We start from the raw sequence: 45,394 nt of genomic DNA on the forward strand, positions 1-45,394 counted from the left end.
GGAGCGCATGGACACTGACTTTTCGAACGTGCGCATTCACACGGGTGCGAAAGCAGCGGAGGCGGCCGACGCGATCGACGCGAAGGCCTTTACCTGTGGGAACGATGTCGTCTTCAACTCCGGCGAGTACGACCCGGGGAGTCCCGAAGGGCAGTTCTTGCTGGCCCACGAACTCGCGCACGTCAAACAGCAGAACGGTGGAGCGACGATCTCGATGATGCCCCAGGAGGGCGCTGATCTCGAGATCGATCCGGACCCGCAGTTAGAGCGTGAGGCCGACGAGGCCGCTGCGCAGGCGTTGACTGGTGAGGATCCAGTGGTCGTGAATCGGATGGGGACGGATGTCCACATTCAGCGGTCGATCAAAGGGAAAGTCGAGAACTTCCTCTCTGGCGACCAACCCGCGTTCGAAGACGGCGTCCACGCAATTGATGACGACGAGCGGGGCGAGCTCTCAGAGTCGATCAATCGGGTCATCGATGACGTCAAACAGCTAAAGGAGGATGTCTACGGGTCCGATGGAGTGGATGCCATCGGTGCATCGAAAAAAGGGCTTTTGGCTGGCGGCCTCGCGTTCGGTGCCGGGGTTGTCGGCGTCGCAACCGGCACCGTCGGTGCCGCAGCGGGACTCATCGGCGCACCGCTGCTCGCCTACGCAGCCACGACCAGCGAAGACCTCTACGAACAGGTCGGCAAACGAGCGATCGATAAAGGCGGCGAATGGGCTGACGAGAAATACCAGGACGAACTCCAATGGCTCAAAGAGAAGTACAAATCCCTCGAGCAGAAACTCGGGCTGGGTGGCAGTGCTGAAACTGGTAAAGGCAACTCTACGGGAGACGCCCAGAGTAGGAGGTAATTAGTATGGATGCAATCATCACCGGAGAGTCTGAAAGAGTCGGACTGAGTGTCATTGACAACAATGATGTGGAACATCTAATCGAAATGGATGAGGATGGAGAAATCAAGTACCACGAACAAGACGGGTATCCGGACGATCCGGCCAAACGAACCCACGAGGGCAACGAACACGTCAATCAGGCTCGCCGGTTCGCCCGCTATTACGTCTACAAAGAGCGTGGATACGAGACGCTCTCGTGGGAGGAACACCCGGACCGTCTCAACACGGTCCGCGTTGCCCTCGAGGAACTGCCCCTTGAGGAGTTCGAACGGCTCTTCGGTGACTTCTACCAGCAGCTGACTAGCTACTTCGACGAGGATACCGAGTCGGTCGTCGACATTCCGGCGAACGCCGAAGAGCCGTCAGAAATCCTCTATCGAAAGGATCTCTTCCTCACAGTCGATCCCGAGCAGTCGACAGGACTGGAGCGAGCAGTGGAACTGGCCGACGCCTACGATATCGACCTCGAGCGGCCACCTGAGCAAGACACCGCCAGTTGGGAGGCGTTCACCGATGCCGTCGCTAGTCACCCGGAGATCGACTTTGGTGGCTCACTCGAGATCGGTGGGGTGTCCGATCTCGGGATGTTCTATCTCGACGAGAGTTGGACCGAGCACGAGGTCGACCCACCGAGCCCGGTCGATCGTGATCCGGACGCCCGAATCGAACTGCTGCCCGTCGAGTTCAGTTCCCTCGAACGGTGTCAGGAGTTTCTGGGCCATCACCTGAAGTGCCAGATTCGGGATTGCTTTATCGGCATGGGTGTCGAGCCACCTGCCGAGTTCCGTGTGCTGGGCCCCGGTCGCCTCTACTACACAAAACGCTACGGGAAACTCGATATGTACGAGGAGTACCACACGCTCGAGGCTGACGTGCCGACCGCGTAAAGAAAAATTTCGATCTTATGGCCTCTCGACGTACCGAGCCACTGGTCGTGAGGTGAATGGGGACGGACACCTGCGTTCAGCGGACGGCCAGCAATGACGGCGGGCTTGTCAGTCCATCTCGAATTCGTACAATGATCTCCGATGATCTCGAAAAGCGTGTACCCGAGAAGGTAGACAAGCGTCTGGAACAGCGTTCCGAAGAACCCGAGGAGATGCTCAGCGGTTGAGGTGAACTGGGCGAAACGACGTTGGACGACCTCGGGGTTGATCTCAACGTGATCGAAGACGGCGAGGTGAGTTGGTGGGAACGACTCCGTAACGGAGCAGCCAACAACCGAACGGCGATCACCGCCGGAGTCGGCGCAACGTTTGCAGCACTCACGACGGTCGCGTCCGCTGGCGCTGCTGTCGTCACGGATATCGTACTGGGGCAGCTTGCGGTCCTTTCGGATCGGTTTCTCGATAGGGTCACTTGAGGCGACTGGCGAGTCAGTCTGGAGCGAGAGTCACGACCATTCGACGGCGTAAGAAGTCACCAATCGGTCAATATCCTAACGTTCTTTACGATTGCTTGAGTAACCAATAGACGCGCACGAAAGTGCGCAAAGGAGCCGGAGTCCAAGCCTCCAAGCAGAGGACTCCGGCTCACACACAGCCCCCGCGTAGCGGGAGCACTCCATCATTGATGGCGACGAAATAAAGACCTGCCGACCTATCGCCAACAGAGTCTCACAGGCGGTTGGATCATCTAGGGGTGCTCTTCGCTGCGTGTCGGGCTACGNAATAAAGACCTGCCGACCTATCGCCAACAGAGTCTCACAGGCGGTTGGATCATCTAGGGGTGCTCTTCGCTGCGTGTCGGGCTACGCTAGCAACTCGACACATGCACTGTGAACTGACAATCCACTGTAACTGCGGCACCGATATCCGCACGGACCCGGCTCAGGGAACGACTGCGTGTCCCGACTGCGAGTCGACGTTCGTTGCGCGAATCATTGATCTCGAGACTACCAATGCATCCCGCTATTTCCACGGCACTCACTCGTATCGCGGCCCATAACGACCTCGACGTGGCCGATCTGCCACCGCTGTNCCCGCTATTTCCACGGCACTCACTCGTATCGCGGCCCATAACGACCTCGACGTGGCCGATCTGCCACCGCTGTACGAGGTCGTTGATCCGGAGGCACTGGCTGCGGTGCTCGAGTCTGGCGGGAACGCCCTCGTTGGCTTCGAGTACGAAGGCTATCGCGTCGTGATCGGGCCCGGACCCGACGACGTGGCGGTGGAGGTGATCGACGAGAACCGGTGAGGGTACGTCGACAGGGAGTGGCTGTTGATCACCGCGTTTTTCTCAGTGTTATCAGTTCGGCCAGCGCCTCAAAGTTGTTCGCCGAGTACCGTTTACACGCTTGATCGAGACTATTATCGCCTTTGAGATAGTTGATAATACGTTCGTCGGGGCACCGTCTAGTTAGCGCAACTTGAGGAATGAGCAGGTCGTAGAGTTGGTTTGGAATGTTGCTCACAGCTCAGCGAGTGCTACGCGGCGGAATTTGATGAACCGTGGGAGCGAGAGCGGACGGCGACACCCGTTAGTGCTCCAGCAAACTTCTGGGTGTACTGAACTGATGAGCCGCAGGGAGCTATCTTCTCTCCCCGAACACGTCGTTCCAAATACCCATTCTTCTGTGAACTACTATGGTCTCGCTCGCGGCCTTTCATCCGCTGAGACGTATACTTCGTCGATTTCGACCGGACCAGATAGCGTGAGCGAAGGCGCGTTGAGCGCTCTGGCAAAGCGCTCGACGCGCTGTCTTACCGTTCTGTACGAGAGATCGAGTTCAGCTTCGATTTGCCGAATGCTCGTGTTGGAGCGTAAGAACACGTGAATCGTGAAGGACCTTCTCGCCTATAACGCAAGAGTGTGATGCTTCAACCCTACAAAGGTTCGTCTGAAACTGCTCGGAGACAAAGACATCTGTCAGCACCCATGGCTTCAACCCTACAAAGGTTCGTCTGAAACTATCCCGACGACGATCGCCGCGACGACGTCCCCGAAGAGCTTCAACCCTACAAAGGTTCGTCTGAAACTAAGAACGCCGAGTATCGATACGGCAACCCACAGGCTTCAACCCTACAAAGGTTCGTCTGAAACAGATTACCTCGAACCGATCCCACTCGTCCGACAGTCGCTTCAACCCTACAAAGGTTCGTCTGAAACTCGAACGGTGTGACGCCCTTGATCGCACCTTCAGCGCTTCAACCCTACAAAGGTTCGTCTGAAACAAGTACCGTTCTGACTAACGAACTTCTTTAGCGGCTTCAACCCTACAAAGGTTCGTCTGAAACGTGGTAGTACGACGGGTCACGTGTTCCGCTACTGATGCTTCAACCCTACAAAGGTTCGTNCCCTACAAAGGTTCGTCTGAAACGTGGTAGTACGACGGGTCACGTGTTCCGCTACTGATGCTTCAACCCTACAAAGGTTCGTCTGAAACCGGCGATCCAGACGGCCAGAACCTCCTCCTCGTCTGCTTCAACCCTACAAAGGTTCGTCTGAAACTGGCGTCTACCATTATGTTACCGCCTCAAGTTCCGTAGGCTTCAACCCTACAAAGGTTCGTCTGAAACCGGACCGGACGACTTTCGCAGCTACCACTGTCCGCTTCAACCCTACAAAGGTTCGTCTGAAACACGCGGAGTGCGAGATCTCCGCGACCGCGCAAAGGAGGCTTCAACCCTACAAAGGTTCGTCTGAAACCTGGTCGTTGTGCTCTCTCCGGTGGACGGAGAGGCAGCTTCAACCCTACAAAGGTTCGTCTGAAACCCGCACTTCGAACAACTGTCACCCGATGCGTCGACGCTTCAACCCTACAAAGGTTCGTCTGAAACAGTCATCGAGAGCTAGATCTCGTGGCGAATCGTCAGCTTCAACCCTACAAAGGTTCGTCTGAAACACGGTCGGCCCTACAGCGTATCGGTTTCCAGTTTGGCTTCAACCCTACAAAGGTTCGTCTGAAACTCGACCCTCGGCCGCCGCCGGTTCGAGGTCGAGGCGCTTCAACCCTACAAAGGTTCGTCTGAAACTACTGGCAATGACGCCGGACGGGATGGACGCAGACGCTTCAACCCTACAAAGGTTCGTCTGAAACGTCCCGTGGCTGGCACGTCGAGGTCGACCATCCAGCTTCAACCCTACAAAGGTTCGTCTGAAACCAGGGCCACCGATATGGTGTGGCATGACCTCGCGGCTTCAACCCTACAAAGGTTCGTCTNAACCCTACAAAGGTTCGTCTGAAACCAGGGCCACCGATATGGTGTGGCATGACCTCGCGGCTTCAACCCTACAAAGGTTCGTCTGAAACCACGGTCCCACGCCGCTTTGACGTCCTCGAGTGTGCTTCAACCCTACAAAGGTTCGTCTGAAACGCGATCGGCCTCCGGATGATCAGTGCCCGTCTCGAGTGCTTCAACCCTACAAAGGTTCGTCTGAAACTATCCAGTTCGGCCGGGTTGTACTCGCTCCCGACTTGGCTTCAACCCTACAAAGGTTCGTCTGAAACACACTCGACCCTTCGGCGTTGCCTGAGCCACTGAACGCTTCAACCCTACAAAGGTTCGTCTGAAACACGTACAGCGCTCGAGAACGTCGTTATCTGTATCGGGCTTCAACCCTACAAAGGTTCGTCTGAAACCTTTTGCTCGGTCGTCGTCAGGTGGTCGATCGCGTCGGCTTCAACCCTACAAAGGTTCGTCTGAAACCGCTGCGTCTCGAGCGCGCCGACGAACTGGCCGCCGGCTTCAACCCTACAAAGGTTCGTCTGAAACCGTCGACGCCGATGTTCCCTTCGACGACGTGGTGGAGCTTCAACCCTACAAAGGTTCGTCTGAAACTGATCAAATCGGCCACGGCAGGCACGAACACGTACAGCTTCAACCCTACAAAGGTTCGTCTGAAACACGACCCAGATTGCTTCCGTAAAGTCGTACTCCCCGCTTCAACCCTACAAAGGTTCGTCTGAAACATGGAGCGAGAGACAGATGCCGGGTGAGGTTCGTCAGCTTCAACCCTACAAAGGTTCGTCTGAAACGGGAGTTCAAAGCGACGGCGCACAGGCACGCTGACGGGCTTCAACCCTACAAAGGTTCGTCTGAAACGAACAGATCAGCGCCACAACGATCGTCTCCACTGACAACGCTTCAACCCTACAAAGGTTCGTCTGAAACGCTTCGTGGGATTGGTCTGTGGTTAGACGTCACGCGCTTCAACCCTACAAAGGTTCGTCTGAAACAGCTGGCGGTACGTGAGTTCGCTCGCCGGAATCGTGCTTCAACCCTACAAAGGTTCGTCTGAAACCCGTCTCGGTCTTTGCCCCACCACATATCGCGACGGCTTCAACCCTACAAAGGTTCGTCTGAAACCAGAGTACGAGGGGATTTCGTTCTGCTACACGCAGCTTCAACCCTACAAAGGTTCGTCTGAAACTCCCGGGCGGCGGCGTCTCCATCGACACGATTGCAGAGCTTCAACCCTACAAAGGTTCGTCTGAAACNCCTACAAAGGTTCGTCTGAAACTCCCGGGCGGCGGCGTCTCCATCGACACGATTGCAGAGCTTCAACCCTACAAAGGTTCGTCTGAAACTCATTGAGGCGCGGCCCACAGCCCACAGCAATTACCGCTTCAACCCTACAAAGGTTCGTCTGAAACCGGCGATCGTCGTCGCAATCCTGCTGCCGATTCTGCTTCAACCCTACAAAGGTTCGTCTGAAACGCGTTTGCGGTTTATCTGCTCTACACTTGCTGCCTCGCTTCAACCCTACAAAGGTTCGTCTGAAACGTCGTTCGTTACGTCGGCCAAGTCCGTCCCGCCACTGCTTCAACCCTACAAAGGTTCGTCTGAAACCAGGGCCACCGATATGGTGTGGCATGACCTCGCGGCTTCAACCCTACAAAGGTTCGTCTNAACCCTACAAAGGTTCGTCTGAAACCAGGGCCACCGATATGGTGTGGCATGACCTCGCGGCTTCAACCCTACAAAGGTTCGTCTGAAACGAGCAAAACACCAGTAGCTAACAATGGCAGAAAATAGCTTCAACCCTACAAAGGTTCGTCTGAAACCGCCGGCGAAGATCGCGAAAGCGAGCGCAACCGAGAGCTTCAACCCTACAAAGGTTCGTCTGAAACTGCTAATGGCCGTCGAGATGCTGTTAGAACATAGGGCTTCAACCCTACAAAGGTTCGTCTGAAACCGTTGATGGGTTCGCTCTGGATGCAAGCGTCCAAGACGCTTCAACCCTACAAAGGTTCGTCTGAAACCCCCTGATACGGGTATGGATGGGGGTCCAATAAACGGCTTCAACCCTACAAAGGTTCGNCCTACAAAGGTTCGTCTGAAACCCCCTGATACGGGTATGGATGGGGGTCCAATAAACGGCTTCAACCCTACAAAGGTTCGTCTGAAACCGAGAGATAACGTTTGAGTGTCAGAGTTGCGGAGAGGCTTCAACCCTACAAAGGTTCGTCTGAAACAGTTACCGCTCACGTGGTCGGGGTTGTCGCCAAGCTGCTTCAACCCTACAAAGGTTCGTCTGAAACGCGACATTATCAACAACGCGACCAGCAACGACGAGGCTTCAACCCTACAAAGGTTCGTCTGAAACGAGAAGCTTGCACCGATCGAGTGTGCCAGCTGCGAGCTTCAACCCTACAAAGGTTCGTCTGAAACGAGATAGACACTCACGAACTCAATGATCCAAGCAGTGCTTCAACCCTACAAAGGTTCGTCTGAAACCGCCCTGTTTTTCGCTCGCGTGTCCGCATACCTAACGCTTCAACCCTACAAAGGTTCGTCTGAAACGATTTTGATGATCCTCGTTGTGTTCGTAGGCATTGGCTTCAACCCTACAAAGGTTCGTCTGAAACACGAGATAATCACGGTGAGCAAACGGTCTGTTAGCTTCAACCCTACAAAGGTTCGTCTGAAACTNAACCCTACAAAGGTTCGTCTGAAACACGAGATAATCACGGTGAGCAAACGGTCTGTTAGCTTCAACCCTACAAAGGTTCGTCTGAAACTCGAAAGTCTATAGCGATTGGCCGTTTAGGAGAGGTGCTTCAACCCTACAAAGGTTCGTCTGAAACCTGGCAGTCGGACATCAAGCTCACGTGGTCCGATGCTTCAACCCTACAAAGGTTCGTCTGAAACCCGCGGCGAGGTCGTTCTCAAGGCGACAGAGCTAGCCGCTTCAACCCTACAAAGGTTCGTCTGAAACTGTACGCCGGTGTTGTAGGCGTAGTCGTCGGTGACGCTTCAACCCTACAAAGGTTCGTCTGAAACTGGGGTGATTGGGATGCACCGGCACTCGACGCTGGTGCTTCAACCCTACAAAGGTTCGTCTGAAACTCCCCAGTACTCGTACGCATCGACATTCTCGGCATCGCTTCAACCCTACAAAGGTTCGTCTGAAACTTGTCTGAGTTCGGGTTAGTTGCACGCGCTGACGGCGGCTTCAACCCTACAAAGGTTCGNGCTTCAACCCTACAAAGGTTCGTCTGAAACTTGTCTGAGTTCGGGTTAGTTGCACGCGCTGACGGCGGCTTCAACCCTACAAAGGTTCGTCTGAAACCAGCAGTCAGGGAACGGTGTTGGTCTTCCCACAGACGGCTTCAACCCTACAAAGGTTCGTCTGAAACGCGCGTCGCCAGGTGCTTGACGAGCTCCGGCTCTTAGCTTCAACCCTACAAAGGTTCGTCTGAAACGATCGAGGCGGAGGTTCTGGACGAATCGCTCGCGAAGGCTTCAACCCTACAAAGGTTCGTCTGAAACGCTGTTCCAGCCGCACGTTACGACTGTCGCGCCGTTCGCTTCAACCCTACAAAGGTTCGTCTGAAACCCCCTGATACGGGTATGGATGGGGGTCCAATAAACGGCTTCAACCCTACAAAGGTTCGNCCTACAAAGGTTCGTCTGAAACCCCCTGATACGGGTATGGATGGGGGTCCAATAAACGGCTTCAACCCTACAAAGGTTCGTCTGAAACCCGGATACGGTCGATCTCAACGGAGGTGGAGCATGCTTCAACCCTACAAAGGTTCGTCTGAAACCGGCAGCACCGAGTTCCGCCTCATCGGCCGGCCTGAGCTTCAACCCTACAAAGGTTCGTCTGAAACGAACCTAAGATTTTGAGACCGGAGCCGACGCGTGTGCTTCAACCCTACAAAGGTTCGTCTGAAACTGGCGACGCCTGAAGGACTTGAAGAGTCGGCCGAACGCTTCAACCCTACAAAGGTTCGTCTGAAACACTCAACGACGCGTGGGGAGAGACCGACTCTTCGCTTCAACCCTACAAAGGTTCGTCTGAAACTGAGTTGAGATCACGCTCGCTGACCTCAATTTCCTCGCTTCAACCCTACAAAGGTTCGTCTGAAACCAACTCAGGGGAGTGGAGAAACCTCGCCCCTACAGAGCTTCAACCCTACAAAGGTTCGTCTGAAACGCTCACTGGTACCGACAGCGGTGGGGGATCGAGACGCTTCAACCCTACAAAGGTTCGTCTGAAACAATAGATGTTCAATATTACGGCCACGACCCCAATAGCTTCAACCCTACAAAGGTTCGTCTGAAACATCATCGACCTGGATACAGCTCCAGAGAGTCCAGACGCTTCAACCCTACAAAGGTTCGTCTGAAACCGTCGATTTCAACTTGCGCATCGCCGTTCTCGGCTGCTTCAACCCTACAAAGGTTCGTCTGAAACATAGATCGGCGTGACGCTCCCGTAGTCGATCAACTGGCTTCAACCCTACAAAGGTTCGTCTGAAACCGGTGCCCAAGCTGTAAGGGAACGCTCGACACGACTGCTTCAACCCTACAAAGGTTCGTCTGAAACGATCATCCTCACAGTGTTTGCTTGTGCTGGATTCGCAGCTTCAACCCTACAAAGGTTCGTCTGAAACCTACGCCAACGAAGACACTGACACCGATGTCAGTGCTTCAACCCTACAAAGGTTCGTCTGAAACATTTGCCGAACGCTTTCATGGTGTGAACATTGAGCTTCAACCCTACAAAGGTTCGTCTGAAACCATGCCGGAAATCCGGCTATGAGTCACTCATTCGACCGTTCACACAAAGTAATTTCCATCGACCCCTAATACACGTGTTCCCCCCAGGGGTCGATGGAAAACCACACCACGAATGGAGTCGTGGGCGAGTTCCCACATCGTACAGACAGACTGAGACGATAAGAGGAACGAGACCAGGAGGATCAAAGAGCAACCCACAACAAAGAATCAAGTCAGACAGTCTAATTGAGGCGACGCCGGCGGACAAGTCCCAATAGTCAACCGTCAAACGACCGTTCGAACGCGCAAAGTGAAAACAAAAGCACACCTGAACGGGAGAGAGACCAATCACTCTTCCGGCAACGAAGAAAGTACATCGACGGCGTCGAGTTCCGCAATCGCATCAAGCACACCCGCGAGATGATCCGGCCCGCTGCCCTCGAGTCCGACCGTCACGGGAACGCGGTTCGGATTGTCCACTGCACCCGTTCCGAGTCCCGACCCGCGGCGGGCACGCTCGAGTACGTCCAGTTCTGCACCCTCGGCTTCGACCGTTTCGACCACGTCGCTGACCGCGGTCGGCCAGCCGTCGACGGCCAGTCTCGCTTCGGTGTAGCGACCCAGTTCGTGCAGGCCGGTGCGAGTCAGTTCGGCGTGCTCGGTGAGGTTGACGTTCCCGCCGGAGATCACGACGGCGACGTGCTCATCTGTTACATCTACTGCGTCCGAGAGCGCGGCCGCAAGCGGGGCAGCACCGGCTCCCTCGACGACAGTCTTTGCGCGCTCGGCCAACAGCGTCACCGCAGTCGCGATTTCGCGGTCGCTGACGCTCACCACGTCGTCGACCACTTCGCGAACGTTCGCCGCTGTCGTCTCGAAAAGCCTGGTATCTGCGATTCCCTCCGCGACGGTATCGACGTCCGCCAGTTCGTGAATCGGCTCGCCCTGGGCGTGGTTACCCGCGCTGGCGGAGATGACGCCTGCCGCTCTCCGGCTGGCATCGAGCTGAGCCATCGTGTTGCACGCGCCGCGGATCTTGAACGAGCCCGTTCGCTGGACGTTCTCGAGTATGAGTCCGACAGAGGCTGCCCCGCTTCGTTCGGCGAACGTCGAGAGGTATCGAGCGGTGTTCGGTGGACGACGTCGTCGATGCGCTCGCGGGCCTCCTCGACATCGGTGCACGTGACGAGATCGATACTGTCGGTATCGGTGCTGTCGCTCTCGGTATCGTCAGTCATGCACCTCCCTCCGCGTCAACGGAATCCGTGTTCGCGTGCGGAACCGGGTGCTGGCGTTCGAGTTCGAGAATCGTCTCGGTGAGCACGTTGACACCGTGTTCGAGGCTCGCCTCGTCCACGTCGAACGTCGGCGTGTGGTGGCTGTCGGGGTGGTCGGTTCCGATCACGAGGTAGGTCGCGAGGCCGCCGTCGTTCTGGACGCGCTCCATCAGGAACGTCGCGTCCTCGCTCGCGCCGAAATCGGCAGCAGGGAGCACGTGCTCAGTGCCGGGAACGTCTGCTGCGACCTCGCTGACGAGGGCTTGCAGTTCTGGATCGCTGTCCGCCCGCGGCGACTCGCTGACGACGTCGACGTCGGCCTCGCAGCCGTGCATCGTCGCGGCCGATTTGATGGTTCGCGCCAGCCGGCCCTTCATGTACTCCATCAGTTCGGTCGTCTCGCCGCGCGCCTCGGCTTCCATGTGTGCCCGTTCGGCGATAACGTTGCTCGCCGTGCCCGACTCTGCACGGCCGATATTAACTCGCGTCATCCCGTCGCTGTGCCGGGGAATTCCGTAGGCGTTCTCGATCGCCGTCCCCATCGCGTGCATGGCGTTCACTCCCTCGTTCGGTGCCTTCCCTGCGTGGGCGGAAGTGCCCCGGATCGTCGCGTCGACGTGGCACATTGCCAGCGGCTTCTCGATGCCGGCGACGACCTCGCCGGAGGGATGATCGAGACCAACGTGAACGGCGAGTAGATAGTCCAGATCCGCCGCGAGCTCGCTTTTCGCCATCGGACAGCCGCCGCTGGTCTCCTCTGCGGGCTGGAAGAAGACGACCAACCGTCCAGCGAACTCGCTTTCCTTGATCGCTTCGAGGACGGCCAACCCCCACGTCATGTGTACGTCGTGGCCGCAGGCGTCATCGTTTCCTCGACCTCCGAACGAAAGCCCTCGGCGGCCGGCACGTGCGCTGTGTCGGTCGATTCGTCGATGAACAGCGCGTCAATGTCCACTCGCAGACCGATTGCTGGTCCGTCGCCGCACTCGAGTACGGCGACGGCACCGGTGTTGCCGCCGGTCATTCGCTCGAGGAGCGCTGGGTCTGCACCGCGTTCGCGTGCGCGGTCGACCCACGACTCCAGGTCGGCGTCCGGAACGGCCATTCGGTTGGCGGGATCGTAGGCGTCGGGACCCACAGCCAGTTCGTCGACGCCGATCGCGCGGAGTTCCTCGACGACGCGCGCGGTGGTGTAGAACTCGCGCCAGGCCGGCTCTGGGTGACGGTGGAGGTTCCGTCGAAGCGTCACGAGGCGGTCTCGTATCGGCACATTCATGCCAGAGAGTGACTCACTCTACCGACTTAACTATACACAGTCTATGTTAACGGCAAATACACAAAAGGAATAAGAGAGACGATACCAACCATAGGGTAAGACGCGAGATGGGAGGCCGACGCCTCCCATGTCACATCAGACAGAAATTCCACATGAGCACGAACCCAGATATTGTCGTTCTCCGAGAGGGAACGGAAGGCCTGTCGATGGAATCGTACGCTGAAACCCTGCGTGAGCGCCTGTCCGACCACAACGTTTCGCTCGCACGAACGCCACAGGAAGAGCGCGAACTCGTCCCGCAGGCACAGGTTGTGACCGGCATTACAATCGAGGAAGGCCTTCTCGAGCGGGCGGAACGCCTCGAACTCTTCGCCTGTACGTTTGCCGGAACGGACCACGTTCCGATGGACGCACTGGCCGAACACGGCGTCGCCGTGACGAACGCGGGCGGCATTCACGCTCCCGGCATCGCAGAGCAGTCGATCGGCAATATGCTCGTTTTCGCGCGGAACCTCCACGAAGGATGGCGGCGAAAGCAACACAACGAATGGCGACACTTCCAGTCCCACGAGTTCACCGACAGTACCGTCACGGTCGTCGGTCTGGGCTCGATCGGTCAAGAAATCGTCAAGCGACTCGAGGGCTTCGGAGTCGAGACGATCGGCATCCGCTACACGCCGTCGAAGGGCGGCCCAACTGACGAGGTCCGTGGCTTCGGCGAGGCAGAGATTCATGACGCGTTCGCCCGTAGCGACTACGTCGTCCTTGCCTGTCCGCTGAACGACCTGACCCGCAATCTCGTCAGTACGGACGAACTCGCGACGCTGCCGCCGAACGCGGTCGTCGTCAACGCTGCCCGTGGCGGGATCATCGACACCGACGCACTCGTCGCCGCACTACAATCGAACGCGATTCGCGGCGCTGCCCTCGACGTTACCGAGCCGGAGCCGCTGCCGAACGATCATGAGCTCTGGGACCTCGAGAACTGTCTCATCACGCCCCACACGGGCGGCCATACACCGAAACACTGGGACAGGTTGGCCGATATCGTCGCACACAACGTGCACGCACTCGAGGAGAACGGTGGGCTCCAGAACGTCGTCCTTCATCCGGAGTCGAGCTAACTGGCAATGGCGACCGACGATACGCAGTCGACGACCGATCACAGCCCGCAGACGTCGACGCCGAAGGAGCGACGGCTTGGGAGAGCTGGGAAGGATGAGGATGTGGGCGAGAGCCAGAGACAGGGTCAGCCCCAGACAACAGCACCCGATCCCGCAGCGGACGACCGTGCTGCCTACGAGTACGTCGGCGGAGATGTCGACCGGCCCGGACTCGTGGCCGCGTTACAGGCTCGTATCGAGGGCGAAGTCCGGTTCGACGAGTACACGCGACAGCTGTACGCGACCGATGCCAGTGCCTACGAGATCGTCCCGGTCGGTGTCGTCCTCCCACGGACGACGGCCGATGTGGCGAGCGTCGTCTCCTACTGCGCCGAGCACGGAATTCCCGTCCTTCCACGTGGCGGCGGCACCAGCCTCGCGGGCCAGGCGGTCAACGAGGCCGTCGTTCTCGATTTCACGGCCCACATGGGCGAGGTACGCTCCGTCTCCCCGGACAAGCAGCGGGCGACCGTTCAGGCAGGCACCGTCCTCGCCGACCTCAACGACGAGCTCGAACCCCACGAGCTGAAGTTCGCGCCGGACCCCGCGGCAGGCAATCGGAGCACGATTGGCGGCGCAATCGGCAACAACTCCACCGGTGCACACTCGCTGCAGTACGGCAAGACGGACGCCTCCGTTGAGGCCTGCGAGATCGTCCTCGCCGACGGCAGCATCGAACGCTTCGGTGAGGTAACGGTCGCCGAACTCCGCAAGCAAGCAGAGCCGAATGGAACCCTGCTTGGGCAACTCTACGAGGCGCTGCGGCGAACCATCGACGAGGAAGCCGACGCGATTCAGGATGTCTTCCCGCAACTGAAGCGCAACGTTTCGGGGTACAACCTCGACCGGTTGGTCGCAGAAGCCTACGGGAAGCCGGACGCGTTCGACGAGTCTACCGGCGACGGACTCGAGATCGACGCCGAGGCCGAACCCAATCCAGACGCAGTCGTCAACCTCGCGCGCGTGTTCGCCGGCAGCGAGGGCACACTCGGTATCGTGACGGAAGCCGCCGTCTCGCTCAAGCCCGTCCCCGAGACGACTGCCGTGGCGCTGTTGACCTACCACGATCTGCTCGACGCGATGGCCGACGTCGACACGATCGTCAAACACCACGATCCGGCCGCGATCGAAGCCATCGACGATGTCCTGATCGACCTCGCCGAGCAAACTGAGGAGTTCGCACCGGTCGCTGAGCGACTTCCCGCCGGAACGGAGACGGCGCTACTCGTCGAGTTCTATGCCGAAAGCGACGACGACGGCCGCGAGCAGGTCGCCGACCTGATCGCTGATCGCCTGCCGGACGAGACGGTACCAGATCCTGATGGCAATGGCGGCGAGACAGCATCCCCAGACCCTGTCCGCGCGTTCGACGTCCTCGAGGCCCACGACCCCGAGGGGATCGCCGAACTCTGGAAACTCCGCAAGAGCGCCGCCCCAATCCTCCTCTCGCGAACCTCCGATGCAAAACACATCTCGTTCATCGAGGACACCGCCGTCCCGACCGAGAATCTCGCGGACTACGTGGCCGACTTTCAAGCGGTACTCGAGTCCCACGACACATTTGCGAGTTTCTACGCGCACGCGGGCCCGGGCTGTATGCACATGCGCCCGCTGGTCGATACGAAATCCGAGGCCGGACTCTCGGAGTTCGAGGCAATCTCGGACGCCGTCACTGACCTCGTCGTCGAGTACGGCGGCAGCGTCTCCGGCGAGCACGGCGACGGACGGGCACGAACGCAGTGGAACCACAAACTCTACGGCGACGATGTCTGGGAGCTCTTCCGAGAGATCAAGACCGCGTTCGACCCGGGCTGGCTCCTGAACCCCGGGAACGTCTGTGGCGACCACAGCATGACCGAACACCTGCGCTTCGATCCCGAGTCCGACTTCGAGGCCGGCTTCGACCCCGCGCTGGAGTGGGACAACGAGAACGGCTTCCAGGGCATGGTCGAACTCTGTCACGGCTGTGGCGGCTGTCGCGGCGACCAGGAGACGACCGGCGGGGTGATGTGCCCGACCTACCGCGCTGCTGAGGAAGAGAGCCTCACAACCCGCGGACGGGCGAACATGCTCCGGGCCGCGATGAGCGGCGACCTCGAGGCGGACGCGACCGACGAGGAGTTCCTGGCAGAAGTGATGGACCTCTGTATCGGCTGCAAGGGCTGTGCCCGGGACTGTCCGAGCGAGGTCGATATGGCGAAGCTCAAAGCCGAAGTCGAACACGCGGCCCACCAGCGCCACGGCGCGAGCCTACGCGACCGGCTGTTCGCGAACGTCGACCGACTCAACGCCGCCGGCTCGCTGTTCGCGCCGCTCTCGAACTGGGCGACCACCCTTCCCGGCTCCGGCTACCTCGCGGAGAAAACAGTTGGAATCGCCCGCGAACGCGATCTGCCAACGTTCGCGAGCCAGAGCTTCGAGGACTGGTTCGCAAAACGTGGCCCGCGAATTTCCCGCGACGAAGCGGACCGCACGGTCCTGCTCGTTCCCGACGCGTACACCAACTACAACCACCCGCGGGCCGGGAAGGCAGCCGTGCAGGTCCTCGAGACCGCCGGCGTCCACGTTCAGGTTCCTGACGACGTCACCGCAACCGGGCGACCAGCCCACTCAAAGGGCTTCCTCGATGTCTCCCGCGAGCGAGCGCGGACCACCGTCGACGCGCTCGCACCCGCCGTCGAAGACGACTGGGAGGTCGTCCTCGTCGAACCCTCCGACGCCGTCATGCTCCAGTCGGACTATCTGGATCTCCTCTCGGGTCCAGACGTGGAACTGGTCGCATCGAATACGTACGGGGTACTCGAGTACCTCGACCGATTCGACCTTGCAGACGGATTGCCGACGGGCGAGGCCGGCGAACCCGGTGAGGCACTGACCTACCACGGCCACTGCCACCAGAAGGCGACGAAGAAGGACGGTCACGCAGCGGCGGTACTCGAGACGGTTGGTTACGAGGTCGACGCGCTCGATTCGGGCTGTTGTGGGATGGCGGGCTCGTTCGGCTACGAGGCCGAACACTACTCGTTGAGCCGACGGATCGGCGAGATTCTGGTCGACCAGGTGAAAGCCAGCGACGGCGAGCGGGTCGTCACGCCTGGGGCGTCGTGTCAGTCCCAGCTTGCGAGTTACGACGGCTGTGACGAGCCACAGCACCCGATCGAAGCGGTTGCGTCGGCGCTGTCGGGCGAGTCAAGCTAAACGTGGTGTCGGATTCGCTCAGCGCGTGATCAGGGTGGAGGTACGCCTGGAAGCCCGTGTTGGGCCGTCACTGACGACCGAACTGCTGTGTCGGGTTCGTCACGACTGTAACGCTGTGACGATCTCCTCGAGATCGAACAACTGAAGATCAGTTCGATTTTCCGCCGCGTCTTCGACAGCAGGGGTGAAACCGCTTCGAGAGAACAAGGCGTATTCCTGCGTTGGTGTGCCACCGTTGGCCGGAGTCCATCGAAGCTCGTCGGCGTGCGTCTGAAGCGTCGAGAACGCGTCGTAGTCGAGCGGTGAGCGCTGGAACTTGCACTCACCGACGAGCAGGGTATCGTCGGTCGTGAGCCCCACAACGTCGACCTCGTGCTCTCTGTACCACCACTGACCGACGTCCGTGATCGTGTGCTGCGGATATAGCGTTCGAAGGGCTGCACAGCACAACCCCTCGAACGACTCGCTGACGAAATCCGCGAGTTCCGGCTCAATGAGCGTCTCGTACGCGTTGTCGCCGAAGTCCTCGTACCGGTCACCGTTGCCGTAGACGAAGTGAAACCAGAACCGAAAGAACGGGTCACGGATGCGGTACCGACTCCGCTTCGTTCGTTCTTTTTGCTCGGTAACGGGGACGTGCTGGTCGATCAATCGGAGCCGAGAGAGTCGGTTCAGGTACGTCGACAGCTGATTGTAGTCGATCCCGGTCGTTCCGGCGATCTCGTTTCGGCTCGTACGTCCACCGGCGATGGCCTCCAGAATCGAAAAGTATCGCGTGGGTTCCGTGAGTTCCATCCGGAGCACGTAATCTGGCTCGTCGTGCAGCGTGCCGTGTCGCGAGAGGATCGTCCGCTGGATGTTGGCTCCGAGGGAGGCCGCCGGGTCCACCTCTTCGAGATAGTACGGCACACCACCGAAAACCCCCCAGGTGAACACCTGCTTCTCGGGCGTCTGTGTCGCCGAAAAAAACTTCATGGCAGCGTCGAACGGTAACTGTCTGATATCCAGTTTCAACGAGGAACGGCCGTACAGCGGACTGTTCCCCAGTAAGGCAGCCTCTTCCATCATGCTGATCGACGAGCCGACGAGAACGAACGTCGCACTGGAGTCGTCGAGTTCGTGATCGAACATCGCCTGCAAAACGGAGGGGAGGCTCTCGTCTTGTTCGACCAGATACGGAAACTCGTCGAGTGCGACGATTGCATCCTGGTCAGCGAGATAGCCGAGGACAGCATCCCACTCCTGGCGGATTCGCGTGAGACCGGGATAGACATCCGACGCGACGTCGACGAACTGCTGGAGCTGTAGTGCACTCGTTTTCTGTTTCGCCTGAAAGATGACTGCCTCGTCGTATTCGGCGAGAGACTGTTTGACGAGCGCTGTTTTCCCCAGTCGCCGCCGTCCAAAGACCACCGCTAACTCCGCCTCGTCCGACTCGTAGAGGGCAGAAAGGCGCGAGAGTTCCGCCGTTCGATTCACGAATTCGGGCATGGATCAACCGACAGCGCCAGCAATCATAATACTTCCCATAATCATACTCTGAGATATCGTACTTTGAGCTATCTTTTTCTGTTCGGCCACTATCACGACGACCCAGACGAAGCTGCTCGCTCTGCCACAGCCTAAAATCCGAAAACTCGAAAAACCCGAAAACGACGGGAATGTAAACCTCGCGTCGGAGTTACGGCCAGAGGCCGCGCTTCGACTTCGCCTCTGCAATCCGTGAGAGTGCAACGACGTAGGCCGCGTCGCGCCAGCTCAGGTTCTTCGCCTCGACCTCCGAGCGAACGTCGTCCCAGGCGTCGAGCATCTTCTTCTCGAGCTCCTCGTTCACTTCGTCGAGGCTCCACTTGCGGCGGTTGATGTCCTGAAGCCACTCGAAGTAAGAGACGGTGACACCGCCCGCGTTCGCGAGGAAGTCGGGGATGACCGGAATGTCTCGCTCCTCGAGGATCGAATCCGCAGCGAACGTCGTCGGACCGTTCGCGCCCTCGACGATGATGTCGGCCTTGATGTCGCCGGCGTTGTCGGCGGTGATGACGTTCCCGACTGCAGCGGGAATCAGCACGTCCACGTCGAGTTCGAGGATTTCCTCGTTGGAGAGCGTCTCTGGGGCGTCCTGTTCGAGGACTGCTTCGGGCTCTTCCTCGTGGGTCGGAATCGAGTCGATATCGAGTCCGTCGGGATCGTAGATCGCCCCGTTGACGTCGCTGACGGCGACGACGGTCGCGCCCCATTCGTCGAGGAGTCGGGCAGCGTTCGCGCCGACGCTACCGAAGCCCTGCACGGCGACAGTTGTGTTCTCGAGGTCGCGGTCGTAGTAGTCGACGGCCTCGCGGGTGGCGATCGCTGTCGAACGACCGGGTGCCTCTTCGCGGCCGTAAGAGCCGCCGATGACCGGCGGCTTCCCGGTGACAACGCCCGGAATCGTCTCTCCCTGTTGCATCGAGTAGGCATCCATGAACCAGGCCATCGTCTGGGCGTCCGTCCCCATGTCCGGAGCCGGAACGTCCGTCGTTGGCCCGATCACGTAGCGCAGTTCCTCCGCGAAGCGGCGGGTGAGCCGTTCGGTCTCCTCCTCGCTGAGTTCCTTCGGGTTGACGGAGATACCGCCCTTTCCACCGCCGAACGGGAGGTCCATTACGGCGCACTTCCAGGTCATCCACATCGAGAGGCCGACACACTCGTCGGCGTTCACTTCCGGATGGTAGCGCAGGCCACCCTTGTACGGTCCGCGAACGTCGTCGTGCTGGGCGCGATAGCCCGTGAACACATCGACGCTGCCGTCATCGCGCTCGAGTGGCACCGAGACCTGCTCGACGCGAGTCGGGTGTTTCAATCGTTCGACGACGCCGTCGTCGACGTCGACGTGTGCTGCGGCGCGCTCGAGTTGCCGCCGTGCCGTGACGAGTGCCGAGTCGAGTTCCTCCCCCGAACCCGACCCTGAGTCTGCGTCCTGATTAGATGGTGTCGTGGTCATTGGTCGTTATGCAGTGAACAGTTTTCGCGGGAACTCCGCAAGTGTTTCGACTCCGTCGCTGGTCACCCGAAACGTCTCACTGGTCTCCATTCCAATGTCTGCCGTCCAGATCCCCGGAATCATGTGGAACGTCATGTTCTCCTCGAGTACCGTCTCGTCACCGGGACGGATACTTGCAGTGTGTTCACCCCAGTCCGGCGGGTAGCCAAGCCCCACCGAGTAGCCGATGCGGTCCTCTTTCTCGATGTCGTACGCTGCGATCGTCTCTCGCCAGGCTTCCTCGACTGTCTCGCAGGTGACGCCCGGTTCGGCGACATCGAGGGCTGCCTGAATGCCTTCGTTGACGATTTTCGCAGTCCGCTCGAGTTCGGCCGGCGGGTCGCCGACGAACGCCGTCCGCGCGAGCGGCGAGTGATACCGGTGGCGACAGCCCGAGAGTTCAATAATGACTGGGTCGCCCTCCTCGAACGGGCGGTCCGTCCAGGTCAGATGTGGCGTTCCCGTGTGGTCACCAGACGGCATCAGTGGGACGATAGAGGGATAGTCGCCGCCAAATTCGTCAGTTCCAGAAATCAGCGCGTCGTAAATCGCCGCTGCGGCCTCGTACTCCGGCACCCCCGCCTCGATCGCGTCGAGGCCAGCCTGCATCGCGGTTTCAGAAATCTGGGCCGCCTCGCGCATGTACTCGAGTTCCTGGTCGGATTTGTTGACTCGGACCCAGCCGACGAGGAGGGTCGTGTCCTCGAAGTCGGCGTCGGGGAGGGTCTGCTGGAGGCGCATGTAGGATTTCGCGGTGAAGTAGGCGGCGTCCATCTCGAGACCGATGCGGCCCTCGGAAACGTCGAGTTCCTCGAGAACGCCTGCGACGTAGTCCATCGGGTGGAGGTCGTACGGTGAGTGGACGTGGTCGTCGCTGTAGGCGCGGATGCTCTCCTCGGCGAGTGCGGTCGTCGCACGGGCACCGTCGGCGTCCATCTGGCGGCCGACCCAGACGGGTTCGTCGCGGTCGGTCGTAACGACGACGGCCTGGTGGACGTAGAACGACCAGCCGTCGTAGCCGGTGAGATAGTTCATGTTGGCCGGATCCGTGACGACGATGGCGTCGAGGTTTTCCTCGCGCAATCGCGTTTTCGTCCGGTTGAGCCGGCGCTCGTATTCGGCATCGTCGAAGGTATCTCGGGGCATGGTACCAAACCCTACGAGGAGTGACGGTCCGCCGGACGTAAAACTTTCGTATATGGTTAATACGGATACTGTTTATGAAGTCATCCCAGAACCGATCTGGTGGGTTCGTTCTGGTAAAGCGGAAGGCGTGTAGCAACCTGTGAACGCTCAAGTGGGCAATATCCCCATCGTGGGTACTTGATGAGTGGAAATTACAGAGCACCGCGTTACCAGTAGTTGGCAGCATGATTTCTTTATTCAGTGTGGATTGTGAAATCGCGGCCAGTATAGGGAACTCAATGTTCGCACAACCCAGTGGCACTACATTTTTACTCACCTGTGTTGAAGTGATTATATGTTAATGAGAAACGGAACGGAAGATGGACTCCTCAATAGGGGGACAGTATTGTCTCTCGTCTCTGTTGNGTATTCATTCTTGTAGGCTTGCTTTACAGTATTACCACTCAATCGTGGAACGTATTCTCTGCACTCGTATTTATTGGGGCCCTTCTCGCAATTCCGTTTATGCTCCTGACGTGAATCGGTCAGTTCGCACGCGTAGTTACCGAATCCTCTGTTTCAATTTCAGGTCCGAGAGTGAATACAGAAACCGCGCTATTATCTACTGGTACCTGAGTAATTCACCAGCCACCCGAGGGACACCAACAACTCCTGTTGAATACAGCAGATGAAGCCAGCACGACGGTTCGCTTGATTTTCGGGACGAGTCGTTTACTCGGTATCGTGCGCTGGAGAGAGCATGAACGAGAACGTCGATCCCTCACCAGGTTCGGACTCGACCCAAATTTCCCCGTCGTGGCGCTCAATGATCCGTCGACAGAGCGCTAGTCCGATGCCTGTTCCCTCGGATTCATCGCGACTGTGGAGGCGTTGAAATACCTCGAAAATGCGATCGGTTTTCTCTGGATCGATGCCAATCCCCTCGTCGCGAACCGAGATTCGCCACTTCGATCCGTCCCGCTCCGCCGAGACGGCAATTCGGGGCGGGTCGTCCCCGCTGTATTCGATCGCGTTCGACAAGACGTTCTGGAACACTCTGCAAAGCTGTCCCTTGTCTCCGCTGACCTGCGGCAGCGAGCCACTCTCAATATGTGCGTCAGAATTCTCGATCTGCAACTGGAGGTCAGTACAGGCGTCGTTGATCACCTCGTTCAACTCGACAGGCTCGAACGGATCACCTTGCGTCCCAACGCGGGAGTACTCGAGTAGGTCGTCGATCATCTCCCGCATCCGTTCGGCACCGTCGACGGCATAGTCGATGAACTCGTCGGCATCCTCGTCGAGATCGTCCCCGTAGCGGCGCTCAAGCAACTGTAGGTAGCTGGTAACCATCCGAAGCGGTTCCTGAAGGTCGTGGCTGACAGCGTACGCAAACTGTGACAGACGTTCGTTCGATTCCACCAGCTGTTGGCGATACTCCTCCCGCTGTGTGACATCTCTGGTGACGCCAATTTGCTGTTCCTGTGAGTCTTCGTCCAAAAAGACGAACCGGTTCTCTACCGTCTGGGTTTCGTTCGGGCCAGCGGTGATCGTCTCCTCGAACAACGGGAGCTCGTCGGTGGCCTCACTCTCCCACTGTTCGGCCTCGGGTGATGCGAACTCACCGTCGAACACCGCCGAGACGTGTTGACCCAGTAACGCTGTTCGAGAAAACGAGGTCAGATCGGCAAACGACTCGTTGACGAGTTCGAACTGTCGCTCCTCGTCAAGGACGTAGATGCCATCGTGAGCCGTTTCAACGACCGTTTCGTACTGTTCGAGCTTTCGTTCTCGCTCGAAGCGGTCAGTGATGTCTTCGATGGAGAACACAACACTGTCGATCTCTTCGCAATCGTCGTAGACCGGCGCTCCGTTGACGGAGATCCAGACGCGCTCCCCGTCCGGGCGAGACACGCCACTGAGATGATCTAATACCGGTTCTCCGCGCTCCATAATTTGCAGAAAAGGCTTCTCATCATCCGGTAGCGGTTCGCCGTCAACGTCGACTTCGCTCCAGTTGGGATCGTCAAAACTGAGATCGTTGATTTCGTCTTTGCTCCGGCCATAGATCTCCTCAGCACGGTCGTTGGCGAACTGCATCTCGCCATCGCTGCCGACAATTGTGATGCCGATCGGACTCGTTTCGACAATCGTCTCGTAGCGAGCCAGTTCTCGTTCTCGTCGCTTCCGCTCGGTGATATCGCGGGAGTAGACCGACAGGCCCGATTCTGAAGGATAGATGACGATCTGTAACCACTTTTCCCACGGAGAGTGATGGTCTTCGAAGGTCACAGGCGCTTGCGTCTCAAGAGCGTCATACAGTGCGTTCTCGAACGTCTTCGTGAGATTCCCGTTTCGGATGTCCGTACCAATTACAGCCTCATCCAGTCCCAGAAGATCTGCTGCGCGGTCGTTCAGATACCGAAAGCGGAGTTCGTCATCGAGGGCATAAAAGCCGTCAGAGATTCGGTCGAATACTTCGCCGAGGTCGCTGTCGATCGCATTCCGTTGTCGCCCTGTCGTGAACGCGTGTCCGTTCGTGGATGGCTGCCACCACACGCGTCCGTTCGCCCCAACGGTCTTGGTTTCAAGCCGGTCGTGGTCGACGAGTCGTTCGAGGCGCTCGTAGGTGCTTTGGCGGCCGAGGTCGAGTTGTTCGGCTACTTCGGCTGTCGTTAAGGGTGCCCCTCCCGCTTCGAAGAGGACAAGGGTCTCTCGAAGTGCATCCGTCAACGATGAACCGGTCACTACCTCAGTTACTGGCGATAACGACGGATAAATTCTCCGTCGGTAGGGGGTATTACCGAGTAGAGGATTAGAGTGCACTATGTGCAAACTGTGCAGCTTGATACAGCACGATGCGATGAATGCCACCCAAGCCTGAAAGAACGGGCGCTGGCCGATACGCAGGTCGACCGGCTGCAGGGACCCGTTTGAGAACGCGTCAAAATCGATTGTTTGAGAGCTCTTCGACACCCCCAACAAACGGCCTCAGAGCGAGCGCGCCGAGTTAATCACGACGAGCGCGCTACTGGCGGCCATCGCCAGCGCAGCAAAAAGCGGGTTCAACAGACCCGTCAAAGCGAGTGGAATGGCAATCGCGTTGTAGACGAACGCCCAACCAAGGTTCTGTCGGATCCGACGGTGTGTCCCCGCCGCCAGGTCAAACGTGTCGGGAACGGCCGAAAGGTCATTGCTGACGATCACCGCATCCGCCGCGTCAGTTGCGATTTTCGTCGCACTCCCCATCGCAATGCCGATGTCTGCAGCCGCGAGCGCCGGCGCATCGTTACTCCCGTCCCCGACCATCGCAACCGTCCCTCGTGATTGAAGGCGACGAATCGTCTCGGCCTTGGCCGCTGGTGGGACCCCGGCGAACACCTCGTCGACACCGGCAACGTCGCGGAACCGATCGGCAGCACCACCGTCGTCCCCGGTCAGGACGACGACCTCACGACCGTCCGCCAACGAGTTGACTGCCGCCCGCCACTCCTCACGCGGCGCGTCGCCGACGACGAGCACGCCCTGTACGCGGCCGTCCCAGCCAACTGCGACCGGAACGTCTCCGGCTGTTCGGGCCTCCTCGACGACCACCTCGAGATGCGAGGAGAGCCCGTGGCCACGGCCGCGAAGATACTCGGGATGACCGACAGTGATGCGGTCGCCATCGACGAAACCGCTCACACCACGCTGGTCGCGCTCGAAATCCGCAACCGCCGCTCTCGCGTGGTCGGCCGGGTCCGCCGCTGGCGCGTCCGAGACGATAGCCTCGGCGATGGGATGCTCGGAGAGCGCTTCGACCGCAGCCGCCCGGCGATGGAGTGTACTCGAGTCGACCCCGGCTGTCGTGTGCACCGACGCGACCGTCATCGAACCGGTCGTGAGCGTGCCGGTTTTGTCGAGGACGACGATGTCGACGTCGGGTGCGTCCTCAAAGATAGTCTCCGCAGCGATGACGATGCCGCGTTTTGCGGCGGACTGGACACCCGATGCGATTGCAAGTGGGGTTGCAAGCCCCAGCGCGCAGGGACAGGAGACGATGACGACAGTCAGGCCGACGAGCAGCGCCGACGAGAGCGACGACCCTGTTGCGAGCAACACGCCAGTCGCACCGGCCGCCAGAACGAGCACGAGCGGGACGAAAACCGTCGCTAGCTTGTCGGCAAGGCGCTGCACGCCGGGTCGGGCGCTCTGGATCGACCACAGCAGCGAGACGAGTCGGTCGAGCGTACTTGTCGCGTCGGCACCGACCTCGAGGACGACCGGCGCGTCGGTAACGACTGTTCCACCCTGTAACTCGTCGCCTGGCTCCTTCTGGACGGGGAGTGACTCACCCGTGACTAGCGATTCGTCGACGGCGGCTGTCCCCTCTTGTAACTGGCCGTCGAGCGGGACACGTTCTCCGGGACGGACCAGAAGGTGGTCGCCTGGCTCGACGGACTCGAGTGCAACCGTCTCACCGTCCACCCGACGAGCCTCATCGACCTGCTGTTCGGTGAGGTCAGAGAGGAGCCCCGCGGCGCGGCGTTTGATCCGTTCCTCGTAGTACGTACCGGCGGTGACGGCGAGGATGACGGCGACGGTAACGTCGAAGTAGAGGTCCGTCCGGCCAAGTGTCATGGCGAGCGTGCTGTAGCTGTAGGAGCCGACCGCAGCGGTGGTGACGAGCAGATCCATGTTTGGATGCCCCGCTCGCAGACTCACGAGCGCTCCTCGCAGGATCGGATACCCCGTATAGAAGAGGACGAACGTGGTCAGCAGCCAGATGTTGACCGCGAGGTAGTAGCCGTCGTAGCTGCCGAAGTCGACGACCGGGTCGTAGCCGAAGTAGGTGGGATAGAGGAAGACAGCGTACCACACCATCACCATCATCCCGAAGAGGCCGCCGCAGATCAGGAACTTCACGAGCGCCTGGTTGGCTGCATCCGACTCGTCGTCGGCAGTGCCGCGTTCGCGTGCGGTGTAGCCGTATCCCGAAATGAGCTCGGGTAGCTCGCTCGTATTGACCGTTTCCGGGTCGTAGGCTAGACGAACCGTCTCAGTTGCGTAACTAGCTTCGGCTGTGAGGATGCCGGCGTTCGATTCAGCAACCGACTCGAGGAACACCTCACACGTCGAGCAGTGCATCCCCTCGACGGCCAGAAAAGCATCGTCGACCGCTGACGATGGTGGTGACTTCGTGTTGGTCTCCTCGGTGTTTCCTTGTTTGGCTGACACCCCACCAGAGCCGGCACTGTCAGCAATTCGCTCTCGAATGGCTGCTGGATCGATCTGTGATTCGTGTTCGTCAGTTTCGACCGACGAAAGCGTGCGTGAAACCTCGAAACAGCCCTGACAACAGAACTGTCCCGTGACATCGGCTGCAGTGATCGGCGGGGACGGAAGCGGCAGTGAACAGAGCGTACAGCCACTTGGCTGCTCGTCGGCAACTGTATCAGCAGTTTCGTGTGGTACTCGAGTAGACGAAGAATCACTGTCCCTCTTCGCGGAGTCTGAGAGGGGGGAGTTGGAATCAGTGAGTGGATTGGTCATGACGGTGCAGCGTGGATCGTCGTTGTCACACCTCGATGTGGAGAGGGCCTGTGAGTGTTGAACGCACCCGGGCGGGTGGTGACGGCGGAGTACGGATCAGTCATCGGGCAGTGAAGGGGTATGATTAGACAGCGAGGGTGTGTACGTGAAGCCTGGGTGGGAGTACTCGACAGACGCAATGCCAGCGAACAGTTGTCCCATGACTGACTGCACTGGTTATGAGGCAGTGCTGTTTGAGCCGTGTTCGTGGTCGTGGTCGTGATCATGGGCATTCTCTACCGGACTAAACGCGACATAAAGGCACGCAAGGATGAGGATGACGTTGACAGCGGAGACAATGCCTGCCATCACAGAGCCGCTGACACCATACCATGCCAGCGGAACGAGCGCCATCAATCCGACCGGCAACGCTACGCGCGGGGATGCGTTCTCGAGGTTCATGCAGGGAAGTCAGGAGTGAATACCCTTAATAAGTACACCCGATTCCAATACAGCGGTAACACCCTTCTAGGGCTAAGTAACAACTGTTCTAACACGCTCGTATGAGCCAGACGGCCGACGAGAAAGCGAGAAGTGAAACGCCGGAGCACGACCGGGAGATCGGACACGACGAGTTCGATCCGATTGGTACGCTCACGCTGATTGGGATTTACTTCCTGATCCTGGTGTTCCTGTGGTTCTTCATGTACTTCGTCGAATTCCTCGGGAACGACCCCACGGTCGTCGGTGGGACCCTAGTATTCGCGGCGACTGGAGAGCGATTGCGATGAACATCCACACGTACGAGAAGCTGTGGCTGGTCGCAGCGATGGTGTTGATTGTCGGCTTCATCGCGACGATCACGTACGGCTCGGTTGCGCTGGGGATCACGATGGTTGGTGACCAGCAGGAGACAGTCGAGCCGACCGAACTGAACGACGAGCGATTCAGTGATCCGCGTGTCGCACAGGTCGGCGAGAACGAGTACGAAGCCTACGTTACGGCACAGATGTTCAGTTTTCAACCGGATCCGATTGAAGTCCCCGAAGACAGTGAGGTGACGTTTTACGTCACGAGCCGGGACGTTATTCACAGTTTCAGCCTCGTTGGAACCAACGTCAACACGATGGTCATTCCCGGCGAAGTAGCCGAGATGACCGTCGAATTCGACGAGCCCGAAGAGTACGGTGTCGTCTGTAACGAGTACTGTGGGCCCAACCACCACAATATGGAGGGAATGGTCCACGTCGTTCCCGAAGAGGAGTTCGACCTGACGGAACTCGACGCTGAGGCACCTGACGAAGTCGAAACCGGTGACGATATCGACGTCACTGCAACGGTCGAGAACCGCCTCCTCGATCCGCTCGAGACGACAGTCGCGCTCGAAATCGGGAACGAAACGTTCAGCGAAGACGTGACAATCGACGGTGGAGAGACGTATGAGACGACGTTTGCCATCGACTCGACCCAGCTAGGCGAGGGCGACCACGACTGGGCAGTGACGGTCGGCGATCACACTGACAGTTCGACTGTGACTGTGGTCGACGAACTCGAGGACGATGCAGACGGGGAGACCAACGAGAACACAGATGAGGACGCCGACGGTGACGAGAACGGTACCGAAGACGAAACCGGCACAGATGCGACCGAAAACGATGCCAGCGGAGGTGACGACGAATGACGAACACCTACATTGAGTCGTTCCCAGCGGAGGCAAAAGTCGTCCGCGCAGCGTTCTACAGTTCCTTCCTCGCGCTCGCAATCGGCGGCCTGTTCGGTATTGTCCAGACGCTTCACCGAACCGGCTACTACCGGTTTATGGATTCGGCAGATTACTACACGGTCCTCACTGCACACGGTGTCCTTCTGGCGATCACGTTCACGATTTTCTTCCTCGTGGGGGTGTTCACCTGGGCGGTAACGACGAGTCTTGACCGGCCCGTCGAGGACATCCGATTCACCTGGGTCTGGTATGGACTCATGGTAGTCGGGACAGTCCTCACTGCGATTCCGATCTTCGCCGGCTTCACCGACTCGGAGATGAGTGCGTCAGTGCTCTTTACGTTCTACGCACCACTGCAGGGCCACCCACTGTTTTACTTCGGACTGGTGCTGTTCGTCGTCGGAACCTGGCTCGCAGGAGCAGACTGGTTCCGTTCGTGGTGGGCCTGGAAACAGGAGCACCCAGACGAACGGATCCCACTCCCGACGTTTATGGTGCTGACGACGACGTTAATGTGGTACATCGCCACGCTCGGCGTCGCCGCAGCAATCTTGCTCTTCCTGCTGCCGTGGTCGCTCGGACTCGTCGAGTCGGTGAACCCACTGCTCACCAGAACGCTGTTCTGGTTCTTCGGCCACCCGGTCGTCTACTTCTGGCTCATGCCAGCGTACATGATGTGGTACATCATGTTGCCGAAAATTTCCGGCGGCAAACTGTTCAGCGACCCGCTCGCGCGCGTCGTGTTCGTCCTGTTCCTGATCCTCTCGGTCCCAACCGGGATCCACCACCAGTATCTCGACCCCGGTATCGCCGAAGGCTTCAAATTCATCGCGATGACAAATACGATGTTCTTACTGCTGCCCAGCCTGCTCACGGCCTTTACGGTCGTCGCCAGTATGGAACACGGCGCACGCCAGCGCGGCGGCACCGGGTATCTCGGCTGGCTGAAAGCCCTCCCGTGGCGTGACCCGGTGTTCGCCGGCATGGCACTCGCCGGGCTGATGTTCGCCGCAGCCGGCTTCTCAGGCATGATCAACGCCGGAATGAACATCAACTACCTCGTGCACAACACCTTCTGGGTCGTTGGCCACTTCCATCTCACCGTCGGCACTGCGGTCGCGCTGACGTTCATGGCAGTCACCTACTGGTTCCTCCCACAGGTGACCGGCAAGGAGCTGTGGAGCCGATCCGTTGCGCTCGGGCAGGTCGTCCTCTGGTTCGTCGGAATGACGTTCATGTCGAACGCCATGCACCGCGGCGGCCTGCTCGGCATCCCGCGCCGAACCGCCGAACCACAATACGAGGGCTTCGAATTCGAGGCCGCCGTCGGGAGTGTCGGTGAACTCGACGCCCAGATCGCACTTGGCGGTGCCCTGCTAACGCTCTCGCTCGTGTTGTTCTTCGCCAACGTCATCGGTACCGCTCTCAACAGCCGTAGCGATGACCTTCCCGCGAACGAGTACGCCGACACGCTCTCGGGACCATCGGATGCCCCACTGGTCCTCGACAATCTGAAACTCTGGACGGCCATCGCCATCGTCCTCGTGATCTTCGCCTACAGCTTCCCACTGCTGTCGATCATCGAACGCGGCGGCCTGTTCGGCCCCGAACTCACCGAACTTCCGGTTAGTATCGGACCCGGACTCGAGTACCTGTCGACCACCACCGTCTCGACGGTGACCACCGCTGGTGAGACCGCCATCGCGATCATCGCGGGGGTAGGTTCGTAGTGCGGATCTCGAAGGGCGCGTTGCTCGTCGTCATCGCGTTCACCGCACCACTCATCGTCGAGCTCCGAACAGTCCTGGCGTGGGTCAACGTCGAGCTCACGGTACTCGAGTCCGCCGTCCTCGGCATCGGGCTGATTGGAGTGCTTCTCGTCTGGGCGCTGTGGCCCCAGTCACAGAACAACGCGACCGAGTCAGCAGAGACAGAGTAACGGCGTTGACGAGGTTGCCGAACTGGATTGCTGTACTCGAGTCGCCGAGGCGGACAGCGAGGATGGGCCGTCGGCACAGAAGCGTCGTCTCTGTATCGAGGTCGGAATGGTCGAAAACGCGTTACTCGACGACCTGATCGACCATCTCCTCGGACATATTGTCGATGAGCTGGCCGCCAGTTTCGAGTTCTTGAATCACGAACCGTGAGGACGTCTCATTGACACCGTCGATTTCGACGATGTCGTCGATCAGCACGTGCATCTGGTCGTGATTTTGCACCCGCGAGATGACGATAAAGTCGACGTCACCCATCATGTAGTAGACGTGGTTTACGCCGTCGATCTCGGTGAGCAACTCGCCGACGTCTTCGGCATAGCCGCTCTCATGAGAAACGGTCACCTCCGTAAACAGGAGCATACTGAGATCGAGTGCGTGTGGGTCCACGTCTGCAGAGATGGTCGTGATCACGTCGCTCTGCTTCAAATTCGTCACGCGGTAGTGAATTGCAGACTTCGAGAGCCCGAGTTCGTCGGAGAGCTCCTCGAGATTCTTGTCGTCAGACTTCTCGAGACGCTTCAGAATCTCGATGTCTGTTTCGTCGAGGTCAACGTCCATTTTTTTACTCTTTGGTGAGGCCATAGTTAAATGTCATTACTTACGGCGGGTGGTGTGGTCCGGCGACGATACCCATCCACAACCCACAGTCGATAGGTTACCCGTCCATCGCTGCATCAGACACCTCGAGCGCGTCATCAAGGACCGAAACTGCCTCGTCAATATCCGACTCGGTGATTGTCAGCGGCGGCGCGATGATGAGCGTGTTGATCATGTTTGCGACATAGACGCCGCCGTCGGATGCGGCAGCCGCAACCTCGTCGACGACGGTGGAGCCCTTCGAAATCTTGTCGTCTCGGGTACCAAACGGCACGCGCTCGTCTGGGCCACGGGTCAGTTCGATGCCACGGAAGAGACCGACGCCGCGAGTGTCGCCGACGCTCGGGTGCGCTTCGGCGAGCTCCTCGAGTCGGTCGCCGAGAGAGGAGCCAACCTCGTTCGCGTGTTCGATGAGGTTTTCCTCTTGATAGGTCTCGACCGCGGCGAGTCCGGCCGCGCAGGCAACTGGGTGGCCGGCGTAGGTGTGGCCGTGGCAGAACAGTTCGTCCTCGAAGTGGTCCGCGATTTCGGGCGTTACGATCGTCGCGCCGAGCGGTGCGTACGCACCGGAAAGTCCCTTGGCCATCGTCATGATGTCCGGCTGGACGTCGAAGACGTCACAGCCGAACCACTCGCCGGTGCGGCCGAAGCCGGCCATTACTTCGTCACAGATGAGCAGTGCGCCGTGTTCGTGGGCGATCTCCTTGAGTCGCGGCAGATACTCCTCCGGCGGGACGAGGATTCCGTTCGAGCCGACGATCGGCTCGACGAGAATCGCCGCGACAGTGTCGCCCTCGAGCATCAGCATCTCGTCGATGTACTCGAGACTCTCCATCGGGTCGAGCGTCGAGCCGTAGGCGTAGGGGTCGGGTGCCTTGATCGTTCCGGGGATACCAGGTTCGCCGGCGAGTCGCCGTGGATCGCCCGTGACGCTAATCGAACCGGCGGTCGCGCCGTGGTAGGAGCGATAGCGCGAGATGATCTTCTGTTTACCCGTGTACATCCGTGCGATTTTGATCGCGGCTTCGACGGCTTCGGTGCCGCTGGTCGAGAAGAACGTCTTCGAGAGGTCGCCGGGCGTTACTTCGGCGAGTTTCTCGCCGAGTTTCGCGCGCGCTTCGGTTGCGAAGCCGGGCGCGAAGTACGCCCCCTCGCGAGCCTGCTCCGCGATGGCATCGGCAACGCCGTCGGCGGAGTGACCGAGGTTCGAGCACATGAGCTGGCCCGAAAAGTCGATCCACTCGTTGCCGTGTGCATCCTGGAAGCGGACGCCCTCGCCACCGACGACTTCCGTCGGATCGACCTCGCTCTGGTAGGACCACGTGCCGAAGACGTACTCCTTGTCGAGTCGTTCGACATCTGTTCGCTCGTCGTCTGCAGCCATTTCCTGATCGTCTGTCATTCGTTCCCAAAGGTACGAAACCACCAGACATTAATCTTTCCCGTTTTAGAAAATTCCATCCTATAGTTCCAGATTAGAACATTCCTTGGAGAACAGCGTACAACATACCAGAAATTATTTGGAGGATTTCCCCCATCCTCCGAAGGATTTATTTCGTGCCTTGCGGTATGTCCCCCATGGTCGAACTCGACTCGTTAGGAGAGGCAGATACAGTTCGAAACTACGTCGGCGGCGACTGGATAACACCCGAAAGCGACGAAGAACTGGTAACGACGAACCCAGCCACCGGTGACGAACTGGGACAGGTTCCGTTCAGTTCGACCGACGACGTGGACGACGCCGTTCAAACGGCGAACGAAGCGTTCGAAGACTGGTCGGGTCGCCCTGTCGAGGAACGAATTCAGCCGCTGTTCGAACTAAAGTCCCTCCTCGAGGAGAACATCGAAGAGCTTGCAGAGATTCTCGTCCAGGATCACGGAAAAACACGAGCAGAAGCGCGGGGCGAACTCCGCCGCGGAATCGAAAACGTCGAGGTTGCCTGTGGTATCCCGTCGATGATGCAGAGCGGCACGCTGCTCAACGCCGCACCGGAGATTGACGAGAGCGCGGTCAGAAAGCCCCTCGGCACGTTCGCCACGATCACACCGTTCAACTTCCCCGGCATGATTCCGCTATGGTTCCTCCCCTACGCGGTCGCAACCGGAAACAGTTTCATTCTCAAGCCGAGCGAGCAGGACCCGCTGGTCACCCAGAAACTCTTCGAACTCATCGACGAGGCCGGTTTCCCGGACGGCGTCGTCCAGCTCGTCAACGGCGGCAAGGACACTGTCAACGCGCTCATCGACCACGACGGAATCGAGGGTATCTCGTTCGTCGGTTCCACGCCGATCGCAAAAATCGTCTACGAGCGGGCAGCCGCGAACGGCAAGCGCGTCCAGGCCCAGGGTGGCGCGAAGAACCACATCGTCGTGACCGAAACGGCCGACCTCGAGTTCGCCGCCGAAAAGACAGTCTCCTCGGCCTGCGCCTGTGCCGGCGAGCGCTGTCTCGCGAACGATGTCGTCCTCGTCGAGGAATCGGTGTACGACGAATTTGCCGATCTCGTGGTTGTAGAAGCCGAAGCACAGACGGTCGGTTATGGGTTGGACGACGGAACGGACATTGGCTCGCTCATCAGTGAAGAACACGAGACCACGGTTCGCAACTACATCCAGACCGGTATCGAGGAGGGCGCAACAGTACTCCGTGACGGACGAGACGCCAGTGTCGACGGCTACGACGAGGGGAACTTCGTCGGGCCAACCGTCTTCGGAGACGTGACCGAAGATATGGTCATCTCCCAGGAGGAAATCTTCGGCCCGGTGCTCGCACTCGACGCTGTCGAGTCGGTCGACGCTGCAATTGAGCGCATGAACGCGAGCCAGTTCGGAAACGCCGCGAGCCTGTTCACCGGCAGCGGTGCAGACGCCCAGACGTTCCGCCACCAGGCCGAAATCGGGAACATCGGCGTCAACGTCGGCACGTCGGCCCCGATGGCTTTCTTCCACTTCGGCGGCTGGAAGGACTCGTTCTTCGGCGACTTACACGCCCAGGGCGAGGACATGATCCAGTTCTACACGGACAAGGCGATCTACATCGAGCGCTGGCCCGACGCCTAACATAGCACACCCGCTGGCGAACCGACGCTGTCCGACGAACTCGAACGCTCGTACGTCGGTCGAGACCGCGCTCCCAGGGGATCGCCAAGCGGGCACGAGATGTGATGCCAGGCGGCGATACGCGCTCGAAGGTCGTGCGAGCAGGGGTGTAGTGACACCGATAATCCATGTAACAAACCGGAACGAGTAACGAAACGTGATCGAACAGACTACAACTGTCACGATGGCGACCCAACACGAGGAAATCAGAGCGCGTTACAGCGCAAGCCCGGTCGTCGTCACGGCTGTCTCAGCATCGTCCTCCTCGGAGACGGCGACGACACCGTCGAACAGTTGTTTAAGCGTGTTGACCGTCTGTTCATCGTGTGCCGCCGAGTCGATGAGGAAAATCCCGAGTCCGTCGGCGCTCTGAATCCGACCCGTGAAGACGTGCAAGAACCGGAACACTGTCTCGAGATCCGAGTACATCAACAGCGTCGAGATCGAGTGTAACATGACTCGATTCTCAGTGAGCCCTCGCTCCTGGTAGAACTCCTGGAGGAACTCTGAAACCGTAATCCCGATTCCAGTCATATCGACGGGCGAGGAGACGTACGAGATTTCCGAGTCGCTCTCAGTCGCGTTCGTCTGTTGTTGGTTTGAGACGCAATCGACGATGCCGAGTGACGGATTCGCGGTCTGTATTCGGTCACGAAATCCAGATCGTATGGTGTCCGCATTGTCTTTCGTCGTTACGATAATCGATCCATCCCCACGGTCGGCTCCCTGTGCGAGAACGTCGAGTGCGAGTTGGCGCTTCCCGGTGAGTGGTGGCCCCGTCACGAGGACGTTCGTCCCAGGAGCGATCGTCGCGTTCGTCTGGACGTCCGCGAAATCATACATAGTGATGCGTGCCTCCGATGATCTCGACTGTCGTCGCCAATCGTAATGCAGTCGGCCGAAAGTCAGTTATATCGTTGATGGACACAAATATAATCTTTGTGAAGGCCTTCGAATTGTCAGACACGGACGCCTCAGCAGACGTCCCCGGTATTTGCCGTTCGCTATAGCCGTATTTGAACGCGGATCAAGTGGGCAGCTAACGTAGTTCCTCTTAGAAGAGAAGAACGTTATCTGCTAGTCGAACGACATCGCTGTAAGCGTTACCTCCTCGTTAAACGGCGAGGTTGTCCCCTCGGTCGTAACGACGAGGTCGTAGACCGTCGTCTCACCAAGTGCTAGCTTATAGTGTGGATTTGCAAGGTCTTCGTTAGTGATATTCGCATCTGCAACCGCCCCTTCGAAGTGGTCGTCCCTGAGTGTGACCTATGGATTCGACCGCGGCTCGAATCGCCTGTCGTCTCGATGCTCACCTTCGTGACGGTTCGACAGAGTTGAACGCACCCGTCCCGAGTGCAGCGCCACCGCCAATAACAATCGTTCCCAACCCCACCAGAACATTGTGTCGCTTTCTTGTCATGCGTTGAAACACCACGGCCGCGCTGTTGTGCCGGAGTGAGCCGATGGGCTGAACCCACCAACAGCGCGCCAGTCACCTGTACCAGTTGTCGCTATCCATTTTGTATTGACTATTATGGATATGGTTACAACCAACAAGACGTGAAAGCAGTAGCAGGCAGAACGGGACCAGGAGCGGCTTGAACGGGATTATCAGCGGTAAGGATACGCAAAGGGGTGAATCTACAGACCGTTGATTTCGCCATCGGCCGTGATGCTTGTACCGCCACCCCCAGTGTCGACCTCGTCTTCGAACGTGATATCCCCTCCTGCATGGATACTTCCACTCCCACTGAGCTCGACCTCGTCTTCGAACGTAATGTCGCCTTCCGCGGTAATACTGCCACTGCCTGTGATGGTCACCTCATCCTCGAACGTAATGTCTCCTCCGGCAGCGATGCTGGCGCTCCCATCGACGTTCATCTCATCTTCGAACACCAGATTGCCTCCCGCGTCGATACTTCCACTCCCACTGATAGCAACCTCGTCTTCGAATCGACCATCGTCTTCGATTTCGATAGCGTCGTTCCCTCCATCGAATTCGTCGTCGTAGGTATCCTCTGCAGCACCACACTCGATCGAGACCGCGTGATTTGTCGTTCGATCTGCGACGACGTGAACGTCGCCGGTGGCCTCGAGTGTCACGGAAACGGGAGCGTCAGTCTCGATATCGGACTCGTGACAGGCGACGCTAACGGTGTACTCGTTCTCGTCGATCTGCTCAGCGGTTACGTCGAGACCGGCCGTCTCGACCCCGGTAATCGACACCGATTCAACGGTGATGTCGTCAATCTGTTCCGTCGTATCCGTCAACTGAAAGAAGACTGCGTCGCTCTCGGGGGTAACGACAGTCTGTTCGGACGTATCCGTGATTTTGAGTAGGCTATCGCTGTCATCGGCCGTCTGTACCATCACACCGCGGTCTGCGCTGATCGTCCCGAATCCAAACACCGGACCAGCAAGCAACACTGCTCCGAAGATGATGAACCAGATTCCAAGTGTTGTGAGCGTGCGCATGTGGTGTGGTCTCCGTAGTCGCGTTGTTATGGTGGCCGCTCGACATCGCCGAGACGCATCCGACGGTTCTGTGCGACGTGAACGACAGCAGAGCCGACAAACAGCGCGACGATGAGCGTCGACCAGCCAAGTGCTGACACGGTTTCCGTTGGGAGCAGGCCGAACCAGAGGCCCGCCATCATGACAGTCGCGATGGCAGAAAGGCCAAGGTAGTACAGCCCCCACGGAACCGAATCGCCAGGAACGATATCGAGGTAGATCTCAAGGGTACTGGCCTCCTCTGTAAGTTCAATCGTCCGGTCGTCGAATCGGACCATCCCCGCCCGTTCGAGTGTCGGGAGGTGTGTTTGCTGGAGTGAGGTGTAGATTCGCTTTCGCTCGGCGGAGGTGAGTGCCTCGACTTCCGTATCCAGTTCCCAGGCAGCAACGTGCTCTGCAAGTTCACCGAGTTCGACGGGACGATCCTCGCGTTTGCAGTAGTGAATCACGTAGCGACGGCGATGATTACTTAACAGGTCGAAGATCGTGCCCCGGTCCAATGACTGCGTCTGTTCGACTTCCTCCTGTTGGTCCATCACCTCTGCAACGTCGGGCTGCTTGGCTGCGTTAGCCGACTGTGTTGACGCTGGACCGCTCGATTCCTGTGCTCGCCTGTCCTCACCCTTACCCTCACTCTCGGTCTCGGTCTCGGTCTCGGTCTCGGTCTCAGCCTCCTGTTCAGGGTGATCCGCTGTCGTCTGACTCAAGGTACTCGAGTCAGGCGTGTGTTCGACAGTGGACCCGGATTGCGGAGGCATGAGAATAGACAGTTCGTCTAGATAGACGTGTGTCGAGATATATAACTTTTGCCGAATATCACAAGTTGAAATCTGAATCACCATCGAGACATAACTACGCGGCAGAATCATCGTCTGAGAATAGGTTCAAAGAGGGATTGAACGACCGTATCGCTCGGCCAGAAGACCTTCTGGCTGCGAAATACAAAGTGGGTAGGAACTCATGGAATGAGATACGAACTGCGTGACGACAGTCAATGACGGTCGACTATCGATCGCGCAGCGAAGGAATATATCATGAAACTTAACCGGCGAACGACACTGATTGGACTGGGTACGATTGTTGCAGGCGGCGGCGCAGCACTCGGAACGGGAGCGTTCGACACGGTCGAAGCGGATCGATCCGTGAATATTGAGACCGCAGGCGACGATGGGGCACTACTGGGACTCGAGATCCTGAGTGAGACGCTCACCGGAGGCGAAAACGCGGATGTCATCGAGTTCGATCTCGATACCCTCAACGTCAACGCGATCACGACGTTCGAAGCCGCATTCGAGATCACGAACAACGGGACGAATCCGGTAACGGTCTCGATCGAGGACGACGAGGGGGAGAATCTGCTCGGAACCAACGGGGACCCGATGACGTTCGATCACGACAGTCTCGGATCGGACGACACCGAAATCGAACTTGGTACTGAAGGAGACGACAACGATCAAACGATCGCGCTGGACGTCATCTTCGACATCGAAACGACGGACGCTGAGGCGGAGATCGGTATCCCTGAGGAGATAACAATCGTCGCAGAGAGCGTCGACGAGTAATACAGCGCGCTGCTGGCGTGACGGTCCAGTTTCAACGTTGAACAGGCCAGTTTCAGCGAGAGCCGACTCTAGGTCCGATACGAGACGGTTTGAACTCGACCACCACGCCCCCATTGTAGAAGGACTATTACACACCACGACCACACACCAAAAACCACCACACACCACATCCACCATCGCGAGCCGGAGACAAATGCCTTACAATAGATGCACCCTCCACGAAAAACCGGCCGTACCCCATGCTCTCGGCGATGAACGGCAAACTCCTCCTTGTCGCCTGCCTACTCGCACTCTGTCTCACAGTGCCAACGCTCGCCGTCTCACTCGAGACCGAAGCCGAAACTGACGAATCACTGGTACTCGAGTCGACAAGTCCATACGCGACAATCAACAGCAACGACGACACTGGCGAAGACGAACTCGAGTTGGACCTCGCACAGCTCAACGACGAGGCCGTCACGAACATCGATGGCCTCTTCGACCTCACGGTGCACGACGAATCCGTTCGTACCGTCGAACTCGAAAGCGATGTGCTGACGTTCTACGAGAGCGGCGATCGAACGCCGATCACGGAGATGACGCCGTTGGCTCTGGAAACTGGTGACACGGCGTCTGTCGGGGTGGTAGTCGATACGGCTGCACTCGAGAGCGACCACGTCGAGGCGAGCTATACGATCGCGGTCGAAATCGCTGACAACGATGTGACGCCACAGTCGACAGGCCCAGAAATTCAGCTAACCGATGTGACGGTTGCGGCACACGGGGCGACAACAGACGTGGGCACAGAATCTGGAGGAGAAGGGGAAGGAAAAGAAGAGGTGGAGGTGCGGGGAGAGGGAGGAAGAGAAGGTGAGAGAGAGAAAGAAGAGAAAAGGGAGAGGGAGCAAGGGGCAAAAACAGAACAGCAACCAAAGCCGGGCGAACCGCTGATAGTGACCGCAGTGTACGAAAATACGGGAGACACGACCGGAAGCAAGCAAACCACACTGTACGTTAACGAGACGATCGTCGACACCGGCTCGGTGACCGTCGACCCCGGAGCCACGAACGCCTTCCAGTTCGAGTGGCACCCACACTCATCAGGACCACTCGAGATCGGCATCGGCGACGGGGACGAACTGCTGTACAGCCAGACGGTGATCGTCGGCGAAGACACGAACCACGCACCCGAACTGACCGTCGTCGAAACGGTACTCGAGTCGGACGCAGTCGATCCCGGCGAAGAGACGACTGTCCGCGCGACGGTTTCAAACACCGGAACCGAGACGGGGACGTTCATGCTCGGGCTCGCGGTCGGCGGGCTCGTCGTGGACGATCGTTCCGTCTCACTCAAGCCCGGGGAGCAGACGACAGTGGAACTCGCGTTCAGTATGAACGAACCTGGGACGTATGATCTGACAGTCGCAGACGAACCTGCAGGGACCGTGACGGTTAGCGATGGCGACGGTCACGGACTCACACCGCTCGGGGTCACCAAATTCGCCACACTGACGATCCTCGCGACAATACCGACAGTGACGCTTGCACTGTTTCTCGTCTGGTCCGGGAGTGTCGGAAGGATTACGTCGGTTCGGTCGCATCGATGAACAGTATTGAGCACACAACAGCCAGTGAGCAGTCCGAACGGACAACCTCGATGACCAGGAGAGCATTCAGGGGCCTGCTGAGCCCGCAGACAGTCACGACAACGACCATTCGGGAGAACAACAACGGATCACGACAAACTCTCAACCACTGATACTGATCAATGCGAGCACTGTTGCAACGAGCACTCGGTTTCGTACTGGCGCTCCTTGTCATTTCGTTGTTACTCGGACAACTGCTCGGACAGCCGATTCTCCTTGGCTACGTTGCCACTGGGAGCATGGAGCCAGCAATGAACGCAGGCGATGGCTTCATTGCTGTTCCAAGCGCGGTCTCCGGCTCACCAGCGGAGGGCGATGTCGTCGTCTTCGATGCGGTCGAACTTCACGGAGGCGAACTCACGACCCATCGAATCCTCGAGGAAACCGACAACGGCTACGTCACAGCCGGCGATGCGAACCCGTTCACGGACCAGGACGCCGCTGAACCGCCGGTCAACAACGAGCAGATCGTCGCCCACGCGCTGCAGGTCAACGGCGACGTCGTCACGATTCCGTACCTCGGTTCGATCATCATGGGGGTGCAGTCGGTCGTCGAAACCGCAGTCGGAACCGTCACAGCGACAGTCGGCGTCACAGCCGCGTTCAACGTCGATAACGCCGGTGCACTTCTTGTCGGCGTCGGAACCGCGCTCCTCGGCTTCGGCGTCCTACTCGAGACAATCGGTCCAGGGAAACGAGACACACGGCGGTCGCGAAGCCGTCCGAACATGCTCGGCATCTGGACGACGATTGGACTGGTTTTACTCGTCTTCGTCACGTTCGCAACGGCGTCGATGGTGATTCCCTCGGGAACGATCGCGTTCGGCGTGGGAAGTGCAACGACACCCAGTGACAACCCACAGGTCGTCGAACCCGGAGAGCGCGTCGAAATTGAACACGAAACCGAAAATTCGGGCTATCTACCGGTGGTCGTCACCCGGGAAGCAGGCCACGAGACCGTAACCGCAGCCCCCGAGTGGCAAACAGTTTCACCGCGGAGCGCTGAAACGGCAACCTTCTCAGCGGTCGCACCCGCCGAAACCGGTGAGTACACCCGTTATATCGAGGAGCACCGGTATCTACTCGTGTTGCCACCCTCGCTGCTGGTCTGGCTTCACAGTCTCCACCCGCTCGTCGCGATCGCGGCGGTCAACAGTGTGATCGTCACCATGACTACTACCATCATGGTCACCCTCTTTGGCACGACAGACCTGCGACTCCGAAACCCGGGAGCGGGCGTCTCCACACTCACACGGCTTCGACGAAAACTCCGGTAGCGACTGTCGAGACCACTGTATTGAACCAGTATCATTATGAGTACCGACCTGTAAATATTCACACGAATTTCACACTCACTGTGCCCACGGTGGGAGAGCCTAGATGAGAGTGAAACCCGTTTGACCAGCGAGGAAGGGGCAAACAAAGGAGGAGACTACGATGATTGATAATCCGCGGTTCGAGCTGATCGCTGCCAGATACGGCCAGCGGCTCGTACTTGCACTCCTCGTCGCTGGTATTGCTCTTCTCGTACTCACCGGCTGGGTGATCGCGATGCCATCAACGACAACAGTAACACAGGAGGTCGGTGAAGAGCACATCGAAACCGACGTCACAACCAGCGCCACTGTCGTTCAGGATGGCCTCTGGGAGAACGGAACAACACTCGAGTCGAGTCCAGTCTATACGTACAACGACACGCCTGAACTGACGATCACGGCAGTGACAACCGCCAGCGATTCCGGTGAGCCACTCGAGGAGGCAACCGTAACACACGAACTGGCACTGGTCTACGAGGCCGAACGTGATGGGGACGTCTTCTGGAGCGACCGTGAGGTGCTGCACAACGAGACAACAGTCACCGCAGACGGACAGGTACGCACAGCGGCGACAATCGACGTTGGGGAAATCCGCGAGCGGACACTCGAGTTAGAAGAGACGCTCGACGGTGTCGGTGATGTGTCGGTCTCGGTTGGTGCCGAAACATCGTACGAAACGAGGTCAAACAGTGGTACACAAGGCGATGCAGTGCCACTGGCACTCACGGGGAGTGCGTACTGGCTCGAGGGGAGCCACGAAATTACGGCTACGAATCCCGAGACAGCACCAGTCGAGGTACAGGAGTCGCCGAACACGGCGGCTGTTGGTGTGGGTGCGCTCCTTGCTGCGGTCTCTCTGACCGGGGCCGCACTCGTGGCGTCACGATCGGGTGTGGATGTCTCCGATGCCCGCCAGCGGATTCACGAGCGACGCTACGACGAGTGGATTTCGACGGGATCGATTCCGATGTGGATCGGCGAACACCACCTCGAACTCGACACGCTCGAAGATGTCGTCGACGTCGCGATAGATACGAACGAACGCGTCGTCCACGACACGCAGCGCGATCTGTTCGCTGTCGTCAACGACGATGTCGTCTACTACTACAGTGACCGTGGTGGCTGGGGTGAAACGGCGTGGCCAACAGTCGAAATCAACCACGACGACGAGACACTCGACCCTGGTGCGACCGATTATCAGCAAGCGCACACACAGTCTGGCCACGGATCGCCGGAAATCCCGGACAGTGACACGACGAGCCCGAACAGAAGAGAGGAGTCAGCAAATAGCGCGAGCGGACAGGCAAGCGACGAACAGAGCGAGCAGGGGGGAGACACCGATGCTGGGGACACAACAACGACAGCGGCCAAAAGCGACGCAGCCCTCTCAAAAGAAGAGCTTCCGGACCCGGACGACGATGACGCCTGGAAACAGATTTGAGAGCAGGCAGGCGAAGCGCTCTCTGGCTGAATAACTGGTCCCAAACGCTGAAATTGAGAGCAAAGAGCAAAGAGTAGAGAGTAGAGAGTAGACAACAAAAAAGCCAAAAAGCCAACGTCAATCCGAACTAGGTGACCGGGAACTACTAACACCGTCCGTACCGGAGTCGAGATCACGAAAGACATCAGCAAAATCCGTGTGGCTCTCAAGACGTGAAATCGTTCGGTCGGTTTCTGCGGCGACGTCGTCGATTCGCGCGAGCAGCTCCTGATACGCCGTACTTTCATTGAGTTCGTGCTCAGCCTTCTCCTTCTCGAGAAGAGCTCGCTTCGAGGCGAGCGAGTAGTACTCTCGGACAGACGATTCGTAGGCAGCCCGCTCGAGGACATCTGCAACGTTATCGAGGAGTTCATCCTTGGAAACCGGCTTGACGAGATAATCGTCGAATTCCATATCGATGATATCGAAATCTGGATCGACAGCCGTAACCATCACCACCCGTGTGTCGTACCCTCTCGAGCGGATTGTAGCAAGAACATCGTCACCTGACTGCTCCGGCATCCGCCGATCAAGGAGGACGAGGTCGACCGATTCACTGACCTTCTCAAGTGCTTCCTCTCCACTATATGCAGTGCTAACAGACCACTTTGACGCCAACCAGCCTTCGAAGAGATCCGCAAGTCGTGGCTCGTCGTCGACGACGAGCACCTCCGACTCCTCACCCACCGGAGAGCCATTTTGTTCCATCATTAGTCATTCACCTGGCAAGTGTATGGAAGTACTGGGGTATAAATCTCATGACCGATTCGACAATTCTGTAGGCAATAGAGGCAATATTTTCTGCATGTTATAAGTCACACTGTCCCAACCAGCCTAATAACACCCCCGAAATAAATAGTCAACCTGATAGTAACTTGTGTTCAGGCCGATCTGTTTTTAGTCACTGATGATACACATCGGCCGTATAATATATACCAGATTCGTGTATATATACTGTAGTACCCACCTCGTCGACTCGGATCTATTCGAACACCAATGCAATGACTAGCATCCCGTCCGCACTCTACGATCTCGCCGAAACTGCAACTGTGTTGCAAGTCGGGTCTGGTCGGCCACTGACGTCGTATCCCACCGTTCATACCGCTGAAGATGTCTTTCTCACTGTTCGACAAGAGACCGACTACTCCGACGCACTCAAGCGACTCAAAACAACCACAGTCGATTGCGTCGTTGCCAACCACACCCCGCCAGAACTAGACGCACTCGAATTGCTCATGGAGATACGGGACGAACATCCGACACTGCCAGTTATTCTGTTCCCAGAGAACGGAAGCGAAACCCTCGCAAGCAAGGCGATCACCGCCGGTGTCACTGGATACGTGTCACGGTCGAACGCTGATGCTGGCCACCAGCTTGTCGAACAAATTGCACAGGCCACTACATCGTACGAACACCAGCAACTGAGCCACCAACTGGACCAAAACCCGGCTGCGCTACTGGAACGGATCTCAGACGGTGTCATCGTTCTTGACGAGGAGTGGTCAGTCACATACGCAAACGAAGGTACACAGGAGTTTTTCCAGCGCCCACCTGCCGAGCTGACCGGTCACACGCTATGCGAACTCGCCCCCGAAATCGTCGAAACAACATTTTACGATCACTACCAGGACGTGATGACCAATGGCGGCTCGAAACGAATTGAAGAGTACTACGAACCGCTCGATCGTTGGTACACCGAACACATTTATTCGACTGGGAGCGGCCTTACAATTATATCCCGTAACATTACAGCTCAAAAGAAGCACCAACTCGAACGCAAGGAGACGACAGCCCAACTACATGGACTCCTCAACAGCGTCGAAGCAGCAATCTGGATCCGCGATACCGACAGTCGGTTCATCCACCTCAACCAGGAGTACAGAACCCGATATGGGCTCAGTCCCGACGAACCGATCACTGGCAAATCACCAGAAGACTTCTTCTCCGAGGAGATTGCAGCAGAGATCCGGAGCCACGACCAAGACGTACTCGAAGAGGAAACGTCACAAACGTTCGAAGAAAAACAGCTCACTGCCACGGGCTATCGAACGTACCTTACCAGAATTACCCCACTATTCAACGACGGAACCCTCTATGCCACCTGTGGTGTTTCCACTGAAATTACGGAGCAAAAACGAACAGAACAATACCTGGATGTCCTCAATCGCATTCTCCGTCACAACCTGCGTAACGATATGCAGATCATCCACGGCTACGCCACAGAACTGGTGGCAACACTCGACGAGCCAGAACGAACCGTCGCCGAGCAGATCCAGCAGCAGTCGACCGAGCTGACCGACCTTGCACACGATGCTGGGATGGTCAACCGCCTCCTCTCGCAGTCACTCGATATCCAATCAGTCTCGCTTCGACGTGTACTCACACCTGTCGTCACCGACCTTCGAACAACCCATCCAGAGGCAATCCTCCGTGTCGACATTCCGCCGTCCACAACCGTCGTCGCTGACAAACAACTCCTGAAACTTGTCTGCAAACACGCCCTCGAAAACGGTATCGAACACGCAGACACTGCCCCACCACAAGTCCACGTTACAACGACCACCGTCTCCGAGGCCGAAGACCGTCTCGAACTGGTCGTTACCGACAACGGCCCCGGAATCCCAACGTATGACCGAACAGCTGTTCTGGAAGAAACCATCTCAACAACCACCCATAGTAGTGGCCTTGGCTTGTGGATCATGAAGTGGGGCATCACTAGACTCGGCGGCACTCTCACGATCGAACACTGCAACGAAGAGCGACAGGGGACTCAAGTCAGTATGCAACTGCGTACTGACATTGACAGCGACTAATCGACGGAGTGAGAACTACGGGAGAGGCCAGTTTTATACTGTGTTTTGCTGGTGACGTGACTACGAAGAGACTGCAAGTGACCGCGAGTGCAGTGGCTCAACCAGACTGCACACATGCAAAACGCCCCGCAGAGCGATGGCTCTGTGAGGCGTAAGTATAAGTTGAAGTATGAGTAGGGGCGGCGAATCGGCTCTCCCAGAGGGTCTCCCACTCCAGTACTCACCAATACGCAGGCGGGCTTAT

At 58.3% G+C, this 45,394-nt stretch carries 28 protein-coding genes, 4 pseudogenes and 1 CRISPR repeat array; of the genes and pseudogenes, 17 read left to right on the top strand and 15 right to left on the bottom strand.

Features of this window, described 5'->3' with window-relative positions; translation table 11 throughout:
- From C482_RS08385 to C482_RS21115, 5 genes and pseudogenes are all read left to right on the top strand, one after another.
- Positions 1–859 (top strand): eCIS core domain-containing protein (locus C482_RS08385; protein WP_006167106.1); only part of this gene is annotated, 859 nt, incomplete at its 5' end.
- A 5-nt stretch (positions 860–864) separates the two neighbouring features.
- Complete coding sequence (locus C482_RS08390; RefSeq protein WP_006167107.1) at positions 865–1,788, top strand: hypothetical protein; 924 nt, start codon at positions 865–867, stop codon at positions 1,786–1,788.
- 248 nt (positions 1,789–2,036) lie between these two features.
- Positions 2,037–2,264: a hypothetical protein gene (locus C482_RS22335; RefSeq protein ID WP_006167109.1), complete on the top strand. Its 228-nt coding sequence runs from the start codon at positions 2,037–2,039 to the stop codon at positions 2,262–2,264.
- A gap of 623 nt (positions 2,265–2,887) precedes the next feature.
- Positions 2,888–3,100, top strand: coding sequence for a HalOD1 output domain-containing protein (locus C482_RS08400; protein WP_083858600.1), 213 nt, complete (start codon positions 2,888–2,890; stop codon positions 3,098–3,100).
- Between the two features lie 201 nt (positions 3,101–3,301).
- A pseudogene (locus C482_RS21115) lies at positions 3,302–3,385 on the top strand (IS6 family transposase); the annotation flags it as partial.
- A 59-nt stretch (positions 3,386–3,444) separates the two neighbouring features.
- On the opposite strand, the pseudogene C482_RS20380 reads toward C482_RS21115, so the two are convergent.
- From C482_RS20380 to C482_RS08410, 3 pseudogenes are all read right to left on the bottom strand, one after another.
- A pseudogene (locus C482_RS20380) lies at positions 3,445–3,688 on the bottom strand (DUF2089 family protein); the annotation flags it as partial.
- A 32-nt stretch (positions 3,689–3,720) separates the two neighbouring features.
- Positions 3,721–9,876: a CRISPR direct-repeat array (repeat unit 30 nt; unit sequence GCTTCAACCCTACAAAGGTTCGTCTGAAAC).
- 327 nt (positions 9,877–10,203) lie between these two features.
- Positions 10,204–11,093: pseudogene (locus tag C482_RS08405) on the bottom strand (pyridoxal-phosphate dependent enzyme).
- A pseudogene (locus C482_RS08410) lies at positions 11,090–12,408 on the bottom strand (amidohydrolase). Before C482_RS08410 ends, C482_RS08405 begins: the two co-directional pseudogenes overlap by 4 nt.
- Before the next feature lie 152 nt (positions 12,409–12,560).
- Between C482_RS08410 and C482_RS08415 the strand changes: the two are divergent.
- Both C482_RS08415 and C482_RS08420 read left to right on the top strand, forming a co-directional pair.
- Positions 12,561–13,532, top strand: coding sequence for an NAD(P)-dependent oxidoreductase (locus C482_RS08415; protein ID WP_006167114.1), 972 nt, complete (start codon positions 12,561–12,563; stop codon positions 13,530–13,532).
- Positions 13,533–13,538: 6 nt separating this feature from the next.
- On the top strand, positions 13,539–16,769 hold the full coding sequence (locus C482_RS08420; RefSeq protein WP_006167115.1) for an FAD-binding and (Fe-S)-binding domain-containing protein: 3,231 nt from the start codon (positions 13,539–13,541) through the stop codon (positions 16,767–16,769).
- Positions 16,770–16,868: 99 nt separating this feature from the next.
- Here the strand turns inward: C482_RS08420 and C482_RS08425 are convergent, their stop codons facing one another.
- The 6 genes from C482_RS08425 to C482_RS08450 all read right to left on the bottom strand — a co-directional run bounded on the left by C482_RS08425 (position 16,869) and on the right by C482_RS08450 (position 26,886).
- Positions 16,869–18,260, bottom strand: coding sequence for an ATP-binding protein (locus C482_RS08425; RefSeq protein ID WP_006167116.1), 1,392 nt, complete (start codon positions 18,258–18,260; stop codon positions 16,869–16,871).
- Between the two features lie 190 nt (positions 18,261–18,450).
- On the bottom strand, positions 18,451–19,749 hold the full coding sequence (gdhB, locus tag C482_RS08430) for a glutamate dehydrogenase GdhB (protein WP_006167117.1): 1,299 nt from the start codon (positions 19,747–19,749) through the stop codon (positions 18,451–18,453).
- A 6-nt stretch (positions 19,750–19,755) separates the two neighbouring features.
- Positions 19,756–20,934: a M24 family metallopeptidase gene (locus C482_RS08435; protein ID WP_006167118.1), complete on the bottom strand. Its 1,179-nt coding sequence runs from the start codon at positions 20,932–20,934 to the stop codon at positions 19,756–19,758.
- Positions 20,935–21,645: 711 nt separating this feature from the next.
- Positions 21,646–23,661 carry a PAS domain-containing protein gene (locus C482_RS08440; protein WP_006167119.1) on the bottom strand — a complete coding sequence of 672 codons (2,016 nt, stop codon included), beginning with the start codon at positions 23,659–23,661 and terminating at the stop codon, positions 21,646–21,648.
- Between the two features lie 243 nt (positions 23,662–23,904).
- Positions 23,905–26,445, bottom strand: a complete 2,541-nt coding sequence (locus C482_RS08445) for a heavy metal translocating P-type ATPase (RefSeq protein ID WP_006167120.1) — start codon at positions 26,443–26,445, stop codon at positions 23,905–23,907.
- A 216-nt stretch (positions 26,446–26,661) separates the two neighbouring features.
- Complete coding sequence (locus tag C482_RS08450) at positions 26,662–26,886, bottom strand: hypothetical protein (RefSeq protein WP_006167121.1); 225 nt, start codon at positions 26,884–26,886, stop codon at positions 26,662–26,664.
- Positions 26,887–26,987: 101 nt separating this feature from the next.
- Between C482_RS08450 and C482_RS08455 the strand changes: the two genes are divergently transcribed.
- The 4 genes from C482_RS08455 to C482_RS08470 are packed head-to-tail and all read left to right on the top strand — an operon-like array spanning position 26,988 to position 30,086.
- Entirely contained in the window at positions 26,988–27,215 is a 228-nt protein-coding gene (locus C482_RS08455) for a hypothetical protein (RefSeq protein WP_006167122.1), read from the top strand.
- A complete protein-coding gene (locus C482_RS08460; protein ID WP_006167123.1) occupies positions 27,212–28,105 on the top strand; it encodes a cytochrome c oxidase subunit II in 894 nt (297 codons plus the stop codon). The genes C482_RS08455 and C482_RS08460 overlap by 4 nt, the downstream gene beginning before the upstream one ends.
- A complete protein-coding gene (locus tag C482_RS08465; protein WP_006167124.1) occupies positions 28,102–29,877 on the top strand; it encodes a b(o/a)3-type cytochrome-c oxidase subunit 1 in 1,776 nt (591 codons plus the stop codon). The genes C482_RS08460 and C482_RS08465 overlap by 4 nt, the downstream gene beginning before the upstream one ends.
- Positions 29,877–30,086 (top strand): hypothetical protein, encoded by a 210-nt coding sequence (locus tag C482_RS08470; protein ID WP_006167125.1) that lies wholly within the window; start codon positions 29,877–29,879, stop codon positions 30,084–30,086. The genes C482_RS08465 and C482_RS08470 overlap by 1 nt, the downstream gene beginning before the upstream one ends.
- A gap of 121 nt (positions 30,087–30,207) precedes the next feature.
- On the opposite strand, the gene C482_RS08475 is transcribed toward C482_RS08470, so the two are convergent.
- Together C482_RS08475 and C482_RS08480 are read right to left on the bottom strand one after the other, a co-directional pair.
- Positions 30,208–30,702, bottom strand: a complete 495-nt coding sequence (locus C482_RS08475) for an Lrp/AsnC family transcriptional regulator (protein WP_006167126.1) — start codon at positions 30,700–30,702, stop codon at positions 30,208–30,210.
- Positions 30,703–30,799: 97 nt separating this feature from the next.
- The gene (locus C482_RS08480; protein WP_006167127.1) at positions 30,800–32,143 is read right to left on the bottom strand and encodes an aminotransferase family protein; all 1,344 of its coding nucleotides are present in this window, start codon (positions 32,141–32,143) and stop codon (positions 30,800–30,802) included.
- Positions 32,144–32,319: 176 nt separating this feature from the next.
- Between C482_RS08480 and C482_RS08485 the strand changes: the two genes are divergently transcribed.
- Entirely contained in the window at positions 32,320–33,801 is a 1,482-nt protein-coding gene (locus C482_RS08485) for a CoA-acylating methylmalonate-semialdehyde dehydrogenase (protein ID WP_006167128.1), read from the top strand.
- 255 nt (positions 33,802–34,056) lie between these two features.
- Here the strand turns inward: C482_RS08485 and C482_RS08490 are convergent, their stop codons facing one another.
- From C482_RS08490 to C482_RS08500, 3 genes are all read right to left on the bottom strand, one after another.
- Positions 34,057–34,683 (bottom strand): RAD55 family ATPase, encoded by a 627-nt coding sequence (locus C482_RS08490; protein ID WP_006167129.1) that lies wholly within the window; start codon positions 34,681–34,683, stop codon positions 34,057–34,059.
- Positions 34,684–35,481: 798 nt separating this feature from the next.
- On the bottom strand, positions 35,482–36,315 hold the full coding sequence (locus C482_RS08495) for a hypothetical protein (RefSeq protein WP_006167130.1): 834 nt from the start codon (positions 36,313–36,315) through the stop codon (positions 35,482–35,484).
- A gap of 26 nt (positions 36,316–36,341) precedes the next feature.
- On the bottom strand, positions 36,342–36,890 hold the full coding sequence (locus C482_RS08500; RefSeq protein WP_049896576.1) for a DUF7344 domain-containing protein: 549 nt from the start codon (positions 36,888–36,890) through the stop codon (positions 36,342–36,344).
- A gap of 498 nt (positions 36,891–37,388) precedes the next feature.
- Here C482_RS08500 and C482_RS08505 point away from each other — a divergent pair, with 498 nt between their 5' ends.
- From C482_RS08505 to C482_RS08520, 4 genes are all read left to right on the top strand, one after another.
- Positions 37,389–37,916 carry a hypothetical protein gene (locus C482_RS08505; RefSeq protein ID WP_006167132.1) on the top strand — a complete coding sequence of 176 codons (528 nt, stop codon included), beginning with the start codon at positions 37,389–37,391 and terminating at the stop codon, positions 37,914–37,916.
- Between the two features lie 251 nt (positions 37,917–38,167).
- Positions 38,168–39,502 carry a CARDB domain-containing protein gene (locus C482_RS08510; RefSeq protein ID WP_049896577.1) on the top strand — a complete coding sequence of 445 codons (1,335 nt, stop codon included), beginning with the start codon at positions 38,168–38,170 and terminating at the stop codon, positions 39,500–39,502.
- A gap of 161 nt (positions 39,503–39,663) precedes the next feature.
- Entirely contained in the window at positions 39,664–40,818 is a 1,155-nt protein-coding gene (locus tag C482_RS08515) for a S26 family signal peptidase (RefSeq protein ID WP_006167134.1), read from the top strand.
- Between the two features lie 160 nt (positions 40,819–40,978).
- A complete protein-coding gene (locus tag C482_RS08520; protein ID WP_006167135.1) occupies positions 40,979–42,298 on the top strand; it encodes a DUF5305 domain-containing protein in 1,320 nt (439 codons plus the stop codon).
- A 117-nt stretch (positions 42,299–42,415) separates the two neighbouring features.
- On the opposite strand, the gene C482_RS08525 is transcribed toward C482_RS08520, so the two are convergent.
- Positions 42,416–43,048: a response regulator transcription factor gene (locus tag C482_RS08525; protein ID WP_049896574.1), complete on the bottom strand. Its 633-nt coding sequence runs from the start codon at positions 43,046–43,048 to the stop codon at positions 42,416–42,418.
- Between the two features lie 290 nt (positions 43,049–43,338).
- Here C482_RS08525 and C482_RS08530 point away from each other — a divergent pair, with 290 nt between their 5' ends.
- Positions 43,339–45,150, top strand: a complete 1,812-nt coding sequence (locus tag C482_RS08530; protein WP_006167137.1) for a PAS domain-containing protein — start codon at positions 43,339–43,341, stop codon at positions 45,148–45,150.
- The last annotated feature ends 244 nt before the right edge of the window (positions 45,151–45,394 follow it).

This window comes from Natrialba chahannaoensis JCM 10990 (genome assembly GCF_000337135.1).
In the GTDB taxonomy this organism is placed as follows: Archaea; Halobacteriota; Halobacteria; order Halobacteriales; family Natrialbaceae; genus Natrialba; species Natrialba chahannaoensis.

Coding starts and splice junctions, on each gene's coding strand:
- C482_RS08450 (WP_006167121.1), bottom strand. CDS start 26,886: ATGAACCTCGAGAACGCATCCCCGCGCGTAGCGTTGCCGGTCGGATTG.
- C482_RS08435 (WP_006167118.1), bottom strand. CDS start 20,934: ATGCCCCGAGATACCTTCGACGATGCCGAATACGAGCGCCGGCTCAAC.
- C482_RS08530 (WP_006167137.1), top strand. CDS start 43,339: ATGACTAGCATCCCGTCCGCACTCTACGATCTCGCCGAAACTGCAACT.
- C482_RS08490 (WP_006167129.1), bottom strand. CDS start 34,683: ATGTATGATTTCGCGGACGTCCAGACGAACGCGACGATCGCTCCTGGG.
- C482_RS08480 (WP_006167127.1), bottom strand. CDS start 32,143: ATGACAGACGATCAGGAAATGGCTGCAGACGACGAGCGAACAGATGTC.
- C482_RS08520 (WP_006167135.1), top strand. CDS start 40,979: ATGATTGATAATCCGCGGTTCGAGCTGATCGCTGCCAGATACGGCCAG.
- C482_RS08525 (WP_049896574.1), bottom strand. CDS start 43,048: ATGATGGAACAAAATGGCTCTCCGGTGGGTGAGGAGTCGGAGGTGCTC.
- C482_RS08495 (WP_006167130.1), bottom strand. CDS start 36,315: ATGCGCACGCTCACAACACTTGGAATCTGGTTCATCATCTTCGGAGCA.
- C482_RS08390 (WP_006167107.1), top strand. CDS start 865: ATGGATGCAATCATCACCGGAGAGTCTGAAAGAGTCGGACTGAGTGTC.
- C482_RS08455 (WP_006167122.1), top strand. CDS start 26,988: ATGAGCCAGACGGCCGACGAGAAAGCGAGAAGTGAAACGCCGGAGCAC.
- C482_RS08500 (WP_049896576.1), bottom strand. CDS start 36,890: ATGGACCAACAGGAGGAAGTCGAACAGACGCAGTCATTGGACCGGGGC.
- C482_RS08420 (WP_006167115.1), top strand. CDS start 13,539: ATGGCGACCGACGATACGCAGTCGACGACCGATCACAGCCCGCAGACG.
- C482_RS08460 (WP_006167123.1), top strand. CDS start 27,212: ATGAACATCCACACGTACGAGAAGCTGTGGCTGGTCGCAGCGATGGTG.
- C482_RS08425 (WP_006167116.1), bottom strand. CDS start 18,260: ATGCCCGAATTCGTGAATCGAACGGCGGAACTCTCGCGCCTTTCTGCC.
- C482_RS08510 (WP_049896577.1), top strand. CDS start 38,168: ATGAACGGCAAACTCCTCCTTGTCGCCTGCCTACTCGCACTCTGTCTC.
- C482_RS08505 (WP_006167132.1), top strand. CDS start 37,389: ATGAAACTTAACCGGCGAACGACACTGATTGGACTGGGTACGATTGTT.
- gdhB (WP_006167117.1), bottom strand. CDS start 19,749: ATGACCACGACACCATCTAATCAGGACGCAGACTCAGGGTCGGGTTCG.
- C482_RS08415 (WP_006167114.1), top strand. CDS start 12,561: ATGAGCACGAACCCAGATATTGTCGTTCTCCGAGAGGGAACGGAAGGC.
- C482_RS08465 (WP_006167124.1), top strand. CDS start 28,102: ATGACGAACACCTACATTGAGTCGTTCCCAGCGGAGGCAAAAGTCGTC.
- C482_RS08515 (WP_006167134.1), top strand. CDS start 39,664: ATGCGAGCACTGTTGCAACGAGCACTCGGTTTCGTACTGGCGCTCCTT.
- C482_RS08445 (WP_006167120.1), bottom strand. CDS start 26,445: ATGACCAATCCACTCACTGATTCCAACTCCCCCCTCTCAGACTCCGCG.
- C482_RS08485 (WP_006167128.1), top strand. CDS start 32,320: ATGGTCGAACTCGACTCGTTAGGAGAGGCAGATACAGTTCGAAACTAC.
- C482_RS08475 (WP_006167126.1), bottom strand. CDS start 30,702: ATGGACGTTGACCTCGACGAAACAGACATCGAGATTCTGAAGCGTCTC.